47 protein-coding genes (1 of these 47 cut by a window edge) are annotated in these 56,662 nt (G+C 67.9%); 29 read left to right on the top strand and 18 right to left on the bottom strand.

Annotation, left to right across the window (positions count from 1 at the left end):
* Positions 1–689, bottom strand: the 5' portion of a protein-coding gene (locus ACSQ3Y_RS01015; protein WP_428003762.1) for an MFS transporter. It extends 493 nt beyond the left edge of the window; 689 of the gene's 1,182 nt are visible here — the first part of the coding sequence; its start codon is at positions 687–689; the stop codon falls past the left edge of the window.
* A 172-nt stretch (positions 690–861) separates the two neighbouring features.
* Positions 862–3,561, bottom strand: a complete 2,700-nt coding sequence (locus tag ACSQ3Y_RS01010; protein ID WP_436176147.1) for a PepSY domain-containing protein — start codon at positions 3,559–3,561, stop codon at positions 862–864.
* 293 nt (positions 3,562–3,854) lie between these two features.
* On the opposite strand from ACSQ3Y_RS01010, the gene uvrA reads away from it, so the two are divergent.
* Entirely contained in the window at positions 3,855–6,845 is a 2,991-nt protein-coding gene (gene uvrA / locus ACSQ3Y_RS01005) for an excinuclease ABC subunit UvrA (protein WP_436180070.1), read from the top strand.
* Here the strand turns inward: uvrA and ACSQ3Y_RS01000 are convergent.
* Entirely contained in the window at positions 6,842–7,810 is a 969-nt protein-coding gene (locus tag ACSQ3Y_RS01000; protein WP_057266986.1) for an alpha/beta hydrolase, read from the bottom strand. The two genes, uvrA and ACSQ3Y_RS01000, sit on opposite strands and share 4 nt — an antisense overlap.
* A gap of 57 nt (positions 7,811–7,867) precedes the next feature.
* Complete coding sequence (locus ACSQ3Y_RS00995; RefSeq protein WP_436176146.1) at positions 7,868–8,191, bottom strand: hypothetical protein; 324 nt, start codon at positions 8,189–8,191, stop codon at positions 7,868–7,870.
* Positions 8,192–8,356: 165 nt separating this feature from the next.
* Here ACSQ3Y_RS00995 and ompR point away from each other — a divergent pair, with 165 nt between their 5' ends.
* Positions 8,357–9,097 carry an osmolarity response regulator transcription factor OmpR gene (gene ompR / locus ACSQ3Y_RS00990; protein WP_428003079.1) on the top strand — a complete coding sequence of 247 codons (741 nt, stop codon included), beginning with the start codon at positions 8,357–8,359 and terminating at the stop codon, positions 9,095–9,097.
* The gene (locus tag ACSQ3Y_RS00985; RefSeq protein ID WP_436176145.1) at positions 9,094–10,443 is read left to right on the top strand and encodes an ATP-binding protein; all 1,350 of its coding nucleotides are present in this window, start codon (positions 9,094–9,096) and stop codon (positions 10,441–10,443) included. The genes ompR and ACSQ3Y_RS00985 overlap by 4 nt, the downstream gene beginning before the upstream one ends.
* 9 nt (positions 10,444–10,452) lie before the next feature.
* On the opposite strand, the gene ACSQ3Y_RS00980 is transcribed toward ACSQ3Y_RS00985, so the two are convergent.
* On the bottom strand, positions 10,453–12,411 hold the full coding sequence (locus tag ACSQ3Y_RS00980) for a methyl-accepting chemotaxis protein (RefSeq protein WP_436176144.1): 1,959 nt from the start codon (positions 12,409–12,411) through the stop codon (positions 10,453–10,455).
* A gap of 223 nt (positions 12,412–12,634) precedes the next feature.
* Here ACSQ3Y_RS00980 and ACSQ3Y_RS00975 point away from each other — a divergent pair, with 223 nt between their 5' ends.
* On the top strand, positions 12,635–13,087 hold the full coding sequence (locus ACSQ3Y_RS00975) for an acyl-CoA thioesterase (protein WP_436176143.1): 453 nt from the start codon (positions 12,635–12,637) through the stop codon (positions 13,085–13,087).
* Between the two features lie 124 nt (positions 13,088–13,211).
* On the opposite strand, the gene ACSQ3Y_RS00970 is transcribed toward ACSQ3Y_RS00975, so the two are convergent.
* Together ACSQ3Y_RS00970 and ACSQ3Y_RS00965 are read right to left on the bottom strand one after the other, a co-directional pair.
* Positions 13,212–15,338, bottom strand: a complete 2,127-nt coding sequence (locus ACSQ3Y_RS00970; RefSeq protein ID WP_436176142.1) for a TPR end-of-group domain-containing protein — start codon at positions 15,336–15,338, stop codon at positions 13,212–13,214.
* 83 nt (positions 15,339–15,421) lie between these two features.
* Positions 15,422–16,213 carry an IclR family transcriptional regulator gene (locus tag ACSQ3Y_RS00965; protein ID WP_436180069.1) on the bottom strand — a complete coding sequence of 264 codons (792 nt, stop codon included), beginning with the start codon at positions 16,211–16,213 and terminating at the stop codon, positions 15,422–15,424.
* 166 nt (positions 16,214–16,379) lie between these two features.
* On the opposite strand from ACSQ3Y_RS00965, the gene ACSQ3Y_RS00960 reads away from it, so the two are divergent.
* The 10 genes from ACSQ3Y_RS00960 to ACSQ3Y_RS00915 all read left to right on the top strand — a co-directional run bounded on the left by ACSQ3Y_RS00960 (position 16,380) and on the right by ACSQ3Y_RS00915 (position 27,675).
* On the top strand, positions 16,380–18,140 hold the full coding sequence (locus ACSQ3Y_RS00960) for an FAD-dependent oxidoreductase (RefSeq protein ID WP_436176141.1): 1,761 nt from the start codon (positions 16,380–16,382) through the stop codon (positions 18,138–18,140).
* A 37-nt stretch (positions 18,141–18,177) separates the two neighbouring features.
* Positions 18,178–18,954, top strand: coding sequence for an SDR family NAD(P)-dependent oxidoreductase (locus tag ACSQ3Y_RS00955; RefSeq protein WP_436176140.1), 777 nt, complete (start codon positions 18,178–18,180; stop codon positions 18,952–18,954).
* A gap of 71 nt (positions 18,955–19,025) precedes the next feature.
* Positions 19,026–20,225 (top strand): ABC transporter substrate-binding protein, encoded by a 1,200-nt coding sequence (locus ACSQ3Y_RS00950; RefSeq protein WP_436176139.1) that lies wholly within the window; start codon positions 19,026–19,028, stop codon positions 20,223–20,225.
* A gap of 82 nt (positions 20,226–20,307) precedes the next feature.
* Entirely contained in the window at positions 20,308–21,231 is a 924-nt protein-coding gene (locus ACSQ3Y_RS00945; RefSeq protein ID WP_436176138.1) for a branched-chain amino acid ABC transporter permease, read from the top strand.
* Complete coding sequence (locus ACSQ3Y_RS00940) at positions 21,228–23,000, top strand: branched-chain amino acid ABC transporter ATP-binding protein/permease (protein WP_436176137.1); 1,773 nt, start codon at positions 21,228–21,230, stop codon at positions 22,998–23,000. Before ACSQ3Y_RS00945 ends, ACSQ3Y_RS00940 begins: the two co-directional genes overlap by 4 nt.
* 15 nt (positions 23,001–23,015) lie before the next feature.
* A complete protein-coding gene (locus ACSQ3Y_RS00935) occupies positions 23,016–23,729 on the top strand; it encodes an ABC transporter ATP-binding protein (RefSeq protein ID WP_436176136.1) in 714 nt (237 codons plus the stop codon).
* Positions 23,730–23,758: 29 nt separating this feature from the next.
* Entirely contained in the window at positions 23,759–24,715 is a 957-nt protein-coding gene (locus tag ACSQ3Y_RS00930; protein WP_436176135.1) for an MBL fold metallo-hydrolase, read from the top strand.
* A 108-nt stretch (positions 24,716–24,823) separates the two neighbouring features.
* Positions 24,824–25,744: a DMT family transporter gene (locus ACSQ3Y_RS00925; protein ID WP_436176134.1), complete on the top strand. Its 921-nt coding sequence runs from the start codon at positions 24,824–24,826 to the stop codon at positions 25,742–25,744.
* A 15-nt stretch (positions 25,745–25,759) separates the two neighbouring features.
* On the top strand, positions 25,760–26,959 hold the full coding sequence (locus ACSQ3Y_RS00920) for an NADH:flavin oxidoreductase/NADH oxidase (protein WP_436176133.1): 1,200 nt from the start codon (positions 25,760–25,762) through the stop codon (positions 26,957–26,959).
* Positions 26,956–27,675, top strand: a complete 720-nt coding sequence (locus ACSQ3Y_RS00915; RefSeq protein WP_057200590.1) for an EthD domain-containing protein — start codon at positions 26,956–26,958, stop codon at positions 27,673–27,675. The genes ACSQ3Y_RS00920 and ACSQ3Y_RS00915 overlap by 4 nt, the downstream gene beginning before the upstream one ends.
* Positions 27,676–27,686: 11 nt before the next feature.
* Here ACSQ3Y_RS00915 and ACSQ3Y_RS00910 read toward each other — a convergent pair whose 3' ends face one another.
* Together ACSQ3Y_RS00910 and ACSQ3Y_RS00905 are read right to left on the bottom strand one after the other, a co-directional pair.
* Positions 27,687–28,034, bottom strand: coding sequence for a hypothetical protein (locus ACSQ3Y_RS00910; RefSeq protein WP_057200591.1), 348 nt, complete (start codon positions 28,032–28,034; stop codon positions 27,687–27,689).
* 9 nt (positions 28,035–28,043) lie between these two features.
* Complete coding sequence (locus tag ACSQ3Y_RS00905) at positions 28,044–30,962, bottom strand: DNA topoisomerase III (protein WP_436176132.1); 2,919 nt, start codon at positions 30,960–30,962, stop codon at positions 28,044–28,046.
* A 119-nt stretch (positions 30,963–31,081) separates the two neighbouring features.
* Here ACSQ3Y_RS00905 and ACSQ3Y_RS00900 point away from each other — a divergent pair, with 119 nt between their 5' ends.
* The 4 genes from ACSQ3Y_RS00900 to ACSQ3Y_RS00885 all read left to right on the top strand — a co-directional run bounded on the left by ACSQ3Y_RS00900 (position 31,082) and on the right by ACSQ3Y_RS00885 (position 34,037).
* A complete protein-coding gene (locus tag ACSQ3Y_RS00900) occupies positions 31,082–31,687 on the top strand; it encodes an SET domain-containing protein (RefSeq protein ID WP_057267002.1) in 606 nt (201 codons plus the stop codon).
* On the top strand, positions 31,684–32,532 hold the full coding sequence (locus ACSQ3Y_RS00895) for a biotin--[acetyl-CoA-carboxylase] ligase (protein ID WP_436176131.1): 849 nt from the start codon (positions 31,684–31,686) through the stop codon (positions 32,530–32,532). The genes ACSQ3Y_RS00900 and ACSQ3Y_RS00895 overlap by 4 nt, the downstream gene beginning before the upstream one ends.
* A gap of 13 nt (positions 32,533–32,545) precedes the next feature.
* On the top strand, positions 32,546–33,214 hold the full coding sequence (locus ACSQ3Y_RS00890; protein WP_057200595.1) for a hypothetical protein: 669 nt from the start codon (positions 32,546–32,548) through the stop codon (positions 33,212–33,214).
* A gap of 79 nt (positions 33,215–33,293) precedes the next feature.
* A complete protein-coding gene (locus tag ACSQ3Y_RS00885; protein WP_436176130.1) occupies positions 33,294–34,037 on the top strand; it encodes a DUF6882 domain-containing protein in 744 nt (247 codons plus the stop codon).
* Positions 34,038–34,070: 33 nt separating this feature from the next.
* Here the strand turns inward: ACSQ3Y_RS00885 and ACSQ3Y_RS00880 are convergent, their stop codons facing one another.
* The 6 genes from ACSQ3Y_RS00880 to ACSQ3Y_RS00855 form a co-directional block, all read right to left on the bottom strand.
* Positions 34,071–35,039 carry a tripartite tricarboxylate transporter substrate-binding protein gene (locus tag ACSQ3Y_RS00880; protein ID WP_057200597.1) on the bottom strand — a complete coding sequence of 323 codons (969 nt, stop codon included), beginning with the start codon at positions 35,037–35,039 and terminating at the stop codon, positions 34,071–34,073.
* Between the two features lie 120 nt (positions 35,040–35,159).
* Complete coding sequence (locus ACSQ3Y_RS00875) at positions 35,160–36,176, bottom strand: MBL fold metallo-hydrolase (RefSeq protein WP_436176129.1); 1,017 nt, start codon at positions 36,174–36,176, stop codon at positions 35,160–35,162.
* 79 nt (positions 36,177–36,255) lie between these two features.
* A complete protein-coding gene (locus ACSQ3Y_RS00870) occupies positions 36,256–37,704 on the bottom strand; it encodes a sensor histidine kinase N-terminal domain-containing protein (RefSeq protein ID WP_436176128.1) in 1,449 nt (482 codons plus the stop codon).
* 37 nt (positions 37,705–37,741) lie between these two features.
* Positions 37,742–38,416, bottom strand: coding sequence for a response regulator (locus tag ACSQ3Y_RS00865; RefSeq protein WP_007860685.1), 675 nt, complete (start codon positions 38,414–38,416; stop codon positions 37,742–37,744).
* Positions 38,417–38,514: 98 nt separating this feature from the next.
* On the bottom strand, positions 38,515–39,447 hold the full coding sequence (locus ACSQ3Y_RS00860; RefSeq protein WP_436176127.1) for an N-formylglutamate amidohydrolase: 933 nt from the start codon (positions 39,445–39,447) through the stop codon (positions 38,515–38,517).
* 120 nt (positions 39,448–39,567) lie between these two features.
* A complete protein-coding gene (locus ACSQ3Y_RS00855) occupies positions 39,568–40,533 on the bottom strand; it encodes a tripartite tricarboxylate transporter substrate binding protein BugE (protein ID WP_436176126.1) in 966 nt (321 codons plus the stop codon).
* 108 nt (positions 40,534–40,641) lie between these two features.
* Between ACSQ3Y_RS00855 and ACSQ3Y_RS00850 the strand changes: the two genes are divergently transcribed.
* A complete protein-coding gene (locus tag ACSQ3Y_RS00850) occupies positions 40,642–41,565 on the top strand; it encodes a LysR substrate-binding domain-containing protein (protein ID WP_436176125.1) in 924 nt (307 codons plus the stop codon).
* A gap of 14 nt (positions 41,566–41,579) precedes the next feature.
* Here the strand turns inward: ACSQ3Y_RS00850 and ACSQ3Y_RS00845 are convergent, their stop codons facing one another.
* Complete coding sequence (locus ACSQ3Y_RS00845) at positions 41,580–42,122, bottom strand: MarR family winged helix-turn-helix transcriptional regulator (protein WP_436176124.1); 543 nt, start codon at positions 42,120–42,122, stop codon at positions 41,580–41,582.
* A 142-nt stretch (positions 42,123–42,264) separates the two neighbouring features.
* Between ACSQ3Y_RS00845 and recA the strand changes: the two genes are divergently transcribed.
* The gene (recA, locus tag ACSQ3Y_RS00840; RefSeq protein WP_057200604.1) at positions 42,265–43,344 is read left to right on the top strand and encodes a recombinase RecA; all 1,080 of its coding nucleotides are present in this window, start codon (positions 42,265–42,267) and stop codon (positions 43,342–43,344) included.
* Between the two features lie 146 nt (positions 43,345–43,490).
* Complete coding sequence (gene recX / locus ACSQ3Y_RS00835) at positions 43,491–43,949, top strand: recombination regulator RecX (RefSeq protein WP_436176123.1); 459 nt, start codon at positions 43,491–43,493, stop codon at positions 43,947–43,949.
* 10 nt (positions 43,950–43,959) lie between these two features.
* Here recX and ACSQ3Y_RS00830 read toward each other — a convergent pair whose 3' ends face one another.
* Together ACSQ3Y_RS00830 and argC are read right to left on the bottom strand one after the other, a co-directional pair.
* A complete protein-coding gene (locus ACSQ3Y_RS00830; RefSeq protein WP_436176122.1) occupies positions 43,960–44,997 on the bottom strand; it encodes a DUF4892 domain-containing protein in 1,038 nt (345 codons plus the stop codon).
* 112 nt (positions 44,998–45,109) lie between these two features.
* Positions 45,110–46,042, bottom strand: a complete 933-nt coding sequence (gene argC, locus ACSQ3Y_RS00825; RefSeq protein ID WP_436176121.1) for an N-acetyl-gamma-glutamyl-phosphate reductase — start codon at positions 46,040–46,042, stop codon at positions 45,110–45,112.
* Between the two features lie 193 nt (positions 46,043–46,235).
* Between argC and sucC the strand changes: the two genes are divergently transcribed.
* The 8 genes from sucC to ACSQ3Y_RS00785 all read left to right on the top strand — a co-directional run bounded on the left by sucC (position 46,236) and on the right by ACSQ3Y_RS00785 (position 56,642).
* The gene (gene sucC, locus ACSQ3Y_RS00820; RefSeq protein WP_057200608.1) at positions 46,236–47,396 is read left to right on the top strand and encodes an ADP-forming succinate--CoA ligase subunit beta; all 1,161 of its coding nucleotides are present in this window, start codon (positions 46,236–46,238) and stop codon (positions 47,394–47,396) included.
* Positions 47,397–47,411: 15 nt separating this feature from the next.
* A complete protein-coding gene (gene sucD, locus ACSQ3Y_RS00815) occupies positions 47,412–48,308 on the top strand; it encodes a succinate--CoA ligase subunit alpha (RefSeq protein ID WP_010464520.1) in 897 nt (298 codons plus the stop codon).
* A gap of 134 nt (positions 48,309–48,442) precedes the next feature.
* Positions 48,443–49,132 carry a TerC family protein gene (locus tag ACSQ3Y_RS00810; protein ID WP_436176120.1) on the top strand — a complete coding sequence of 230 codons (690 nt, stop codon included), beginning with the start codon at positions 48,443–48,445 and terminating at the stop codon, positions 49,130–49,132.
* Between the two features lie 143 nt (positions 49,133–49,275).
* Positions 49,276–51,942, top strand: a complete 2,667-nt coding sequence (locus tag ACSQ3Y_RS00805; protein WP_436176119.1) for a CHASE2 domain-containing serine/threonine-protein kinase — start codon at positions 49,276–49,278, stop codon at positions 51,940–51,942.
* A 19-nt stretch (positions 51,943–51,961) separates the two neighbouring features.
* Entirely contained in the window at positions 51,962–52,750 is a 789-nt protein-coding gene (locus tag ACSQ3Y_RS00800) for a Stp1/IreP family PP2C-type Ser/Thr phosphatase (RefSeq protein ID WP_057200611.1), read from the top strand.
* A 40-nt stretch (positions 52,751–52,790) separates the two neighbouring features.
* Positions 52,791–53,447: an FHA domain-containing protein gene (locus ACSQ3Y_RS00795; protein WP_057200612.1), complete on the top strand. Its 657-nt coding sequence runs from the start codon at positions 52,791–52,793 to the stop codon at positions 53,445–53,447.
* 76 nt (positions 53,448–53,523) lie between these two features.
* Positions 53,524–55,785, top strand: coding sequence for a CHASE2 domain-containing protein (locus ACSQ3Y_RS00790; protein WP_436176118.1), 2,262 nt, complete (start codon positions 53,524–53,526; stop codon positions 55,783–55,785).
* A 65-nt stretch (positions 55,786–55,850) separates the two neighbouring features.
* Positions 55,851–56,642: a 3',5'-cyclic-nucleotide phosphodiesterase gene (locus ACSQ3Y_RS00785; protein WP_436176117.1), complete on the top strand. Its 792-nt coding sequence runs from the start codon at positions 55,851–55,853 to the stop codon at positions 56,640–56,642.
* The last annotated feature ends 20 nt before the right edge of the window (positions 56,643–56,662 follow it).

The following is a 56,662-nucleotide window of genomic DNA, read 5'->3' as shown; positions in this document are numbered from 1 at the left end:
ATGGCCGGCACGGCCACCCACATGGACAGCTGCACCGTGTGCAGCACGAAGACGCCCAGGTTCAGGCGCAGCAGGTCGGGGTGGGCCCAGACGTCGGCCAGACGGCCCCTGGGGGCATTTTTGTGCTCCGTGGGTTCGGGGGGAACCAGCCACAGCACCACGGCCACGCCGGCCACCGCCAGCGCGCAGGTCAGCCCGAACAGGCCCGACAGGCCGATGTGGGCCGTGAGCAGCGGCGCGGCCACCAGGGCCACGGCGAACATCAGGCCGATGCTGCCACCCACCAGGGCCATGGCCTTGGTGCGCACCGCATCGCGGGTCTGGTCGGCCAGCAGGGCTGTGACGGCAGCCGACACGGCGCCCGCGCCCTGCAGCGCCCGGCCCAGCAGCAGCCCGGTGAGCGAGTCGGCCAGCGCTGCCAGCAGGCTGCCGCCGGCAAACACCAAGAGGCCGAGCACGATCACGCGCTTGCGGCCGAAACGGTCCGATGCCATGCCCAGCGGCAGTTGCAGCAGCGCCTGGGTGAGCCCGTAGATGCCCATGGCCAGGCCCACCAGGGCCGGGTCATCGCCCCCGGGGTACTTGCGCGCCTCCAGCGCGAACACCGGCAGCACCAGGAACAGGCCGAGCATGCGCAGCGCGAAGATCAGCGCCAGGCTGACGCTGGCGCGGCGCTCCAGCGGCGTCATGGCGTGCGCGGCCGTCGGCGGCAGGGGGGCAGAGGGGGAAGGGGCGGCACTCGGGGCCGGGGAAGGCATGAACAAGGAAGGGGGCTCGGTGGACGGCTGGCGCAAACCCCGATTCTCGCCCATCCCCCTGTCCGTTGACTTTGATCAAGAACAAACGGCCATCCGCTTGCGCTCAATAGACGTCGCGCCGGTAGCGTCCGTCCGCGATCAGCGCGTCAATCGCATCGGCGCCCAGCACCTCGGCCAGCACCGCATCCACGCCCGAGCCCATGCCCTGGGCACTGCCGCAGACATAGAGGATGGCGCCCTGGGCCACCCATGCGCGCAACTCGTCGGCGGCGGCGCGCAGGCGGTCCTGCACGTACCGGTGCTCGCCGCCATCGCGCGAGAACACGCGGTCCAGCCGCGCCAGGAAGCCAGCGGCCTGCCAACCCTCGATCTCGGCTGCGCACAGAGTGTCGTGCGCGCTATGGCGCTCGCCGAAGAGCAGCCAGTTGCGCCGGTGCCCACCTGCCACCCGTGCGCGCAGGTGCGAGCGCAGGCCTGCCAGGCCCGAGCCGTTGCCGATGAACAGGCAGGGCACGTCGCCCGTGGCCGAGTCGAAGCGCGGGTTGGCCACCAGACGCAGGGGTACCAGCGTGCCCAGCGGGGCATGCGTGGTGAGCCAGCCCGAAGCCAGACCCAGCCCGCCCGCATGCCGATCCAGGCGCACCAGCAGCTGCAGCGCGCCGTCCTGCGGCAGCGAGGCCACTGAATAGGTGCGCGGCGCCAGCGCCACCAGGGTGTCGGCACAGGCCTGGGCATCGGCAAAGTGCAGTGGCGGCACCGGCAGCACGCTTTGCGCCAGGGCGTCGGCCAGGGTGCAGGGCTGGCCGGCCAGGTGCACAGTCTGCGCGCCCGCCAGGCCGGCCGCCTTTAGCCAGGCATCCACCGCTTCGGCGGAGTGTCGGGCTTGTACCTCGACCAGAGCGCCGGGGTGCCAGGTCGCAGGGGTATCACAGGTCAATGCCAGCTCGAACAGCGGCCCGCCCTCGCTGCCGGGGTTCAGGTGCTCACGGCTGGCCAAGCGCCAAGGGGTGTAGGGCAGCTCGGGGCCGGTGTCGGCCAGTGCGCCGTCCAGCGCCAGGTGTTCGGCCCCCTCCAGCGTGGCCAGGGTCTGCATCCAGCGGGCCAAGGCGGCTGGGTCGCCGCTGTCCACCTCGATCAGTGGAAACAGGGGCTCGGCACTGCCTTTGCGCAGGGCTTCGTCGAGTGCATGGCCGTAGCCACAGAAACGTGCGTAGTTGCGGTCGCCCAGTGCCAACAGACCGTAGCGCATGCCGGCCAGGGCGCCCGTGCCCTGCTGCTCCAGCAGGCGCGTGAAGCGCCGGGCGCTGTCGGGCGGCTCGCCTTCGCCAAAGCTGCTGGCCACCAGCAGAACGCAGCGGTGGGCGCGCAGCGCCTTGGGGGTGAGTTGCTCCAGCGACTGCACGGCCACGCGCAGCCCGGCGCGCTGCAGCGCGGTGGCGCTTTGCAGCGCGATGCGCTCGGCCTGCCCAGCCTGGCTGGCATAGGCCACCAGCAGGGTGTCGGTGGCCAGGGTGCCGGCCACGGCGGTGGGCACGCCCTGCCCGTGCGCCGTGCGCGCGGCCTCGGTGGCGCGGCGCTGGCGCCTGCGGTCCAGGTACAGCATCCAGCCGGTGATGGCGAACAGTGGCAGGCACAGGCTGGCCAGCAGCATGGCCACCCGCCCCGGCAGTCCGAAATAGGTGCCCATGTGCACTGGGTAGATGGTGCTCAGCGCGCGGGCGCCCATGCTGCGGTCGGCATAGCGGTCCTCGGCGCTGACCTTGCCGGTCAGCGGCTCGATGGACAGGCGGCTGCGCGCGCGCTCGTGCGGGGCATTGGCCGCGAGCCAGGTGACCTGCACCGGCTGCCCGGTCTTGGCGGGCATGCGCAGGCTGGCCTCGGCCCAGTCGCCGGCCTGTTGCTGGAACACGGCCCAGGTGCGGGCCAGGTCCGGCGGCGCGGGCTCGGGGGCCTTGGGCTGCGCGCTGGCGGATGCCGGCGGCTTGGCGGGGGCGGTCACGCGCGGCGGGCGCTTCTGGCCGGCCCAGCCGTCCACCGTGTCGCGCACCGCGTCGAAGCACCAGTAGATGCCCGTGGCCGTGAGCGCCACGTACATCACCAGCGCCCAGGTGCCGATGACCGAGTGCAGCCCCCACAGAAAGGAGCGGCCCTTGAGCGCGGTGTCGAAGGTCAGCCAGGTGCGCCAGCGCAGCGGGTTGCGCGGCCAGCGCAGGTACAGGCCCGAGAGCGACAGGCCCAGCAGGCAGATCGCCAGCACGCCGGCCACCACGCGGCCGGGCTCGCGCGGCAGCAGCAGCCAGCGGTGCAGCGACTCGATCCACTCGAAGAAGCCATGCCCCTGCAGCTCGCCCAGCACGGCACCGCTGTAGGGGTGCACGTAGACCACGTCGCCGCGCCGCTCGCCGGGGCGCGGTACGAAGGTCACGCGTGCCGAGCCGCCCGGCTCGGCCTGCACGGCCACGCTGCTGATGCGCTCGCTGCGGCCGGCACGCTGCACCGCGTCGACCGTCTGCTGCGGGGTGAGCATGGGCCCCGCCAAGGGGGCCACCTGCCGCACCCCGGGGTTGATCAGGTCCAGGATCTCTTCGTGGAAGGCCAGCAGCGCCCCGGTGAGCCCGATGACCACCAGCACCGTGCCGGCGGTGATGCCGATGAACCAGTGCACCTGGAACCAGGCCTGGCGCAGCGTGGGCAGGGCCGGCAGGTGCCAGCGGCGGCTGCGGGTCGGCGCATCGGGACTGGACACGGGCACGGCGCTGTCGGGCGTGGTGGATGCGGCGGAAAGTGTGCGTTCGCTGGCCATGTTGCTCGGCAGGGGAGAGCGATCCACCGCCGGGGCATGGGGCGTGCCCCGGCGACAAAGCGATTAAATGAGAATGATTGTTATTTTAATGCTATCTGCATGCCCGTAGCGCCAGGTCGGCCTTGGCCGTCATTTCCGGTTGCATCGGCAACGGCCTGTGCTTTGGCAGCAGCGTGGCGGCTGCGCGGGGCATGCCGGTGGCCTATCATGGTGGGTTGTCCTGCATTGAGCCCGCCCCCGTGAAAAACGACCCTGTTGCCGCCGACGACGACCGATCTTCCGACGGCGCCTACCTGGCCCGCGTGCTGCGGGAGCAGCGCATCAGCATCCGCGGGGCGCGCACGCACAACCTCAAGAACATCGACCTCGACATCCCGCGCAACCAGCTGGTGGTGATCACCGGGCTGTCGGGCTCGGGCAAATCGAGCCTGGCCTTCGACACGCTGTATGCCGAGGGCCAGCGCCGCTATGTGGAAAGCCTGTCGGCTTATGCGCGCCAGTTCCTGGGCCGGCTGGACAAGCCCGATGTCGACCTGATCGAGGGGCTGTCGCCCGCCATCAGCATCGAGCAGAAAGCCACCAGCCACAACCCGCGCTCCACCGTGGGCACGGTGACCGAGATCCACGACTACCTGCGCCTGCTCTACGCGCGCGCCGGCACGCCGTTCTGCCCCGACCACGGCCTGCCGCTGGCCGCCCAGACCGTGAGCCAGATGGTGGACGCCGTACTGGCCCTGCCCGAGGACACGCGCCTGATGCTGCTGGCCCCCGTGGCCCGCGAGAAGAAGGGCGAGTTCACCGAGGTCTTCGCGCAGATGCAGGCGCTGGGATACATCCGCTTCCGGGTGGACGGCACGATCTACGAATACGAGAACCTGCCAGCCCTCAAGAAGACCGAGAAGCACAGCATCGACGTGGTGATCGACCGCCTCAAGGTGCGCCCCGAGATGCAGCAGCGGCTGGCCGAGAGCATCGAGGCCGTGCTGCGCGTGGGCGGCAACGAGGGCAATGGCCGCGTGCTGGTGCTGGAGATGGATTCGGGCCAGGAGCACCTGTTCAGCTCCAAGTTCTCGTGCCCGGTGTGCAGCTACTCGCTGGCCGAACTGGAGCCGCGCCTGTTCTCTTTCAACTCGCCCATGGGCGCCTGCCCGGCCTGCGACGGCATCGGCCAGCGCGAGGTGTTCGACCCGCTGCGCGTGGTGGCATTTCCCACGCTGAGCCTGGCCAGCGGTGCCATCAAGGGCTGGGACCGGCGCAATGGCTACTACTTCGCCATGCTTGAGAGCCTGGGCCGGCACTACGGCTTCGATGTCGAGGCACCCTTCGAGTCGCTGCCCGCCAACGTGCAGAACGCGGTATTGCACGGCTCGGGCGAGGAGGAGATCGCCTTCAGCTACATCATGGACAGCGGCCCCTCCAAGGGCAAGGTGCTGAGCCGCAAGCACACCTTCGAAGGCATCCTGCCCAACATGGCGCGGCGTTACCGCGAAACCGATTCGGTGGTGGTGCGCGAGGACCTAGCGCGCTACCGCAGCACCCAGCCCTGCCCCGAATGCCATGGCACGCGCCTGCGCCGCGAAGCGCGCCACGTGAAGGTGGGCGAGGGCGAGCAGGCCCGCGCCATCTTCGAGGTGAGCCATGCCACGCTCAACGACGCGCACGGCTGGTTCCGCTCCCTGTCGCTCTCGGGGTCCAAGGCCGAGATCGCCGACAAGGTGGTGCGCGAGATCACCACGCGGCTGCAGTTCCTCAACGATGTGGGCCTGAACTACCTGAGTCTGGACCGCAGCGCCGAGACGCTGTCGGGCGGCGAGGCGCAGCGCATCCGCCTGGCCAGCCAGATCGGCTCGGGCCTCACGGGCGTGATGTACGTGCTCGACGAGCCCAGCATCGGCCTGCACCAGCGCGACAACGACCGCCTCATCGCCACCTTGCAGCACCTGCGCGACATCGGCAACAGCGTGATCGTGGTCGAACACGACGAGGACATGATGCGCGCCGCCGACCACGTGATCGACATGGGGCCGGGCGCGGGCGTGCATGGCGGCCGCGTGATGGCCCAGGGCAGCTACGACACGGTGCGCAACCACCCCGAATCGCTGACCGGCAAGTACCTGTCGGGCACCTTGTCCATCGCCGTGCCCCGGCGCCGCACGCCCTGGCTGCCGGTGGTGGAGGCGGTCGCGCCGGCCCCTGCGCCGGCCAAAGGCAAGTCGCGCTTTCCCGAAACCGAGGCCAGCAAGCGCCGCGCCGAGCGCATGGCCGCCCACCATGCACGCCAGGGCGCCGTGCAGGCCCTGCGCGTGGCCGGCGCCACGGGCAACAACCTCCAAAACGTGACGGTGGACTTCCCCGTGGGCCTGCTGACCTGCGTGACCGGCGTCTCGGGATCGGGCAAGAGCACGCTGGTCAACGACACGCTGTACGCCGCCGTGGCGCGCCAGATCTACCGCGCCCACGAAGAGCCGGCCGCGCACGACGAGATCGTGGGCATCGAGTACTTCGACAAGGTGATCAACGTCGACCAGTCGCCCATCGGCCGCACGCCGCGCAGCAACCCGGCCACCTACACGGGCCTGTTCACGCCCATCCGCGAACTGATGGCCGAGGTGAATACCGCCAAGGAACGTGGCTACGGGCCCGGGCGCTTTTCCTTCAACGTCGCCGGCGGCCGCTGCGAGGCCTGCCAGGGCGACGGCGTGGTGAAGGTGGAAATGCACTTTTTGCCCGACGTCTACGTGCCCTGCGACGTCTGCCACGGCCAGCGCTACAACCGCGAGACGCTGGAGGTGCTCTGGAAGGGCCGCAACATCGCACAGATCCTGGAGCTCACGGTGGAGGATGCCTTCGCCTTCTTCAAGGACGTGCCGGCCCTGGCGCGCAAGCTGCAGACCCTGCTCGACGTGGGCCTGTCCTATATCCGCCTGGGCCAGGCGGCGACCACGCTCTCGGGCGGGGAGGCGCAGCGCGTGAAGCTGGCGCAGGAGCTCTCCAAGCGCGACACGGGCCGCACGCTCTACATCCTGGATGAGCCCACCACCGGCCTGCACTTCGCCGACATCGACCTCTTGCTCAAGGTGCTGCACCAGCTGCGCGACGCGGGCAACACCATCGTCATCATCGAGCACAACCTGGACGTCATCAAGACCGCCGACTGGCTCATCGACATGGGGCCCGAGGGCGGTGCCGGTGGCGGCATGGTGGTGGGCGTAGGAACGCCCGAGGACTTGGCGGCCAATCCCGCCAGCCACACTGGCAAGTACCTCGCGCGCTACCTGGCCTAACGCAGGCGTTGTGCAACCGCGGGATCGAGTGATCCCATGAAAGTCTCCACGGCCCGCGTGTAGCCGCTCTCCAGGCCCAGGTTGGCATTGATTTCGCCGTGCGTGAGGTTCTGCGGCAGCACTTCGGCGCGGCCGCCCAGAGCCTGCACATGGGCCGCCATGCCCTGCGCCTGCAGGCAGGGGCGGTCTGGGCGGCTGGTGGAGCACACGAACTGGTAAGGCGGTTGAGCCCCGGCCACGGCCTGGTAGGGCGAGATCGCCAGCCAGAAGGCCGGATCGCTGCCCAGCACCTCGTCGTACAGCGGATAGTGCGGCAGCGACATCACGACCGGTGCGTTGAGCAGCGCGCTGTCCAGCGACACCGTGCCCAGCCAGGGCGTGACGCCCAACTGCTGCAAGAGCGGCGCATGCGCGTTGACGAACGACACCAGGTGCGCCCCGGCCGAGTGGCCCATGAGGATGAACTTCGTGGGGTCGGCGCCCCACTGCGCCGCCTGCTTCTGTGCCGTGTCGAGCGCCACGGCCACGTCGATGGCCTCCTGCAGCACGTTGACCGCCGGGTGCAGCCGGTAGTTGACCGAGATGAAGACGAAGCCGCGCGGCACCCAGCGCGCCGCCTTCTCCTGCACCACGCGGGACATGGCCTTGTCGCCCGTGCGCCAGCCGCCGCCGTGCACCATGAAGATGACCGGTGCGGGGCCGTCCACGCTGCTGCGCGGGGTGCTGGGCAGGTACACGTCCATGCGCTGCAGCGGGTCGGGGCCATAGGGTACGTCGGCGATGCGCTGCACGCCGGCCGGCAGCGCGGTCACGGTGCCGCCGCCCGCATCGTCGAAGAAGCTACCGGGATCCATCGGTTGCGCATGGGCCGGAGCCACGGCGGCGAGCGAGGCCAATGCCAGCCCCAGGGGCAGTGCGGCCCGGCAGGCCCAGGCGCAAAGGCGGGGAGCGAGGGTGGTGGTCATGGTGGTGTTCTCCTGCAATGGTAGTGAAGAAAAGGCGACGAGGGGGCGTGGCTGGGGCTACTGCGGCGTGCCCTTGCGGCTGGCCAGGCGCGCGGCGATGGCGGCGGTGATTTCGGCCTCGGTCACGAAGCCCTTGCGCTGGGTGTCGATCTGGTCGAACGCGCTGTAGACGCGCGGCATGCCGGCCTGGGCCTCGGCACGGGTGAGCTGGCCGTTGCCGTCCTTGTCGGCGGCCACGAAGCGCTGGTGCAATTGTTCGCGCGCCTCTCGCATCTGCTGGGTGCGTTGGCCGGGCGGCGCGGCCTGGGCGCTGGCACCAGCCACCAGGCCCGCGGCGAGCAGGCAGGCCAAGGCCATCGTGCAGGTGGAGGAAGAGGTCATGGGTCGGCTGCTGGGGCGATGGGTTGTGGATGCCCCGACTGTGGCGCCCAGGTGTGAGCCATTTGTGGCGTGGATGGGCCGATGTATGACAAAGCATGACGAAGTGGCCTGCGGCAGGGCCTTGCGCCCTACCATTGCCCCATCCTGAGTTGCACGCCCTCCCCTATGACCGAAGCCCTGGCCCGTATCCTGGTGGCCGATGACGAGCCCGACCTGCGCGCCCTGCTGCAGCGCTATCTCAGCGACCAGGGCTATGCCGTGCGCACGGTCGATGGCGCCGGCCCGCTCGACGCGCTGCTGGCGCGCGAGCGTTTCGACGTGCTGGTGCTCGATGTGATGATGCCGGGCGAGGACGGCCTGTCCATCTGCCGGCGCCTGCGCGCGCAGGGCGAGACCATTCCCATCCTCATGCTCACGGCGCGCGGCGACCCGGTGGACCGCATCATCGGCCTGGAGATGGGTGCCGACGACTACCTGCCCAAGCCCTTCAACCCGCGCGAGTTGCTGGCCCGCGTGCAGGCCATGGTGCGCCGCCAGCGCATGCTGGGCGCGCACACCGGCCCGCTGCAGGCTGGCGGCAGCATCCGGTTTGGCGATTTCACGCTGTGGGTGGATGAGCGCCGGTTGACCCGCGACGGCCAGGACGTGCCCCTGACCAGCGGTGAGTTCGCCCTGCTGCAGACCCTGGCCCAGCAGCCGCGCCGCCCGCTCGGGCGCGACCGGCTGATGGCCCTGGCCTACGGGCCCGACCACGAGGCCACCGACCGCAGCATCGACGTGCAGGTGATGCGCCTGCGCAAGCTCATCGAGACCGATGCGGCGCAGCCGCGCCACATCCGCACCGTCTGGGGCGTGGGCTATGTCTTCATGCCGGACGGTGCGGCGCCGACCGGGGGCAATGCATGACCGCCACGGCGCCTGCGCAGGGCTGGTGGCCGCGCAGCCTGCTGGGGCGCAACCTGCTGCTCATCACGGCGCTGGTGGTGGCTAGCCAGCTGTGCGCTGTGGTGCTGGTGCGCCAGATGATTTTGCAGCCGCGCGTGGCCCAGGTGGCCGACGGAGTGGCGCGCAATGTGGCCGCTCTACGCGCCGGGCTGGACGTGCTGCCGCCCGCACAGCGCGCCGCCTTTGTCGAGGCCTTCAACCGCCAGGCGGCCCAGGCTGTTCTGGAGTCCGACGAGCCGCCGTCCCCGCGCCGGCGCGCCCTGCTGTCGCCGCTGGAGCAGCGCTTCGTGCAGGCGGTGGCGCGGCGCTTGGACCTGGCCGAGGCCAGCGTGGCCGGTGGGCCGCGCTGGCGCCGCGATGGTGCGGGCACGCTGGCGCTGCGCGTGGCGCATGGCGGCACCGACTACTGGCTCAGTCTGCCCAGCGTGTTCCCCACGCGCGAGTTCACCGGTGCCTGGCTCCTGGCCACGGTTGCCGGCGTGCTGCTGGCCCTGCTCGGGGCCTGGTGGCTGCAGCGCCATCTGAATCGGCCGCTGGCCCGGGTGGTCACTGCGGCGCAGCACCTGGCACAGGGCCAGGCGCCCGCCGCTCTGCCGGAAGATGGGCCCCAGGAGATCGCCACCGTGGCGCGCAGCTTCAACCAGATGGCGCGCAGCCTGGCCGACGCCGATCGCGAGCGCGCGCTGATGTTGGCCGGCGTGTCGCACGATCTGCGCACCCCTTTGACCAAACTGCGCCTGGGGGTGGAGATCGCCCAGGCGCATGTGGACGCGCCGCTGGCCGCCAGCATGGCGCGCAGCATCGAAGAGATGGATGCCATCGTCGGCCAGTTCCTCGACTTCGCGCGCCTGGGCGACGGCGAGGCCCCCGTGGCCGCCTCGCTCGATGAACTGGCCCGGGCCGTGGCCGAGGCGCAGGCCGACCATGGCCGCGCGGTGCGGCTGGAGCCGGGATCAACGCCAGCGGTGCCCGTGCATATACAAGCGCTGCGGCGTGCCGTGGACAACCTGGTCGAGAACGCCTGGCGCCATGGCGCTGCGCCCGTGGTGCTGAGAACGGGCGCCGGTGCGGCTGGCGTGTGGATCGAGGTGGCGGACCATGGCCCCGGCATCCCTCCCGCCGAGCTGGAGCGCATGCGCCAGCCTTTCGTGCGCGGCGGTGGCGGCGCACGTGCAGGCATTCCGGGGGCCGGGCTGGGCCTGGCCATTGCCGAGCGCGTGGCACGCGCGCATGGTGGCGCGCTGGAGCTGCACAGCGCTCCGGGTGCCGGCCTGCGCGCGCGGCTGGTGCTGGCGCGCCCGACGTAGATTGGGGAATCAGCGCAGCCGCGGTGCGGACGCCGGGGCTGTCTCCCCGACGCGGAACACCGACACCACCTGCACCAGCTCTTCGGCCTGGCCTTGCAGGCTGCTTGCCGCCGCTGCCATCTCCTCGACCAGGGCCGCGTTCTGCTGCGTGGCCTGGTCCATCTGCGTCACGGCCTCGCCCACCTGGGCCACGCCCAGCGACTGTTCGTGGCTGGCGGCGCTGATCTCGCCCATGATGTCGTTCACCCGGCCGATGGCGGCCACCACCTCGTGCATGGTGCCGCCGGCGCGCTCCACCAGCAGGTTGCCCTGCTCCACACGCTCGACGCTGGCGTGGATCAGCGTGCGGATCTCGCGCGCCGCCTCGGCGCTGCGCCCGGCCAGGCTGCGCACCTCGCTGGCCACCACCGCAAAGCCCCGGCCCTGCTCACCCGCGCGTGCTGCTTCCACTGCAGCATTGAGCGCCAGGATGTTGGTCTGGAAGGCAATGCCATCGATCACGCCGATGATGTCGGCGATCTTCTTCGACGAGGCGCTGATGTCCTGCATGGTCTGCACCACCTGGGTGACCACATCGCCGCTTTGCACTGCAATGGTGCGCGCATTGCCGGCCAGTGCACTGGCCTGGCGTGCGCTGTCCGCATTCTGGCGCACCGTCGAGCTCAGCTCTTCCATCGAGGCTGCGGTTTCTTCGAGCGCGCTGGCCTGGCTCTCGGTGCGCGCCGAGAGGTCATTGTTGCCCTGCGCAATCTGGGCACTGGCCGTGGCCACGCCTTCGGATCCGCCGCGCACCTGGCTCACCACGTCGGTCAACTGGCGGCGCATCTGCACCAGGGCCGCCATGAGCTGGCCGACCTCGTCCGTGCCGTGGGCCGTGGCCGTGCCGCGCAAGTCGCCCTGGGCCACTGCATTGGACAGCTGTACCGCCTGCGCCAGCGGCACGGTGATCGAGCGCACGAAGGTGCGTCCCAGTGCCACCGCCACCGCCAGGGCCACGGCCAGCAGGCCGAGCTGCCACAGCAACTGGCGCTGCAGGCCCGAGACCCGCTCCTGCAGCGCGCCGTTGAGCAGGTCCATGGCCTGGGCATTGAGCGCATACAGCGCGTCGATGGTGCGGGTGAATTCGTCGAAGTAGTCCGAGGCCGGCGCAGAGAGCTCGGCCGCGCCGATGACCTCCCTGTCGGCGCGCTGCAGTGCCTGCTGAACCTGGGTGTTCACCGCCTGCGCCGGGCCGCCCAGCGCCTGGCGGAAGACCGGGTTGTGCACCATGGCGCGCTCCAGGCTGCGCAGCGTGTCGCCCTGCAGTTCCACCACGCGCTGCTGAAATGCCATCAGGCCGCCCTTGCCTTCGGGCGCCAGGGCCTTGCCGCTCAGTGCGGCAGAACCCTGGGCGCGCATCACGCCGAGCTTTTCGCCGAGCATGGGCACATGCACCAGCGAGGCCTGTACGAGGGCGCTTGTGTCCTGCCCGGGGTCGAGCGCCAGGCCGTAGTGGTGCAGCAAGGTCTCGTTCAGGCGCATCACCGCGGCGATGAGCTGGGTGTGCTGCGCCGTGCTCTGGGCCGGCTGCAGGCTGCGCGCGGCGACTGCCTGCTCCAGGGCCTGCCAGGTCTGGCGCAGCTGCTTCCAGGTGGCTTCGTCGGCCGCTGGCACGCCCGCCTCGGCGAAGCGGGTGGCCACGTCGGCCAGGGCTTTTTCCACCGCCTCGCGCGCCGCAGGCCGGCGGGCGGCCAGGGCCTCGTTGCCGCCGAGCATGCTGGCCGAAAGACCCCGGTGCACCTGCATGCCCTGCACGACCTTGTTGAGCGCCAGCAAGGGCGGCGCACCCCGCGCCTCCTGGCGCGCCGTGGCCATGTCCTGCAGCGCATCGCGCATGTACATGAAGGTGGGCAGCGCCGTCATCGCCAGCGCGATCAGCCCGAGGATCAGAAACTTCTGGAGCAAGTTCAGACGGTTCAGGGAGGTCATGGCGAAAGCGGCAGCCGGTGCATGCGCGAGGTTGCGGGCCCGGCGCGGGGCCGGGTCAGGGAACAGGGGAGGAACGCCTGCCTTTCAGCAAGCGACATGCCAGATTCGCTGCGCTGCACCGCAGGTCGCCCCAACACGGCCGTTCGGTGGGTGGCGGTGCGTTCCTACAGGGCATCTGGCGGTAAATGGGATATACCGGGGCACCTTCCGAGGAGAGTTCCGCATGCATTCCATCACCCTGCGTTTTCTGGCGTCGCACACCGCCCCTTCGGCATCCGGCCGCATCCACGGCGGCACCGTGCTGCGCTGGATGGACGAGGCGGGTTTCGCCTGCGCCTGCTCCTGGGCCGGTGGGACGTGCGTGACGGCATTCATGGGCAGTGCCAGCTTCGACCGGCCCATCCACCCGGGCGACCTGGTGGAGGTGCAGGCCAGCCTGGCCCACACGGGCGAGACCAGCATGAACATGCTGGTCGAGGTGCGCAGCGGCGGCATCCAGGAAAAAGAGCTGCGCCAGGTCACCCATTGCGTAGCCGTCTATGCGGCGCTCGATGAAGACAGCGCACCCCGTGCGGTGGACAAGTTCTCGCCCGAGACCCCGGGCGACATGGCCTTGGCCGAACGCGTGAATGCGCAGGTGGATGCGGCGCGGCTGCACCTCGCGCCGGCCCACTGATACGGATTTGCCTTCAACCGTATAACGTCGTTGGTTCGCCTTGCCGTGCTACAGCACTGTCTGCGGCTCCCGCCTAGTTTTACGATCGAATGCAAATCCGTATGAGATGCGATAGAACAGCTTCTCAGGTCGGCGCGTTGACGGTCTGCAGGAACTCCGCATCCTGCCGATATCGGTCGAAATCCGTGTCCCGCAGGAACTGCGCGGGCGGCTTGCCCAGGCGGCGGGCGTTGGCGATGGCCTCCAGCATGCGCGCCTTGTCGCCGGTGAGCGCGTAGTAGCACGACAGGTTGTACATCAGCGTCCCGTTGGTCTGCACGGCCGGGTCGAAGCCCGGCCCGACCAGGGTCGCCATGACGGCTTCGGCCAGGTCGCGTTCGTTGGTGCGCATGGCGAAGGCCAGGGTCTGGCTGGCGATCACGCCGACGTTGTAGACCTGCTTGTCGTCGCGCTGGTACTTGCCCATGGACGGGTAGACCTGGGCCAGGTAGTGGCGCACCAGCTGCGAGGACGCGCCGAAATCCTCCCGGCCATTGAAGTGGTTGATCAGCTGCGCATACGCATGGGTGATGTCCGAGGCATCGCCCTGCACGCGCTGCAGATCCTGCGCCAGGTCCTGCGCGATCTGCAGGAACGCGGGCAGTGCGCCGGGCGAGCGCTGGGCGGCGGCGTTCGCATCCCTGAGCGCCTGCACCGATGCCTTGCGCGCGGATGCGGGCCGTGCCGGATTGCCCACGTAGGCCATGCGGGCCCCAGGCAGCGCCTGCTGCAGGTTGCCGCTGCGCAGCAGCACCGACATCCCCAGCGTGGGGCCTTCCAGGTCGGGCACCTGCACCGCCAGCTCCAGCGGGCCCTTGCCGCCCTGCAGCCGCTCGAAGGCCGCGCGGGTCTCGCCCGCAGGCAGGTCGATGCGCAGCTGCGTGTCTTCCTCCTCGGAGGATGTGCGCCAATGCAGCGTCAGTGCCGAAGGCACGGCCTGCAGGGCGGGCCACAGCGCCTGCACGGGGATCTGCGGCCCCATGCCCTCGTGGCGCTTGCGCTCGCCGGGGCTGCGCAGCCAGGTGTGCGCGGCGGGGGCGGCCGCTTCGCCGGGCCGCGCGGCAGCAAACTCCACATTGGCGCTCACGGCGTACGAGTGGGTCGATGGCCCGGTGAACACCGGGCGCCACGCGCCTGGCCCCCGGCCCGTGGCCTGGCCTGGCGCCGCGCCGCGCGGGCGCACCACGTACAGGCCGATATCCTTCTCGTAGTGCCGCAGCAGCGCCTCTTCGCCGGGGTTATGCAGGTAGCTGCGCGGGTGCACGGTGAACCAGGGGTTCGCGCCCGGCAGCATGGGCGACGGATCCCACCACGCCATGTTGGGAAAGCGGAACTGCCCATCTTCCTTGGGAATGAAGGCCTTGAACTTGAGCACCTCCCTGCCCACGCGCAGCTGGGTATGGGCATCGCCGAACCAGTAGCGGCTGGGCAGGTTGCCAGGCACGCCCAGGGCCTTGAGGGCCACGCCCACGGTGGCTCCGAGCAACTGCCCGCTCAGGCCCTCCTCCAGGTGCAGGCGGCGGCGGTCGAAGTCCACCACTTTCACGCGCGGGATGTCTTGCCCGGTGCTGTCGAAGTCCCCGGGTTCGATCTCCGTCCAGCCCTTGCGGGCAGGGTGGTAGCCGCCAAGGCAGGTGGCATCCCAGCCCAGCTTCTCGGCCGAATGGGTGCGCTGCCGGCAATAGGTGTCCACCTTGTCGCGCTGGCGCGTGATGTCCAGGATCCACGCCTTGCCGCCCGACAGCAGGTAGGCCCAGGCGCTGGTGTCATTGCGGCCGAACTCCACGTGCTCGGCGCGGTCGAGCTCGGCGAACAGTTCGGCCTGCGAGAGGCGGTTGCCATCCACGGTGGGGGCATACGGTTTGCGCCGCCGGTCGCCGCTGTACACCCAGTCGCTGTAGTAGTGGGGCGTGAAGACGATGCCGGAGGTGTGGATCCCGCCGGGCACGCGCAGCGTGTCCTGCAGCTCACCTTGCGCATTGAACTTCCACAGATAGCCGCCGGCCACCGCGACCAGTTGCTGCGTGCGCGGCAGCGCGAACAGGCCTTCCACCTCGCCATGCAGTACCTTGCGGGCTTCCAGGTTCGGTGAGGCCGCGAGGTTCTCGGACAGGCGCGGGTACTCCTGGGGCGAGGGTTTGGCGCCAGCGGCGCAGGACAGCAATGCGTACGCGGCGCAGACTCCGAAGCGGCGGAGCGAGGAAAGGTGCATGGAATGGGTCGGTCTGAAACAGCGGCTATTCTGGCCCACGCCGTGCGCCGGCCCCAGCAGGGGGCAAGTAGCCTGTCCGCAGCTCAGCCCGGCACGGGTGGCGCGGTGCGGCCGATGCGCTGCGAGACCTGAAGCGCGCACTGGCGCAGCGGCGTGGCCACCGAGCCATCCCAGCTGCTGTCGAAACTGGCCGATGGGCCCATGGCCAGGATGCCCAGCACCAGGTGGCCTGCCGAGTCGAACACCGGCGCGCACAGGGCGTCGATGCCGGGAATCGGCTGCCCCAGCGAGCGCGACAGGCCGTTCTTGCGTGTCTCGGCCAGGGCGGCGTCGAGTTCCGCGTGGGCGGGTTCGCCCTTGGCATCCTTGCGCGTGCCCAGGCGCTGCAGTTCATCGTTCAGGATGCGCTCAACCACCTTGGGCGGCATGTAGGCCGCGAACAGCCGGCCCGTGGCCGTATTGGTCAGCGACATCACGGTGCCCGTGCGCAGGTTCACGTGCAGGGGCTCGATGGGTTCCTCCAGCCGCACGATGGTGGGCCCCAGGTTGCCCCAGACGGCCACCGCAATGCTTTGGCCCGAGTCATTGGCCAGCGCCTCGATGAGTTGCGAGGCCTCCTTGACCGGGTCCATGCGCTGCAGGCGCGTCAGGCCCAGCTGCAGGGCCAGCGGGCCCAGCTCGTAGTGTCCGGCCTCGGTCTGGGTGACGAAGCCCACCTTCAGAAAACTCACCATGTACGGATGCGCCTTGCCCGCCGTCATGCCGCTGGCCTTGGCCAGGTCCTTGAGCGCCAGCGGGCGCACGTGCAGGGCGAGTTGCAACAGCAGGGCACTTCCGATCTCGATCGATTGGATGCCACGGCGACTTTTTTCCATGATGGGGAGTTCCAGACGGGGGGTGGCCAGTGTATCCATAAGGGTTTTCCATGACATAGACAGATTCATCCGACTGAATCGCATCATTTGATATTAACGGATCAATTGACAATAGTCATACGCTCGATAGAATCCGCCAAAACACTTCGAACGTTGGAGACAAGGCATGACGCAGGACAGCATCTCGGTGGATGTATTGGTGGTGGGCACGGGTGCCTCGGGCATGGCGACGGCCATCACGGCGGCATCGCAGGGCCTGAAGGTGCTGGTGGTGGAAAAGGAAGCGCGCTTCGGCGGCACCACCGCGCGCTCGGGCGGCTGGCTGTGGATCCCGGGCACGCGCCTGGCCAAGGAGCAGGGCATCCAGGAACCGGCCGGCGCTGCCCGCGCCTACCTGCAGCACGAGGCCACCACCCATTTCGACGCCGCGCGCGTCGACGCCTTCCTGGAGTACGGCCCCAAGGCCATCGACTTCTTCACCCAGAACACCTGCGTGCAGTTCGACATGCCCGCCGTGTTCCCCGACTACCACGCCGAGGCCACGGGCGGCCAGCCCGGCGGTCGGTCGATGGTCACGCGCCCCTTCGATGGCCGCGAACTCGGCCCGCGCATCAAGCACCTGGCGCCACCCCTGCCCGAACTCACGGTGTTCGGGATGATGTTGGGCTCGGGCCCCGAGATCAAGCACTTCATGCGGGCTTTCAAGTCGCCCACCTCGTTCGCCTACGTGGTGCGGCGCCTGAGCAAGCACGCCATGGATGTGATGGGCAACGGCCGCGGCATGACGCTGACCAACGGCAACGCCCTGGCCGGCCGCCTGGCCAAGGCGGCGATGGACCTGGACATCCCCGTGTGGCTGTCCTCCCCGGTCACTAAACTGGTGGTGGAATACGACGGCGTCAGCGGCGCGCTGGTGCAGCATGAAGGCAAGACCGTGAAGGTCACCGCCACGCGCGGCGTGGTGCTGGCTTGCGGCGGGTTCCCGCACGACGTGGAGCGGCGCAAGCAGCTCTTTCCCCACGCGCCCACCGGCAAGGAGCACTACTCGCCCTCGCCCGCATCCAACACCGGCGACGGCCTCAAGCTCGCCGAGGCCGTGGGCGGCTATGTGGACGGCACCATCCCCCATGCGGCGGCCTGGGTGCCGGCATCGGTCACCACGCGGGCCGACGGCAGCAAGGGCGTGATGCCGCACTTCATCGACCGCGCCAAGCCCGGCGTGATCGCCGTGACGCCCAAGGGCGTGCGCTTTGCCAACGAGGGCAATTCGTACCACGACTTCGTGCAGGCCATGGTCGCCGCGTGCCCGGGCGAGAAGGAAGTCTCCGCCTGGCTGCTGTGCGACCACAAGGCGCTGCGTGCCTACGGCCTGGGTTGCGTAGCCCCCGCGCCGCTGCCCATCGGGCGCCACCTGCGCAGCGGCTACCTGCAGACCGGCAATACTGTGGCCGAGCTGGCCGCACGCATCGGTGTGGAGCCGTCGGTGCTGGAGGCCACGGTCAGTGCATTCAACGACACCGCGCGCCGTGGCGAAGACCCGGCGTTCGGCAAGGGCAGCAAGGCCTACAACCGCTACCAGGGGGATGCGCTGGTCACCCCCAACCCCTGCCTGGCCCCGCTGGAGAACGGGCCGTACTACGCGATCAAGCTGGTCATCGGCGACATCGGCACCTTTGCCGGCCTGCAGACCGACGACAGGACCCGCGTGCTCAACGCCGCGGGCCAGCCGATCAAGGGCCTGTACGCCGTCGGCAATGACGCAGCCAGCATCATGGGCGGCAACTACCCCGGTGCCGGCATCACCCTGGGCCCGGCGCTCACCTTCGGCTACGTGGCCGGGATGGAACTGGCGCAGGCCCTGGTGCCCGTGCGCGAATCGGTGACGCTGCAGGACCGCGCTGCCGTGCCCATGGCCCGCACGGCCTGAGCCCCCCCAAAAAGACCAGAGAAGAAGGAGCAGACCTATGGTGTATCCAGAAGCAGTGGCCCCGCGCCTGCTGAACGGCCGGCTGGCGCTGGTCACGGGCGCTGGCCAGGGCAATGGCCGCGCGATCGCGCTCGGCCTGGCCCAGGCCGGTGCGCGCGTGGTGGTGACCGACATGAACACGGCAGCCGTGGAGGAAACGGCACGCCTGGTCAAGGCCGAAGGCGGCGACGCCTTCGCCTACACGCTGGACGTGACCGTGCCCGAGGCGTGCAACGCGCTGGCCGCGCAGGTGGGCAGCGAGGTGGGTGCCGTCGACATCCTGGTGAACAACGCCGGCATCATCATCCGCGAAGGCACGGGCAGCGAACGCGCCGCCGCCAACTGGAAGAAGACCATCGATGTCAACGTGCACGGCACCTTCAATGTGAGCCTGGCCTGGCTGCCGGCCATCCAGTCCACCCGGGGCTCCATCATCAACATCGCCTCCATCGCCGCCTATGCCGGCCAGGGCGGCAGCCTGGGCTACTCGCCCTCCAAGGGTGCGATCAAGATGTTCACGCAGTCGCTCGCGGCCGAACAAGCCCCCAAGGGCGTGCGCGTGAATGCGCTGGCGCCCGGCGTCATCGCCACGCCCATGACGGCGGCCACGCGTGACAACCCCGAGCGGCTGGAGTCGTTCATGACCCGCATCCCCATGGGCCGCGTGGGAGAGACCGAGGACCTCGTCGGCCCGGTGATCTTCCTCGCGTCCGACATGTCGCGCTATGTCACAGGCATCACGCTGCCCGTGGACGGCGGCTTCCTCGCCGTCTGACCGAGTTCCCCCTGGCCCGGCCCGTCACAGGGTGCGAGGCAGCTTTCAACCATAAAGAAGGAGACAACACCATGCAACCCAAACGCCTTTGCGCAGGCCTTCTGGCCGCAGCCGCCATCACCGCGATCTCGACCGGCGTGTCCGCCCAGGACATCAAGCTCGGCTACAACGGCGACCTTTCCGCCTCGCCCTCGGCCCAGAGCGGCCAGGCCGCCGTGATCGGCATGGAAGCGGCCATCGCCGACATCAACGCCGCCGGCGGCGTGCTGGGCCGCAAGCTCACGCTCACCACGCGCGATGACGTCTCGGCACCGCCCAAGTCCATCCAGAACATGAGCGAGCTGATCGACAACGAGAAGGTGGTTGCCGTGTTCGGCCCCACCAACTCGGGCAACGCCATGGCCTGGAAGCACATCGCCAACCAGAAGAAGATCCCCGTGCTGGGCAACGTGGGCTCGGGCACCGACATCACCAAGCCCATGAGCCCCGGCGCTGACAACTACATGTTCCGGGTCTCCATGGTGGACCGCGAGCAGGTCGCCGCCCTCATGGCCTACGTCAAGAAGAACGCCGCCACCTCCAAGGTGGTGGGGCTGATGGCCGAGACCACCGGCTACGGCCAGGGTGGCTTGAAGGACATGCAGGAGATCGCCGAGGTGCAGGGCATCAAGGCCGCTGCCACCGAGCGTTTCGGCGTGGGCGACACGGACATGACCTCGCAGCTGAGCAAGATGAAGGCCGCGGGCGTGGACACCGTGGTCGTCTGGGCCCAGGGCACGCCGATTGCCCAGCTGGTGCGCAGCATGGAGAAGATCAACTACTTCCCGCTCACGCTGACTTCCTGGGCCGCCGACAACATCACCTTCTACGACGCGGCCGGCAAGGCCCTGGCCGAAAAGCCGCTGTTCATGCGCACCGTGAGCGAGACGCGCACCCCCGCGCAGCAAAAGCTGTTCGACCGCATCGGTGCCAAGCTCAAGGCGCCCGGCTCGTTCTCGTTCGCGCTGCATGGCTATGACTCGGTGCTGCTGTACGCCGAGGCCGTCAAGCAGGCCAAGACCACCGAAGGCTCGGCCGTGCGCCTGGCGCTCGAAGACCTCAAGACCCCTGTGCAGGGCGTGCTCAAGGCCTACGACAAGCCCTTCACCAAGACCAACCACGACGCGCTGACCGCCAAGGACCTGGTCTGGATCCGCTGGAAGGACGGCAAGCTGCTGCCCTACACCGATGCGCTGATCGGCTCGCTGACGCCGGCCGACTTCAAGCAGTAAGCACCCCTTCGCCCGACGCACGACCACAACGGCCGGGCGTGGCGGACATCCGTGTCCATCGCGCCCGGCCGAGGAACAGAACATGACAGAAGCGCTCTTGCAGGCGATCATCAGCGGGCTGGCGGTAGGCGGTGCCTACGCGCTGGTGGCGCTGGGGTTCAGCATCACATTCACGACCACCAAGACCCTCAATTTCTCGCATGGGGAGTTCGTCTCGGCGGGCGCCTTCATCGGCATGAGCGCACTCTTCCTGGTGCTGGGCAAGCCGGTGAGCTCCACCACCTTCGGCGATGCCATTCCTGGTGCCGGCGCACAGTTGCTGGCCCTGGTGGCGGCCCTGGGTGCCATGGGCCTGCTGGGTTGGCTGCTGTATGCCATCGGCGTGCGGCCGTTCGCCGGACGGCCCGGCATGGCCTGGGTGATGAGCACCCTGGGCTTTGGCGTCATCCTGCAGAGCATCGGCCTGGCCATCTGGGGGCCCAAGCCCGTGGTGGTGCCGGCGCCGGTGGGCGATGCGGTGATCCGCTTTCTGGGCGTGGGCGTGCGCCCGCAGGAACTGCTCACGCTAGGCGTCACGGTGGTCATCATGCTGGTGTTCGACCGCGTGATGAACCACACCATGGTCGGCAAGGCCATGCGCGCCGTGGCCGCCAATGGCAGCGTGGCCAGCCTGATGGGCATCAACACCAATGCGGTGATGATCGGCGCCTTCGTCGTCAGCTCGGCGCTGGCCGGGTTGTCGGGCTTTCTGCTCGCGCCCATCGCCCAGGCCTCGCTGTTCATGGGGCTCACCGTGGGGCTCAAGGGCTTCTCGGGCGCCATGATCGGCGGGCTGAGCAACCCGCGCGGCTGCGTGATCGGCGGCTTCGTGCTGGGCGTGTTCGAGTCCATGGTCAACCTCTGGCAGGCGCAGTGGCGCGAGGTGGCGGTGTTCGCGCTGGTGATCCTGGTGCTGGCCTTCCGTCCCACGGGCCTGTTCGGCAAGAAGATGGTGGAGAAGGTATGAAGCAGGGCCGTCACTTCGTCGCGGTGGCCCTGGTGGCTGCAGCGCTGATCGGCGCCACGGCGCTGTTCAACAACGACTACTACCTGCGCATCGTGTTCATGATGTGCGTGTACTACTTGTGCGCCGCCGGCATGAACGTGCTGGTGGGCTACGCCGGCCAGAAGTCGCTGGGCCAGGCCGGTCTGTTCGCGGCCGGCGCCTATGCGGCAGCCCTGCTCACCACGCGCACGGAGATGAGCCCCTGGCTGGCGCTGGTGCTGGCCGCCGGTATCTCGGGCGTATGCGGCGTGCTGATCGCGCTGCCCTCGCTGCGCGTGAAGGGCCCTTACCTCGCCATGGTCACGCTGGCCTTCGGCATCGTGGTGGAAAAGCTGGTGGGCGAATGGACCGACGTGTTCGGCGGCGCCCAGGGCATCTACGGCATCAAGCCGCTGACCTGGAACGGCCAGCCCTTCACCTCGGTTCAGTGGGTGTGGTTCGGCATCGTGCTGTGCGCCGCAGCCCACCTGCTGCTGCGCAATCTGATCTGCAGCCGCTTCGGCCGCGCCCTGCTGTCGCTGCAGGCGGACGAAATCGCATCCTCCTCGGTGGGCGTGCGCGTCTACCGCGCCAAGGTGATCGCCTTCGTGGTCGCGGCCGTCACCTGCGGCATCGCCGGTGCCCTGGTCGCGCAGCAAAACCAGTACATCAACTCCGATTTCATCACCTTCCACCTGTCGATCTTCATCCTGCTCTTGGTGCTGTTCGGCGGCGCGGGCTCCATGTACGGCCCGCTGGTGGGCACGGTGATCCTCACGCTGGTGGATGCGCTGCTCGCGCGCTGGCCCTCGGCCCAGCATTTCCTCTACGGCTTTTTGCTGCTGTTCGCGCTGTACGTGATGCCGGGCGGCATCATGGGCCTGGTGTCCCAGTGGTTCCAGAAGGCGAAGAAAGCCGGCCTGGTGGCTGGCGGCAGCGCAGCGCCCACGCGCATCGGGCCCGATGGCAGCGGCGAGTTGCTGGTGGTGCAGGGCGTGAGCAAGTCCTACGGCGGCGTCAAGCCCGCACAGGACGTGTCGTTCCGCCTGCAGCGAGGCCACATCCATGCGCTGATCGGGCCCAACGGCGCGGGCAAGAGCACCATGATCAACATGCTGACCGGCGTGGTCGATCCCGACCAGGGTTCCATCCGCTTCCTGGGTCAGGAGATCGTCGGCCGCCAGGTGCACACCATCTGCTGCCTGGGCATGGGCCGCACCTTCCAGAACCTGCGCCTGTTCGCCGACCTGTCGGTGCTGGACAACGTGATGCTGGGGCGGCACAGCCGCATGAGCAACGGCTTCTTCTCCTCACTGCTGTCGCTGCCCCAGGCGCGCCGCCAGGAGGTGGCCACGCGCGAGCGCGCCATCCAGTTGCTCGACCTGGTGGGCCTGTCGCACCTGGCGCACCAGCCGGCCGGCAGCCTGCCGTACGGCCTGCAGCGCCGCGTGGAGCTGGCGCGCGCGCTGGCCACCGAGCCACAGCTGCTGCTGCTCGACGAGCCCGCCGCCGGCCTGAACCCGCAAGAGACGGCCGAGCTGGGCCAGTTGCTGGTGCGCATCGGCCAATGCGGTGTGAGCATCCTGATGGTGGAGCACCACATGGACCTGGTGATGTCGATCTCGGACCACGTGATCGTGCTCGACTACGGCATCAAGATCGCCGAGGGCAAGCCCGCCGAGGTGCAGGCCAACCCGCGTGTCATCGCCGCATACCTGGGCGTTGACGACGACGCCGTGGCCGCCACCTGAACCGAGAGCATGAGCATGTTGAAAATCGAATCCGTCAAGGTGTCCTACGGCGCCATCGAGGCGGTCAAGGGCGTGAGCCTGGAAGTGCGCCAGGGCGAGGTGGTGACCATCATCGGCGCCAACGGTGCTGGCAAGAGCACGCTGCTCAAGAGCATCTGCGGGCTGGAGCCGGTGGGTGAGGGCCGCATTTTCGTGGACGGCAAGGACTGCACCCTGGTGCCCGCGCACCAGCGCGTGGGCCTGGGCGTGGCCATGTCGCCAGAGGGGCGCGGCGTGTTCGCCGACCAGACCGTGCGCGAGAACCTGATGCTGGGCGCCTACTCGCGCAGGGCCGAGGGCGCTGCGGCGCTGGAGGCTTCCATCCAGCGCGAGTTCGTGCGCTTTCCGCGCCTCAGGGAGCGCGAGCACCAGCTGGCCGGAACGCTGTCGGGCGGCGAGCAGCAGATGCTGGCGATTGCCCGCGCCCTCATGAGCGGGCCGCGCCTGCTGCTGCTCGACGAACCCTCGCTGGGCCTGGCGCCGCTGATCATCAAGGACATCTTCGACGCCATCCGCCAGCTGCGCGATGCCGGGCTGACCATCCTGCTCGTCGAGCAGATGGCCAAGCAGGCCCTGGGCGTGGCCGACCGCGCCTACGTGCTCGAAACCGGCCTCATCACGCTCGAAGGCTCGGGCGTGGAACTGCTCAACAACCCCAAGGTCAAGGCGGCCTACCTGGGCACGCATTGACACCATCTGGAACACCAAGGACCCACCCCATGACCACCAAGACCTTCGCCTCCGCCGCCGACCTGGAAGTCAAGCAGGTCAGCTTCGACAAGCTGTCCGAGCATGCCTACGCCTACACCGCCGAGGGCGACCCCAACACCGGCATCATCATTGGCGGCGACGCGGTGATGGTGATCGACACCCAGGCCACCCCCGTCATGGCCCAGGACGTGATCCGCCGCATCCGAGAAGTCACGGACAAGCCCATCAAGTACGTGCTGCTCTCCCACTACCACGCGGTGCGCGTGCTCGGTGCCAGCGCCTACGGGGCCGAGCACATCATCGCCAGTGAGGACACGCGCGATTTGATCGTCGAGCGTGGCCAGTTCGACAAGGACAGCGAGATCGGCCGCTTCCCGCGCCTGTTCCAGAACGTGGAAAGCGTGCCGGAAGGCCTGACCTGGCCGACCATGACCTTCAACAGGAAGATGACCCTGTGGCTCGGAAAGCTCGAAGTGCAGATCCTGCAGCTGGGCCGCGGCCACACCAAGGGCGACACGGTGGCCTGGCTGCCGCACGAAAAGATCCTCTTCTCGGGCGACCTGGTGGAATTCGGTGCCACCCCGTATGCGGGAGACGCCTATTTCAAGGACTGGCCGCAGACCCTGGACAACCTGGCGGCCCTCAAGCCCGAGAAGCTGGTGCCTGGCCGGGGCGCCGCCCTGCAGACCCCGGCGCAGGTGCAGGAAGGCCTGGCCGGCACGCGCGCTTTCATCAGCGACCTGTACGAGAGCGTCAAGGAAAGTGCCGCCAAGGGCGAGGATCTGCGCAAGGTCTACGAAGCCACCTTCGCCAAGCTGCAACCCAAATACGGCAACTGGGTGATCTTCAACCACTGCATGCCGTTCGACGTGACTCGGGCGTACGACGAAGCCACGCAGTACCCGGACCCGCGCATCTGGACGGCCGAGCGCGACGTGCAGATGTGGAAATCGCTGGAAGGCTGAGCCGCCCGTTCCAGGCCGCGCCGTGTGCGCGCGGTCGGCATCCATGGCAACGCCCGTGCATGGCACGGGTGACGCCCCTTTGTTGGCGCCTGCAGGAGTCCTGAACCCATGCCCGTGAACGACCGCCAGTCCCTGGCCGTGCAGGCCGTCCTGATCGGCGCGATGGCTGTGTGGGGCCTGAACCTCACGTCCGTGAAGTGGCTGACCGCCTGGTTCGAGCCCACCATGCTGGCCTGCGTGCGCATGCTGGTGGCATGCGTCGCGCTCACCGCCATCGTCGTGGTCAAGCGCTGCACGCGCGTGCGGTTCACCGGGCGCCAGTGGGCGGCGATGGGGCTGTGCGCGGTGTTTATGGTGTATGCCAACCAGGTGTTGTTCGCCCAGGGCCTGCAGCGCTCCACGGCGACCAATGCGGCGCTGGTGATGGCGCTGAGCCCGTTGGCTTCAGCCCTGCTGGCGGCGCTGCTGTTTCGCGAGCCACTCACGCTGCAGCGCGGCTGCGGCGTGCTGCTCGGCTTTGCCGGCGTGGCAGCAGTGGTGCTCAGCCACCCGGGCTCGGGCCTGTCCAGCGCGGGCGTGGGCGACCTGCTCATCATCTGCTCGGTGGTGAGCTTTGCCGCCGGCGGTGCCATGGTGCAGCGCCTCGCGCGCCAGATCCATCCGCTCACCATCTGCTGGCTCAGCTACTGCATCGGCACGGTGCTGCTGGTGGCGCACCTGGCGCTGGACCCCTCGGACGTCACGGTGGCCACGCTGTTCCCGGGCTGGTGGCCGTGGGCGCTGGTGCTGTTCTCAGGCATTTTCGCCACGGCGCTGTGCAACGTGGTGTGGAACCAGGCGATTGCCGCCATTGGCGTGGCGCGCACGGCTGTGTTCCTGTACTGGGTGCCGGTGTTCGGCGTGCTTTTCGCCGCCCTGCTGCTGGGCGAGCAGCTCACGCTGTGGCACCTCGTGGGATTTGCCGCCGTGATGGGCGGCACCTGGCTGGGCACGCGCCGGCACGTGGCCGTGGCGCCCGCTGTGCCCTGAATCTTCTCTTTGACCATGACCCATTCGCAACCTCCCCTGCTGTTCCAGCCCCTGGCCCTGCGCGGGCTCACCCTGCGCAACCGCACCGTCATCTCGCCCATGTGCCAGCACGCCGCAGAAGGCGGGCACGCGACGCCCTGGCACCTGGTGCACCTGGGCAAGTTCGCCCTGGGCGGCGCAGGCCTCATCCTCACGGAAAGCACGGCCGTGGACCCGCGTGGGCGCATCGGCACGGCTGACCTGGGCCTGTGGAAGGACAGCCAGATCGCCCCGCTCAAGGCGGTGGTCGATTTCGTGCACGCCAACGGCAGCGCCATCGGTGTGCAGCTGGCGCATGCCGGCCGTAAATCCGGTAGCCAGCCGCTGTGGGAGGGAGGCGCGGCCCTGGGCGACGCGCAGATGGCCGCCGATGCGGAGCCCTGGCAGCGCCTGGGCCCGAGCGCCTTGCCTGCCGGGCCCGGCTGGTCTGCACCCATGGTGCTCGATGCGGCTGGCATCGAAGACATCGTGCAGCGTTTTGCCGATGCTGCGCTGCGTGCCGACCAGGCCGGGATGGACGTGGTCGAACTGCACTTCGGCCATGGCTACCTGGTGGCCAGCTTTCTCTCGCCCCATTCCAACCACCGCGGCGACGAATGGGGCGGCAGTTTGCAGGGGCGCATGCGCCTGGCCCTCACCATCGCGCGCCGGGTGCGTGCCGTGTGGCCTGCCCACAAGCCGCTGTTCGCCCGCCTCTCGGTCGTGGACGGCAGCCGCGAGGGCGGCTGGGACGTGGAGGATTCGATCGTGCTGGCGCGTGAACTCGCGCAGTGCGGCGTCGATGTGATCGACTGCTCCTCCGGCGGCCTGACCGAGGAGACGCGCGCCCTGCCCGTGCCACGCGGCCTGGGCTTCCAGGTGCCGTTTTCCGCCCGCATCCGGGCCGAGGCCCAGGTCAAGACCCAGGCCGTGGGCATGATCGTCGATGCCGCGCAGGCCGAGGACATCCTCGACCGCGGCCAGGCCGATCTCATTGCCCTGGGCCGCGAGGCGTTGCTCGACCCCTACTGGCCCCACCACGCCGCAGCCGCCCTGGGGGCCGACCCAGGCTACGAGCGCTGGCCCGTGCGCCACGGTGTCTGGCTGGCCAAGCGGGCTTCGGGCCTGGCGCGTGCGCGTGCCGATCAGGCGGACGGTACGTCCTTCACCAGTGACAACCACAAGGAGACACGATGAGCAGCCACCACATCCCGAGCCGTGTGAGGATGGGCCTGATCAGGAAGCAGCCCGACTGGAGCATCGAGCGCTTCGATGCCTACTGGCGTGACCACCACGGCGCACTGGCGGCGCGCGTCCCCGGCTTGCAGGCCTATTGGCAAAACCTGGTGACCGACCGGCTGCAGCGCGGCATCGACTACGCGCGCGGTCCGTGGGATTTCGACGGCTTCTCGCAGCTGTGGCTCGACGGGGAGCGGCGCGCAGAGGCTGCCTTCGGGCAAGGCAACCTGGCCGCCGAGCTGGTAGCGGACGAACAGCATTTCCTCTCGGGCCTGCACATTGTGACCACCGAGCAGACCGAGGTCATCGCCCTGCCCGCCGACCCGGCGGCCCGCGCGCGGCTGCTCAAGCGCATCTCCACCCTGCGCCGCCGCGCCGATATCTCCGAGGACGATTTCAGGCGCGAATGGCGCGTGCACGCCGGCCTGGTGCGCACCATGCCCGGCGTGAGTGGCTACCGCCAGAACGTGGTGACCGAACGCGAGCGCGTGAAGGGCCAGCCCTGCGGCTATGGCGATCTGCCCATTGACGGCATCGTGGAGCTGTGGTTCGAAAGCCCAGAGGTACTGACGGCTGCGTTTGCGTCACCTGAGGGACAGCGCACCATGGCCCATGCCAGGACCTTCCTGGCGGAGATCACGGCCTTTCTGGTGACCGAACGCCGCGTAGTCTGACGGGCCGGTCCTCACGGTGAGCGTGGGAAGGATGTGACTTCGCCATTCACCTTGTGCTCCTGGCCGCCGGGCGCGCAAGGCTGGTCGGTGTAGACCGTGCGCCCCTCCTGGACGCACTTGCGCAGCTGGGGTGCGGGCGCCGATGCAGCGCCTCGCGCGCCCGCGGCAGTGCCTTGCGCGTTCTTCTTTTCCGGCGGCAGGGAGTCTTCTCCGGGGCGCATCAGCCTGCCCCACGTCTTTTCGACCCACGGCCCGGCCTGGGGCAGCCATTGGTCGGCTTTCCACCAGGCCACGGCGGCGCCAGCCACCAGCAGCACCACGGCGATGGTCCAGGCGGTACGTTCGCGGGCGCTGCGCATGCTGCTGCGTCAGCCCAGGTGCTGGCCCAGAATGCCGGCCAGCTCGAACATGCCTGCACTGTCCTTGCCGAACACCGCCCGCAGCTTGTCGTCGGCGACGATGGTGCGCTTGTCCTTGGGGTCCTGCAGGTTGTTCGCCTTGATGTACTCCCACAGCTTTTTCACGGCCTCTGGCCGGGCAACCGGCTCGCTGCCGATCACGGCGGCCAGCGCGGCGCTGGGGGCGGCGCCGGCCGCGGCCTTGCGCGGCGCCTTGGCGGTGGCGGTCTTGGTGGCCGCCGCCTTCTTGGTGGGCGCCTTCTTCGCGGCCGCCGCCTTGGCCGGTGCCTTGGCTGCGGCGGTCTTGCCGGCAAACGCACCGGCGGCTGGCTTGCGCGGCGGGAACTTGCTCGGCGCGAACTCGAAGTTCACCTTGCCCGCCTCCTTGTCCCAGGCCAGGAAGGCCTTGAACGCGCGGCGCGTGCGCATGGAGACGAACTTGTCCAGCAGGTCGGTCTTGCCGGTTTCCAGCAGCTTGTGCATCTGCTCGCGCTCCACGGGCTGCTGCAGGATGATCTTGCCGCTCTTGAAGGTGCAGCTCGGCGTGGGCTGGGCGGCGGTGGGCACGGCCTTGCTGCACACGTAGTTGGCGCCGTGCTCGTGCACGCCTGCGCCACAGATCGGGCAGGGGCCCAGGGACGCATCGGCAAACTCCACCAGCTCGCCCGATTCCTCGGCGTTCTTGTCGTCGCCGAAATCGAACTCGAGCTTGTAGTTGTGCGCTTCGTCGTCGTACTTGATGACGATCTCGGAGGTGAAGGGCCAGCCCGCCTTGGAGCGGAATCCTTCGAGCGGCCCGATCTTCTTGTCGCGCAGCAGGGCCTCGGCCTCGGCGGTCTCGAAGGTGCGGCCCGCAGGCGACTTGCCGAAGCTGAAACCACAAGGCTCGGCACCGGGCTTGCCCACGCAGGCGAAGCGGCGGTAGTTTTCCTTCACCACGCCGCCGCAGTTGGGGCAGGGCGTGGTCAGCGTGGCGTAGTCGCCCGGAATGGTGTCGCGGTCGTATTCCTTGGCCTTCTTGACCATGCGCTCGGTCATGGCGGCGATGTCGGCCATGAAGGATTCGCGGCTCAGTTGCCCCTTTTCCATCTGCGAGAGCTTGAACTCCCACTCGCCCGTGAGGTCGGCGCGGCACAGCTCCTCCACCTCCAGCCCGCGCAGCAGCGTCATGAGCTGGAACGCCTTGGCCGTGGGGATCATCTCGCGGCCTTCGCGCAGCATGTACTTTTCGGTCAGCAGGCCTTCGATGATGGCCGCGCGCGTGGCAGGCGTGCCCAGCCCCTTCTCCTGCATGGCCTCGCGCAGTTCCTCGTCATCGATCTGCTTGCCGGCGCTTTCCATGGCGCCCAGCAGCGTGGCTTCGGAGTAGCGCGCCGGCGGCTTGGTCTTGAGGCCCTTGGGGTCGACCTGCTGGGTCTGCACCGTTTCGCCGGGCTTCACGGGCACCAGGTTCTGGCCCTTGTCGCCGTCCTTGCCACCCTCCACTTCGTCGGCGGCTTCCTTGCCGTAGATGGCCAGCCAGCCGGGGCGCACCAGCACCTTGCCCTCGGTCTTGAAGCTGTGGCCCACGGCCGTGCTGATGCGGGTCGTCACCGTGTACTCGGCGCTCGGGAAGAACACCGCCATGAAGCGGCGCACCACCAGGTCGTACAGCTTCTGTTCGGCTTCCGACAGGCCGCTCGGCGCCTGCAGCGTGGGGATGATGGCAAAGTGATCGCTCACCTTGCTGTTGTCGAAGATGCGCTTGGAGGGGCGCACGTAGTTGTTGGTCAGCGCCGTGCGCGCATGCGGTGCCAGGTGGCGCATGCTGCTGTCGGCCAGCATCTCGAAGGTCTGGCGCGCCACGGGCACGTAGTCCTCGGGCAGCGCGCGCGAATCGGTACGCGGGTAGGTCAGGGCCTTGTGGCGCTCGTACAGGCTTTGCGCCAGTGCCAGCGTGGTCTTGGCCGAGTAGCCGAATTTGCCGTTGGCCTCGCGCTGCAGGCTGGTCAGGTCGAACAGCAGGGGCGATGCCTGGGTGGTGGGCTTGCTCTCCTCGGTGACGCTGGCCTTCTGGCCGCGCACGGCGTCGGCAATGGCCTGGGCTTCGCGCTGCGACCAGACGCGGTCGGCGCGCATCTCCACGTCCTCGTTTTTCTTCCACTTTGGGTCGAACCACTTGGCGGGGTACTCGCCGGCCTCGGCCTGGAAGGCGGCATGGATTTCCCAGTAGTCGCGGCTCACGAACTTGCGGATCTTTTCCTCGCGCTCCACCACCAGCGACAGCGTGGGCGTCTGCACCCGGCCCACGGTGGTCAGGAAGAAGCCGCCATCGCGCGAGTTGAAGGCCGTCATGGCCCGCGTGCCGTTGATGCCCACCAGCCAGTCGGCCTCGCTGCGGCTGCGCGCCGCATGCGCCAGGCCCGCCATCTGCTGCTCGCTGCGCAGGGCGTCGAAGCCATCGCGGATCGCCTGGGGCGTCATGGACTGCAGCCACAGCCGCTTGACCGGCTTGCCCAGGGGCTTGGCGCCGCCGGCGTACTGCTCGATCAGGCGAAAGATCAGCTCCCCCTCGCGACCCGCGTCACAGGCGTTGATGAGTTGCGTCACGTCCTTGCGCTTGGCCTGCTTGACCACCGCGTTCAGGCGGGTCTTGGTCTTGTCCACCGGCTTGAGGTCGAAATACGGGGGGATCACCGGCAGGTGGGCAAAGCTCCACTTGCCGCGTTTCACGTCGAATTCCTCGGGTGCCTGGATCTCCACCAGGTGGCCCACGGCGCTGGTGACTACATAGCGGTCGTTCTCGAAGTGGTCATCGTGCTTTTCGAACTTGCCCGCCACGGGCGTCAGTGCGCGCACGATGTCCTGCGCCACCGAGGGTTTTTCTGCAATTACCAGGGTCTTGGTCATTTTTTGGTTTCTCGCCAGTCTGGCTGTCCGGCATCCGGCCGGTCGCTTCTACAATTCGTTGCCTCACGCGTACACGCGCACGCGCATGTGTGCATATTCAAGTTAACAGAGTTTTTGCCATGCCCCGCACCGCATTGCCCGCCGCCCCTTCCAACCCACCGGGCCGCCGCATCCAGACGCGGCGCTCGGGCGTGCACGGCAACGGCGTGTTTGCCGTGCAGGATATTGCAGAGGGCGAAGTCCTTGTCGAGTACACGGGCGAGGTCATCGGCTGGGAGGAAGCGCAGGACCGCCACCCCCATGATCCCCTGCAGCCCAACCATACCTTCTACTTCCATGTGGATGAAGACCGCGTGATCGACGCCAAGTTCGGCGGCAACTCCTCGCGCTGGATCAACCACAGCTGCAACCCCAATTGCTATGCCGACGAGCGGGACGGCCGGATCTTCATCACCGCCCTGCGCAACATCCACGCTGGTGAGGAACTCAACTACGACTACGGCCTGATCATCGACGAACCCTACACCAAGAAGCTCAAGGCCGAGTATCCCTGCTGGTGCGGCAGCGACAACTGCCGGGGCACCCTGCTTGCGCCCAAGCGGGGCTGGCGCCCTCCCATGCCGGCTGAGCCTGTAGCGCCACCGCGTAAAAAGAGTAACAAAAAAAGCGGCGACGATGCCACGGGCAACAAGGCCTCCCAGCCCGGGCGGCGCGCAAAGCCATGACCCCGCTTTCCATCCGCTGGCCTGCCGAAGCCCTCTGGGAAGCCGTGGTGCCCCAGTTGCCGGGCTTTTCCGTCGAGGTGCTGCCCAGCATCGACTCCACCAACACCGAACTCATGCGTCGCGCGCGCGCAAGCCTGTGCGACCCCACCCTGCTCGTGGCCGAGCAGCAGACGGCGGGGCGCGGGCGCCTGGGCCGGGTCTGGCAGAGCGATGTGGGCGCCTCGCTCATGATGTCGCTCGGCCTGCCCCTGGCACCGGCCGACTGGTCGGGCCTGTCGCTGGCCGTGGGGGTGAGCGTGGCCGAGAGCCTGCAGCCGGTGCTGCCGTCGGAGGGCGAGGGCCAGCCCCCCCGCGTCGGCCTCAAGTGGCCCAACGACCTGTGGACCACCGGCGACCGCAAGCTCGGCGGCATCCTGGTCGAAACGGCCAGCTTTGTGGCGGCGCAGGGCAGCAGTGCCATGCCGGCGGGCAGCGCGGCCCGCTACGTGGTGGTGGGCATCGGCATCAACGTGCTGCCGCGGGGCGGCGATGGCATGAGCATGCCCCCGGCCAGCCTGCAGGAGGTGGAACGCGGCCTCACTGCCCCCGAGGCGCTGCGGCGCATCGTGCCGCCCCTGGTGGCCATGCTGCAGTCGTTCGAGGGCTATGGCTTTTCCCCCATGCAGGCGCGCTTTGCGCAGCGCGACATCCTGCAGGGCCGCGCCGTCACCATGAGCGACGGGCAGGCCGGCACCGCCCACGGCGTGGGCGAGGATGGTGCGCTGCTGGTGCAGACGGCCAACGGGATGCAGGCCATCACGAGTTCGGAAATCAGCGTGCGGCCCAGCCCCGCGCTGCCGTCATGAAAGAAGGATCTGCATGCTGCGCCTTCTCATCCTGATCCTGCTGTTGGCCAATGGCGGCTACTACGCCTGGTCGCAGGGGCATCTGCGCGAATGGGGCTTTGCGCCAGTGCAGGAGGGCGAGCCCCAGCGCATGGGCCAGCAGCTGCGCCCTGACACCTTGCAGATCCTGCGGGCCAGGCCGACCAACCCCGCCCCGCCAGTTCCCGTGTCCGAGGCCACGCCACCCGCGGGCACCGCGGCCGAATGCCTGCAGGCCGGCGTGCTCGACGAACGGCAGGCCGAAGCCGTGCGCACGGCGGCAGCCGCTCTGCCCCAGGGCAGCTGGGTGCTCGAATCGACACCCACGCCGGCCCGCTGGATGGTCTACATGGGCCGTTTCGAAGACCAGGAGACCCTGGACAAGAAGCGCGCGGAGTTGCGTGCCCGCAAGGTCGACTTCGACCGCCCCGGCGGCACGCTGGAGATCGGCCTGTCACTGGGCCGTTTCACCACGGAGGACGCGGCCAAGCGCGAGCTGGCGTCACTGGGCGAAAAAGGCGTGCGCACCGCCCGGGTGATCCAGGAGCGCACCGAAACCCCCGGCTTCACGCTGCGCCTGCCCGCCGTGACCGATGCGCTGCGCTCGCAACTCGACACGCTGCGCAGCGCACTGGCCGGCAAGGCGCTGCGCAGTTGCAGCTGAGCTGAGCTGCCGGCGCCTGCAGGCTCTGCACGCGGTGGCGCTCGATGCCGTTCCCTTTTTCCTTTGCGAACCTGATCCCATGACCGAAGAAGCCTCTTCCATCCAATGTGGCGAGCACGGAGAAGCCACGCCCACCTATGTCTGCGGGCACCTGCACCGCCACCCCGCGCAGCGCTGGTTCTGCGACGCCCCCGAGGCCGACTACCCCTTCCCCGACGCCTGGTGCGCCACTTGCAATGCCGAGTTGGTGAAGGAAGGCGGCGAGTGGAACGACCGCAACGAGGGCTGTCTGGACCTCAAGATCCTGTGCCACCACTGCTACCAGGGCTCCATGGCCCAGAGCATTGGCGCCATGCCCGAGCCGCAACTGCACGCCTGGGAAGACGCGGTGGTCGATGCCCACCATGCGCTGGTGCACAAGCAGCAGGCGCTCGAATCCGACCACGGCGTCTCGCGCTTCGAGCGCTGGGACTACGACCAGGCGCAAGGCACGCTGACCTTCTCGCACGAGGGGGCTCCCCGGGTCGTGGCGGACATCGAGTTCATCGGCTCGGTCTCCAAGGCCAGCGGCACCTGGCTCTGGGCCTGGGCGAACTTCAGCCACCATGCCAAGGTGAGCACCCGCATCCCTGCGGTGCGCGAGTGGGGCGAGGTCCAGGGCTTTCTGCCGCTGACCGTGCCCCGCTGGGATGCGGACGTGACGGACGGCTGGGAGCTTTCGGGCGTGGCCGCGCAGGTGCTCGGTGCGCGCGGGGTGTACCGGGCGCCCACGGACAATGGCTACCTCTTCATGGCGTTGATGTCGGTGCGGGCGGTAGGGTAGCTTTGGGATGGCGCCTGTGCCATCCCAGGGCCTTCAGTCCAGCACGATGCGCGCGAAACGGCTCACGCGCCGCATCTTGTCGACTTCCTTGCGGATCTGCGCGCCGAACTCCTCGGGCAGGCTGCCGGAGCCGAAGAGACCCTGGTCCGCCAGCTGGGTCTTGACGCTGGGTTCCTGCAGCACGGCGGCCACGGCATCGCGCCACTGCCTGGCCATGGCGGCTGGCATGCCCGCTGGCGCCACCAGGCCGAACCACGACGGGTCGTTGCTGGAAAACAGGCTCAGCTCGGCATAGGTGGGCACCGTGGGCAGCACCGCCAGCCGCTCCTTCCACGACACGGCCAGTGCCCTCAGCCGGCCGGCCTGGATGTGCGGCAGGGAGGAGGCCACCTGGTCGAAATAAACGGGTACCTTGCCGCTCACCACGTCGGCCAGTGCCGGTGACGCGCCCCGGTAGGGCACATGGGTCATGAAGGTGTTGGTGGTGCTCTTGAGCAGCTCGCCCCACATGTGGCCGATGGTGCCATTGCCGGGCGAGGCATAGGCCACCTTGCCGGGTTGCGCCTTCACGTAGCGGATGAACTGCGCGAAATCCCGCGCCGGCAGGTCGGGGTGCACCACCAGCACGCCGGGGGCCTTCACGATTTCGGTGATGGGCGTGAAGGCGTCGATGTTGTAGGGCAGGTGGCGGTAGACCGCAGGGTTGACACCGTGCGTGGACAGCGTGGCGATGCCCAGTGTCAGCCCATCGGGCGCGGCGGCCGCGACCTCGGTCATGCAGGTGGCGCCCCCCGCGCCGGGGCGATTCTCCACGGTGATGGGCCGCTGCATCCGCTGCGACAGCGGGCCGGCGATGGCGCGTGCCGTGATGTCGGTGGCACCGCCCGCTGCAAACGGAACCAGCAGCCGCACCGGGCGCGTATCGGCCGTGGATTGGGCCCATGCGTGGCCTGCAGCCCATGGAATGGGGAATGCCCCGGCCAACAGAGTGCGTCGTTTCATCGGGGGCCTTGTCGGTAGTGAAAGGCCCATTCTGGAGAGTTGGTGCCGCCGTGGATAACGACGTTTGGCACTCAGCATAGTCCTGGCAGGAATGTCCCGGTCGTGCCACGCCTGCGATGGCTACTCCAGCGGGATCGCCCGCGTCTCCCCGTGCCGCATCAGCCACACGCGTTCGGTGGGCACGCCGCGCTCGGCCAGGGCGGCGGCCAGGTCGCGCGGCGGGTGGTCGAAGGCCTCCTGGGTGAGTGCAAAGGTGCCCCAGTGCACGCCCATGGCCTGGCGCGCCTGCACGTCCAGCATCAGCTGCACGGCGTCGGCCGGGTTCACGTGCATGGGCTTCATGAAGTCGCGCGGCAGGTAGGCGCCGATCGGCAGGGCCAGAAAATCGACGGCACCGATGCGCTGGCGGATGGCCTTGAAGTCGTCGCTGTAGCCCGTGTCGCCCGGAAACAGGAAGCGCCAGGGCCCTGCCGCATCGGGCCGGCTCCACTCGAGCAGGTAGCCGCCCCAGAGCGAGGCATTGGTGTCGTTCAGGCTGCGGCGGCTCCAGTGCTGGGCGGGGGTGAAGTGCACGCGCACGCCAGGCGCCAGCTCCACGGACTCCCACCAGTCGAGTTCGGTCGTGTTGTCCATTGCGCGCCGCACGAACCAATCCTTGAGCCCCATGGGCACGATGAAGCGCGGGTTCTGCCCCGCTGCCCTCAGGCGCTTCAAGGTGGCACTGCACAGGTGGTCGTAGTGGTTGTGCGAGACCAGCACGGCATCGATGCGCGGCAACTGTTCGGGCGCGAGCGGCGGCGGCACGCGCCGCGGGGCGCCAAAGCGCCCGAGCGGACCGGCATGGCTGGCCAGCGTGGGGTCGATCAGCACGTTCAGGCCCGCCACCTGCAGCAGCATGGAGACATGGCCCAGCCAGGTCACCACCGGCGCCTCGTGCCGCTGCGCCAGCAGCGCATGGTCCACGGGCTGGGTCCAGTCGCTCACGAAGCGCGCGTAGCCTCCGGCGGGCTCGGAGCGGGGCTTGAAGTCGCCGCGCAGCGAGCGCCATGCCATCTCGTACCAGGGGAAGTTGCCGATCACGACCCCCGCATCGGTGTTGCAAAAGCGGCGCGGTGGCGAAGAGGGAGAAGCAGGCATGGGGCATCCGGCAGAACGGGATTTCATGATGCCTCAAACCGGTGTTCCCGGCTGCTGCCTCGGGCCGATGGCCCTGGTTTCAGGCGGGCGCGTGCTCGCTGGCCGCAAAGCGCACGCTGAAGCGCGCCCCCGGCGGCTGCATACCCGGGTGGGCGTCTTCGAGCTGAACCTCGGCCCCGTGCTTGCGCGCGATCTCGAGCACGATGGGCAGGCCCAGGCCCGAGCCGTCCGCATCGCTGCCCAGCGCGCGGTAGAACGGCTGGAACACCAGGTCGCGCTCGGACTCGGGCACGCCCGGGCCCGAGTCCTCCACCTGCAGCAGCAGCACGCGGCCGAAGGTGTCGGCCAGCACGCGCGCGGTGACCACGCCAGGCCGGTCGGGTGCCGACGGGGTGTAGTTGAGCGCGTTGTCCACCAGGTTGCGCACCAACTCCTTGAGCAGGGTCGGGTTGCCGTCCACCCACACGCCGGGCGAGCCAGGCTCGGCGCCGTCGTAGCCCAGGTCGATGTGTTTTTCGAGCGCGCGCGGCACCGAGTCGCGCACTACTTCGATGGCCAGGCGCGCCAGGTCGCAGGGCTGGCGCGCAAAACCCACGCCGCTGCCTTCGGCGCGTGCCAGGGCCAGCAGCTGGTTGACGGTGTGCGTAGCGCGGATGCTGGAGCGGCCGATCTGCTGCAGCGAGCGCTTGAGTTCTTCGGTGCTGGTGCCCTCGCGTTGCGCCAGGTCGGCCTGCATGCGCAGGCCCGCCAGAGGCGTCTTGAGCTGGTGGGCGGCATCGGCCAAAAAGCGTTTTTGCGTGGCCAGCGAGTCGTGCAGGCGCGTGAGCAGGTCGTTCACCGAGGCGACCAGCGGCGCCACCTCCAGCGGCACGGTGCGGTCGTCCAGCGGCGAGAGGTCGTCGGGGTTGCGCGCACGGATGCGCTGCTCCAGCTGGTTCAGCGGCTGGATGCCGCGCGCCAGCGCCAGCCACACCAGCAGCACCGCCAGCGGCAAGATCACGAACTGCGGCAGCATCACGCCCTTGATGATCTCGGTGGCCAGCACGCTGCGCTTCTCACGGGTCTCGGCCACCTGCACCAGGGCCAGCGGGCTGTCCTTGAGGGCCAGGCGCACCCAGATGTAGGCCACGCGGATGTCGATGCCGCGCAGCTCGGCATCGCGCAGGCGCACCTCGCCGGGCATGGGCACTTCGTCGGAGGGGGGCGCTGGCAGTTCGCGCTCGCCCGAGAGGAACTCCCCGCCCACGCCCTTGACCTGGTAGTACACCACGTCGGAATCGTCGGCGCGCAGGATCTCGCTGGCGGGCTGGGGCAGGTTGAATTGCACCGTGCCCTTCTGCACCCCCACCAGCTGTGCCAGCGCGTGGGCGTTGTACTCCAGCGCGCGGTCGAAGGGCTTGTTGGCCAGGCCCTGGGCCACCAGCCAGGTCAGCGCCAGGCTTACGGGCCACAGCAGCAGCAGCGGGGTGAGCATCCAGTCCAGGATCTCGCCAAACAGGGAGCGCTGCTCGCGCTGGAAGATTTTCAAGGTGTAGGGTGAAGAGCTGCAAGTGCCGAGGGAAGGGTCAGCCTGGGATTTTTTCCAGACAGTAGCCCAGACCGCGCACCGTGGCAATGCGGATCGGGCCGCGTTCGATCTTCTTGCGCAGGCGGTGGATATACACCTCGATGGCGTTGTTGCTCACTTCCTCGCCCCACTCGCACAGGCGCTCGACCAACTGCTCCTTGCTGACCAGGCGCCCGGCGCGCTGCAGCAGCACCTCCAGCAGGCCGAGCTCGCGCGCCGACAGCTCCACCATCTTGCCGTCGATGGTGGCCACCCGGCCCGCCTGGTCGTACACCAGCGGGCCGTGCTTGATGGCGCTGCTGGTGCCACCCATGCCGCGGCGTGTGAGGGCGCGCACGCGCGCTTCCAGCTCCTGCAGGCTGAAGGGCTTGGCCATGTAGTCGTCGGCCCCGAAATCCAGGCCCTTGACGCGCTCCTCCACGCTGTCGGCGGCGGTGAGGATGAGCACCGGCAGCGCCGAGCCGCGGCTGCGCAGCTTCTTGAGCACTTCCAGCCCATGCATGCGCGGCAGGCCCAGGTCCAGGATCAGCAGGTCGAACTCGTTGTTGGTCAGCAGCGCGGCATCGGCCTCGCTGCCGCTGGCCACATGGTCCACCACGGCGCCGGAGCTGCGCAAGGTGCGCAGCAGGCCATCGGCCAGCACCTGGTCGTCTTCGGCGATGAGAATGCGCATGCGGGTGTCTCCTGGTGGGTGGCATCAGTCTGGTGCTGAGCCTCCCTGGATTCTAGGCGCGCACCGCGTCCAGGGCCTTGCGGCCAGATTGCGCCGGATCAGCCGCGCGGGTCGTATGCCAGCAGCCGGTCCACCAGGGCGCGCAGGTCGGCGCGCAGCCGCGCCATGCCCTCGGGGTGCTGGGCCAGGGTGGTCTCGTCCATGTAGAGCTTGCGGTTGATCTCCAGCTGGATGCTGTGGCGCTGGCCGGCAGGGTTGCTGTAGCGGCGCACCAGCTCCACGCCCTTGTAGGGGTGGTTGTATTCCACGCTGTAGCCGCGCTCGCGCAGGTGCTCGCACACCAGGGCCGAGAGCGCCGGGTCGGCGGTCGTGCCGTCGCGGTCGCCGACCACGAAATCGGCATGCACCAGGCCCGGGAAGTCGGTGGCGTGGCTGGCCGCCACGGCGGGCATGGAGTGGCAGTTGATGTGGATGCTGTAGCCGTGACGGGCGTGCGCGGCGGCGATGGCCTGCTGCACGGCGCCGTGGTAGGGCCGCCAGCAGCGGTCGATGCGCTCTTGCACCTCGTCCACGCCCAGCAGCCGGTTGTAGATGGGCTCGCCCTCGTCGGTGAACTTCCAGATCAGGCCCTTGCCCAGGCGCACCTTGGAGAGCACGCGCGGGTCGGTGGAGATGGGGTCGGTCCACTCACCGTCGAGCAGCGTGGTGTCGAGTTCGGTGGTGTCGCGGTTGGCATCCAGGTAGATGCGGGGAAAGTGGGCTTCCACCCAGGCCACGCCCAGCGCGGGGGCGAAGTCGTAGATCTTCTCGACATGGGTGTCTTCGGCGCGGCGCAGTGTGGGCAGGTCGCAGGCGGATCCGAAGTCGTCGGGGTAGCGGGTGCCGCTGTGCGGCGAGTCGAGCACCAGGGCGGTGGTGCCGGGCAGGTAGGTGAAGGTTGCCGCAGGCGCCAGCGGGGTGCCGGGGGAGCCGGTGGCACCGGGCTGGGCCTGCTGGAATCGTCGGTTGATCAGTTTCAAAGCGGCATGCATAGGCAGAGTGTGCGCAATAAGGGGCGGCTGGCCTAGCCGCCCGGACCGGTTGGAGACCATGGTTATCCCTGAGATGGTCTCCCCAGCTGTGGCCGCCGGGCCCGCAGGCCCGGTGTGGTGTCAATCGAGCGCGATCTTGGCGTAGGCCGCCACGCGCTTCATCTTGTCGATCTCGCGCACCAACTGGGCCGAGAACTCCTTGGGCGTGGTGCCCGAGGGGTACAGGCCCTGGCCGGCCAGGCGCTCACGCACGGCGGGCTCCTGCAGTGCCTGTGCCACGGCCTGCTGGATGCGGTCCACGGCAGCGGGGGGCGTGCCTGCGGGGGCCACCAGGCCGAACCACGAGGGATCGTTGTTGTTGGCAAAGCCGAGCTGGGCGTAGGTGGGGACGTCCGGCAGCACGTCAAGCCGCGTGGGCCACGAGACCGCCAGCGCCTTGAGCTTGCCCGACTTGATGTGCGGCAGCGACGAGGCCACCTGGTCGAAATACACGGCCACCTGGCCGGCCAGCACGTCGTTGATGGCCGGGCCTGCACCACGGTAGGGGATGTGCACCATGGAGGTGCCCGTGCTGCTCTTGAACAGCTCGCCCCACATGTGGCCGATGGTGCCGTTGCCGGGCGTCGCGAACGACACCTTGCCGGGGTTGGCCTTGAGGTACTTCACCAGGTCGGCGAAGTCCTTCACGGGCAGTGCGGCGGGGTTCACCACGACCACGCCGGGGGCCTTGACGATCTCGGTCACGCCCACGAAGTCCTTGAGCGGGTTGTAGGGCAGCTTGCTGTAGACGGCGGGATTCACACCGTGGGTGGACAGGGTGGCCACGCCCAGCGTGAGGCCGTCGGCCGGGGCGCGCGCCACTTCGGCCATGCCGATCGAGCCGCCTGCGCCGGCACGGTTGTCCAGCACCACAGGCTGCTTGAGGATGCGGGTGAGCGACTCCTGCAGGGCGCGCACGGTGATGTCGGTGGCGCCGCCGGGTGGAAAGGGCACGACGATGCGCAGGGGCTTGCCTTCTTGCGCAAAGGACATTCCAGGAATGAAAGATGCAGCAGCCAGGGTGGTGAGCAGGTGACGGCGTTTCATGTGCGGTTTTCCTATGAAGGGGGTTTGAGATTAAATGATCCGGTGCCCACTACCAAGCAATGGATGTGCCTGATAACATTCCAATATGGAATGATTTGAGAACTTACTATGTCTTCTCTTCGACGCCTCTCCCCACCCTTGCATCTTCTGCGTGCCTTTTCCACCGTGACCCGGTTCGGCGGCGTTTCGCGCGCGGCCGGGGCCCTGCACCTGACGCAAAGCGCGGTGAGCAAGCAGGTCAAGGAGCTGGAGGGCTGGGTGGGTGTGCCGCTGTTCGAGCGCAGCCGCAAGCGCCTGGCGCTCACGCCCGCCGGGGAGCGCTACGAAAAGGCCGTGCGGGCCGTGCTGGCCCAGCTCGAAGCCGCAACGCTGGAGCTGATCACCAGCGACGACGGCGGCGGCGCGCTGCACCTGTCGAGCCTGCCTACCTTCGCTGCCAAGTGGCTCATCCCGCGGCTGCCGCAGTTCCAGCAGCAGCACCCGCAGGTCACGCTGCACTTCGTGCCCTACGTGCACAGCTACAACTTCGAGCGGCCCGAACTCGACTGCGCCATCCTCTTCGGCGATGGTCACTGGCCCGGTGCACACGCCCACTACCTCACGGGCCAGGACGTGGCGTTGATCGCACCGCGCACCCGTGTGGCGGACTGGGCCATCGACAGCCCGCGCGACGTGGCGCGCCACACCTTGCTGCGCCACGTCACGGTGCCCGAGGCCTGGCTGCGCTGGAGCGAAACGCATGGGGTGCAGGGGCTCAATCCGCTGGCCGGCCCGCAGTTCGACCAGTTCCAATCGATGATCCGCGCGGTGATGGCCGGCATGGGCCTGGCGCTGGTGCCGCGCTGCCTGGTGCAGGACGAGATCACCAGCGGGCTGGTGCGCGAACCGCTGCCCGGATGCGGCTACCAGAGCGAGGTCGGTTATTGGTTCTGCTACCCCGAGGGGCGCAACCAGCTGCAGACCCTGCAGCAGTTCCGCCAATGGCTGCTGGCCTGTGCCGAACCTTCGGGCATGCCCACGCCACCTGCCTGAACAGGTTCCTGTCCTCAGCCCCTGGCGCTGTCCCTGCGGCTGGCGCCGTCACCCGTCGTGTCGCCACTGGCGTAGGCTTCCAGCCCGATGGCCACCACCGTGGCCACGTCCCTGCCCACCTCGGCCCGGAACTCGGCTTCGGCCTGGGCCACCGCATCGCGAAAGGCCTGCAGCCAGGCCAGGCCGGTGGGCGTGAAGCACACGCGCCGCGCGCGTGCATCCAGCGGGTCCGCCTCGCGCGTGACCAGGCCCCAGGCCTCGCACTGGTCCACCAGGGTGGCCATGGCCTGCTTGGTCATGCCGGCACGCTGGGCTAGGTCGGTCAGGCGGTCGCCCTGCAGCGCCAGGTGGCGCGTGATGTGCACGTGCGCCGCGCTCACCTGGTCGCGCGCCGCCAGGTTGGACAGGGCCAGCGGCACCTCCACATTGCGCGCCATGAGCTGCAGCACCCGGGCATCGAAGCGGCGCATGGCGTGGCCGAGCAGGCGGCCCAGGTGGGTCTGGCGCCAGCCGTCTTCCATCGGAGTGGATGCGGCAAGGGACGAAGAATCAGGCATGCAGTATTGTCAGGCAAACTGACTAAATAGTGCATTGATGGGATTCAATGGCTCGCATAAACTACTGTTCAAGCATCCAGCCTGTAGTTAATTGCAGACGAAGTGCAAACACCCAACCCGTTGTTTCTCAAGGAGTTTTCTCATGGACGTCGCAGTCAAAGGCACCAACCCCGCCCTCCCCGTCAACACCGAAAAGGCCAAGGCGCTGGCGGCTGCGCTCGCCCAGATCGAGAAGCAGTTCGGCAAGGGCACCATCATGCGCCTAGGCGAAGGCGAGGTGATCGAGGACATCCAGGTCGTCTCCACCGGCTCGCTGGGTCTGGACATCGCACTGGGCGTGGGCGGCCTGCCGCGCGGCCGTGTGGTCGAGATTTACGGCCCGGAATCCTCGGGCAAGACCACGCTCACGCTACAGGTGATTGCCGAAATGCAAAAGCAGGGTGGCACCTGCGCCTTCGTGGACGCCGAGCACGCCCTGGACGTGCAGTACGCCCAGAAGCTGGGTGTGCAGCTGTCCGACCTGCTGATCAGCCAGCCCGACACCGGCGAGCAGGCCCTGGAAATCGTGGACAGCCTGGTGCGCTCGGGCGCCGTGGACCTGATCGTCATCGACTCGGTCGCCGCACTCACGCCCAAGGCCGAAATCGAAGGCGAAATGGGCGATGCCCTGCCCGGCCTGCAGGCCCGCCTGATGAGCCAGGCACTGCGCAAACTGACGGCCACGATCAAGAAGACCAATTGCATGGTCATCTTCATCAACCAGATCCGCATGAAGATCGGTGTGATGTTCGGCAGCCCCGAAACCACCACCGGGGGCAATGCGCTCAAGTTCTACGCCTCGGTGCGCCTCGATATCCGCCGCACCGGCACCATCAAGAAGGGCGACGAAGCCATCGGCAACGAGACCAAGGTCAAGGTGGTCAAGAACAAGGTGAGCCCCCCCTTCAAGACGGCCGAGTTCGACATCCTCTTTGGCGAGGGCATCAGCCGTGAGGGCGAGATCATCGACATGGGCGTGACCGCCAAGATCGTCGAGAAGTCGGGTGCCTGGTATGCCTACAACGGCGAGAAGATCGGCCAGGGCCGTGACAACGCGCGCGAATTCCTGCGCGAGAACCCCGACCTCGCCCGCGAGATCGAGAACAAGGTGCGTGAAGGCCTGGGCATTGCGCTCCTGCCCGACGCACTGCAGGCGGCGGCCCCGGCTGCATCCGAAGAGTGATGCATTGAGCATCGCCAGGCAAAGGCTGTCATCGGCAGCCTTTGCCGCAGACGATGGCGGCCATCGCTCCTGCACGGAGCGGTGGCCGTTGTCGTTTGCGACTTCGCCGTCCCATCCACCTGTCGTTCACCTGCGGATCGAAACCCATGGGCTTTGCCACCCTTTCCCTCAAAGGCCGCGCACTGCGGCTGCTGGGCCAGCGCGAGCATTCACGCGCCGAACTGCTGCGCAAGCTGCGCCCGCATGTGCAGGAGGGCGAGGACCTGGATGCGGTGCTGGCCGAACTGGAGGAGAAGGACTTCATCAGCGAGGAGCGCGTGGTGGCCTCGGTCGTGAACCTGCGTGCCGGCCGCATGGGTGCTGCGCGCATCCGCCAGGAGCTGCAGGCCAAGGGCGTGGGCGGCGAGGTGGTGCAGCAGGCCCTGGCGCAGTTGCAGCACACGGAATTGGCGCGCGCCCGCGAGGTGTGGCGCCGCCGCTTCGGCGAGCCAGCGGCCGATCCGCAGGGGCGTGCCAAGCAGGTGCGATTCTTGATGGCGCGGGGCTTTTCAGGGGACGTGGTGCACCGGGTGATACGGGGTGCTGCTGAAGACGACGAGGCCTGAGCCGGCGGGCTCACTGCAATACAAGTTCGACGCGCCGATTCTTGGCGCGCCCGGCATCCGAGCCGTTGGAAGCCACCGGCGCCAGGCTGGCCACCCCGTTGGCGGTGAGCCGGTCGCGGGCAATGCCGTAGTCCCTGGCCAGCGCTGCGGCCACGGCATCGGCGCGGCGGCGGCTCAGGTCGATGTTGGCAGGCAGGTTGCCGGCGTTGTCGGTATGGCCCACCACATGGAGCTTCAGGCCGGCCTGTTGCTTGAGCAACGCGCCGATCTGGTCCAGCGAGGCCTTGCTGTCAGGCTTGATGTCCGCCTTGCCGGTGTCGAACAGGATGCCGTAGATGGCGACCTTGCCGTTGGCATCGAGCCCCTTGGCGATCTCGCTGGAGGACATCGTTTCCATCTGCTGTTCGCGCGCCTTGGGCTCCACGCGCACCACGGTGATGGTGGTGCGCTTCTGGAACTCTTTCTCGTCGCAGTAGGCCGACGTGATGTCGGGGTTCCAGGTCATCACCGCCATGCCCGCCCCGGTGGCCTTGTTGTCGAGCAGCGCGTAGCGCAGGTCGGCCAGGGTGCCCGAAGCGCAGGCGGCGGGGCTGTTGTCGCCCACCTTGCCGGCCCAGCCGCCGGGCAGCAGCGAGCGCGGCAGGCTGTAGGCAAAGATGTTGGAGCCGCCGCAGGCATCGCCTGCGCATTCGAAGGCGGTCTCGAAGCCGGCGGCCTTGAGCTCCTGCTGGTAGCCGCGCAACACTTCGAGCGAGGAGCGGCCGGCGGGCGCCACATACTGCAGCGCGGTGCGCTGGCCGGCGCGGTCCAGGCTGCGGGGCGCCACCAGCTTGTCGTCGCTCTGGCTGACCACCTTGGCGGCGGGGAAACGCAGTTCATCGTAGGCGGCGTCATCGCGGTACAGCAGCACCGCGCCGGCGTAGCGCTTGAGCCCTGCGGGATCGGTCAGGCCCTTGATGTCCTGTGCCGGCACCCGGGTCTGGGCCGAGGCGGGCCCTGCCAGTGTGGCCACCAGGGCCGCAGCCATCCACCATGGAGATGTCTTCATGCCAGCCCTTTCGCTCACCGGGGCAAGGGCCCGGTGTGGCGAGATTATGGGTAGCGGGGTGCCGTGCACGCCATGGCGCGGGCCGTGCCTGGCCCGCCCGGCGTGCAGAAAATCACAGACCCAGCATGAGCTTGAGGTTCTGCACTGCGGCGCCGCTGGCACCCTTGCCCAGGTTGTCGAGGCGCGCCACCAGCACCGCGTGGCGGTAGGTCTCGTTGGCGAACACGCGCAACTCCAGCTTGTTGCTGTTGTTGAGCGCCAGGGCATCGAGCTTGCCGTCGGCCGTGGCGGGCAGCACGCTGACCCACTGCTCGGGGGTGTTGCTCTTGGCGTAGTGTGCGGCCAGGGCGTCGTGCAGGTCGCTTGCCTTGGGCGCGCCGGGGAGGGTATCGAGGTGCAGGGGCAGTTGTACCAGCATGCCCTGCTCGAAGTTGCCCACCGAGGGCACGAAGATGGGCCGGCGGGTGATGCCGGCGTAGTGCATGATCTCCGGCAGGTGCTTGTGCGCCAGACCCAGGGCGTACAGCTCGAACAGCGGCGCTTCGCCCTTTTGGTAGGCCTCGATCATGGTGCGCCCGCCACCCGAATAGCCACTCACCGAGGGCAGCGCCAGGGGAAAGTCGGCGGGAACCAGCCCGGCATCGACCAGGGGGCGTAGCAGCGCGATGGCGCCGGTGGCATAGCAGCCGGGGTTGGCCACGCGGTTCGCGGCTGCCACGGCCTCGGGCTGGCCGGCGGCCAGCTCGGGGAAACCGAAAACCCAGCCGGGCGCGGTGCGGTGTGCGGTGCTCGCGTCGATGATCTTGATCTTGCGGCCGGTGGATTGCTCGATGCCGTCCACCATGGCCACGGTGTCGCGCGCGGCGTCGTCGTGCAGGCACAGAACGACCAAGTCCACGCCCGCGATCAGGTCGCGCTTGGCAGCCGGGTCCTTGCGCAATTCGGGTGCAATGCTGACCAGCTCGACCTCGGGCATGGCCTGCAGGCGTTCACGGATCTGCAGGCCCGTGGTGCCGGCTTCGCCATCGATAAAGACTCTGGACATGGGGTGCTCCTGCTGGTCTGGCAGCGTGGACTGCCGGGGGTAAGAATGGATGGACGCCAATGCTGTACGTGTTAGGCACAGGGGATGGTGCGTCGCAGCATGATACAGTCGCCGGTTGCCATGTCCCAAGCCCGCGGCCAGACAACTGTTCATGGTAAACGGGTAACTACCACCCTTCCCTGAGAGAGACCTCATGAAGATTCACGAATACCAAGGCAAGGAAATCTTGCGCAATTTTGGTGTGCCCGTTCCGCGTGGCATTCCCGCGTTCACGGTGCAAGAAGCCGTCGAAGCAGCCCAGAAACTCGGCGGCCCCGTGTGGGTCGTCAAGGCCCAGATCCACGCCGGTGGCCGTGGCAAGGGCGGCGGCGTCAAGGTCGCCAAGACCATTGACGACGTCAAGCGCATTTCTGGCGAAATTCTGGGCATGCAGCTCAAGACGCACCAGACCGGCCCCGAAGGCCAGAAGGTCCGCCGCCTGTACATCGAAGACGGCGCCGACATCAAGAACGAACTGTACGTCTCGCTGGTCACCGACCGCGGCACGCAGAAGGTAGCGCTGATCGCTTCGAGCGAAGGCGGCATGGACATCGAGGAAGTGGCCCACTCCACGCCCGAGAAGATCATCACCGAGATGATCGATCCCCTGACCGGCATCACCGTCGAGCAAAGCAAGAAGGTTGCCGCAGCCATTGGCCTGACCGGCGCTTCCATCGACCAGGCCGTAGACATCTTCGCGAAGATCTACAAGTGCTACATGGACACCGATGCGTCGCTGGTGGAAATCAACCCGCTGAACTGCGACTCCAAGGGCAACCTGATGGCACTGGACGCGAAGTTCAACTTCGACGCCAACGCGCTGTTCCGTCATCCTGAAATCGTGGCCTTCCGCGATCTGGACGAAGAAGATCCGGCCGAAGTGGAAGCCTCCAAGTTCGACCTGGCCTACATCAGCCTGGACGGCAACATCGGTTGCCTGGTCAACGGCGCCGGCCTGGCCATGGCCACCATGGACACCATCAAGCTGTTCGGCGGCGAGCCGGCCAACTTCCTGGACGTGGGCGGCGGTGCCACCCCCGAGAAGGTCACCGAAGCCTTCAAGATCATGCTCAAGAACCCCAAGGTCGAAGGCATCCTGGTCAACATCTTCGGCGGCATCATGAAGTGCGACACCATCGCCACCGGCGTGATCACGGCCTGCAAGGCCGTGAACCTGAACGTGCCGCTGGTCGTGCGCATGAAGGGCACCAACGAAGAGCTGGGCAAGAAGATGCTGGCCGAGTCCGGCCTGCCCATCATCGCCGCAGACACCATGGCCGAAGCTGCGACCAAGATCGTTGCTGCCGTCAAGTAAGCCCGGAGAACACACATGTCGATCTACATCAACAAAGACACCAAGGTCATCACCCAGGGCATCACGGGCAAGACCGGCCAGTTCCACACTGAAAAGTGCCAGGAATACGCGAACGGCAAGAATGCCTTCGTGGCGGGCGTGAACCCCAAGAAGGCCGGCGAGTCGATCTTCAACATCCCGATCTACGCCTCCGTCAAGGAAGCCGCATCGCAGACCGGCGCCACCGTGTCGGTGATCTACGTGCCGCCCGCAGGCGCTGCTGCCGCCATCTGGGAAGCCGTCGAGGCCGACCTGGACCTGGCCATCTGCATCACCGAAGGTATCCCGGTGCGCGACATGCTCGAAGTGCGCAACAAGATGAAGGCCAAGGAAGCCGCCGGCGGCAAGCGCACGCTGCTGCTGGGCCCCAACTGCCCCGGCCTGATCACGCCCGACGAAATCAAGATCGGCATCATGCCCGGCCACATCCACCGCAAGGGCCGCATCGGCGTCGTGAGCCGCTCCGGCACGCTGACGTACGAAGCCGTGGCCATGCTGACCGAAGTGGGCCTGGGCCAATCGAGCGCCGTGGGCATTGGTGGCGACCCCATCAATGGCCTGAAGCACATCGACGTGATGAAGGCTTTCAACGACGATCCGGACACCGATGCCGTGATCATGATCGGCGAAATCGGCGGACCCGATGAAGCCGAAGCCGCCCAGTGGTGCAAGGCCAACATGAAGAAGCCTATCGTGGGCTTCATCGCTGGCGTGACGGCGCCTCCCGGCAAGCGCATGGGCCACGCAGGCGCGCTGATCTCCGGTGGTGCCGACACGGCCGATGCCAAGCTGGCCATCATGGAAGAGTCCGGCTTCATCATCACGCGCAACCCCTCGGAACTGGGCAAGCTGCTCAAGGCCCAGCTGAAGTAAGCACACCCGTCCGTAAGCACAATTACGGACGCATCGGGCGCAAGTGCCCGATACACTGGCCGCTCCAAAAAAAGAAGCGCCCGGAACCCCGGTTCCGGGCGCTTCTTGCATTCATAACAGTGGAGTCATCGACAATGGAATTTCTGCAAGGTGCCGACTTCTGGATCGGCCTGATCAAGATCGTCTGGATCAACATCATCCTCTCGGGTGACAACGCGGTGGTGATCGCCCTGGCGGCACGCTCGCTACCCCCTGAGCAGCAACGCAAGGCAGTGTTCTGGGGCTCCGGCGCAGCGGTGGTGCTGCGCGTGCTGCTCACAGTGGTGGCAGCCAAGCTGCTGGCCCTGTCCTTCCTGCAGATCGTGGGCGGTTGCCTGCTGCTGTGGATCGGCTTCCAGCTGCTCAGCGAAAGCGACGAGGACGAAGGCGAATCCAAGACCTATGGCAGCCTGATGGCTGCCGTGCGTACCATTCTGATGGCCGACCTGGTCATGAGCCTGGACAATGTGATCGCCGTGGCTGCAGCGGCCCAGGGCAGCACCACGCTGCTGGTGCTGGGCCTGGCCATCAGCATTCCGCTGGTGGTGTTCGGCAGCACGATGATGATCAAGCTGATGGAGCGTTTCCCGGTGATCGTGGTGCTGGGCGCGGCCCTCATTGGCTGGGTGGCGGGCGAGACCATCGCTGGCGATACGGCACTGCAGGGCCTGGTGGCGGCGCATCCTTCGCTGCACTATGTGGCTGCGGCATTGGGCGCCATTCTGGTGGTGGGCGGTGGCAAGCTCTGGCAGCGCCGCGCCAGCCGCGCGGCCGCCTCGACCTGACAAAAATGGCACTTGCAGCGCCGAGCGTTGCGTGCCAGCGACAAGAACGGCAGGCAAGGGCCGCGACCATGGGGTCTGGGGCACGCCAAGGGCCGCCCGGGGCCGGGCTTAGAAATTGCTTCTAAAGGTATCTCATTACCTCCGTGGATCGATTGCAAGTGGGCAGAACAACATCGGGACAGCAGCTGGTTTGGTGGCGTACCGATGGCTTTGTCTGCGCACTGGTGGCCGCCGTCGTGGTGGCCGTGGCCAGCGCGATGGGCTGGGTGCACCGGCTGGATCTGGCCATGTACGACGCCGCCGTCGGCAGCACGTCGGCCGAGCCCGCTGCAGACCTGGCGGTTGTCGGCATCGATGACCGCAGCTTCAAGACCCTGGGGCCCTGGCCCTGGCAGCCCGAGGTCCACGCCCGTTTCGTAGACCAGCTCACGGCCGCCGGCGCCCGGGCCATCGTCTACACCATGCCGCTGCCGGAAACGCCGGCCCGCCCCTTGCCCCTTCCTGCTCCCGCCGTGTCTGGCGAGCCACAGGCGGCTGGCGTGCCTGGCGCGGACAGCGCCGCCCTGTCGGGCGATGCGCGGCTGGCTGCGAGCATGCAGCGCGCAGGCAACGTGGTGCTGGTGTCGCAGTATGCGGCGACCGGCCCTGCCACACCGCTGCCGCCGTATGTGCGCCGCAGCGCGCTGGCCAATCCGGGCGAGCATGCCGTGCCTGCGGCCTCGGGGCGGCATCCCCCCGCGGTCCTGGGTGCGGCGGCATCTGCCATTGGCCACCTGCAGCTGGACTCTGACCCCGACGGTGTGCTGCGCCAGATGCCTCTGCTGCTGGCGCATGACAGCGCCGCAGCGCCATCGGTCGCGCTGTTGACGGTGCTGCGCAGCCTGCAACTGGGCGCGTCCGATCTGCGCCTGCAGGCCGCTGCGCCCTGGTTGCGGCTGGGCAGCCTGGGCATTGCGACCGACAGTACGTCGGTGCTGCGGCCCCTGTTCCATGCGCCGGAAGGCGGCCAGCCGGTGTTTGCCCGGACCGCGTTCGCACAGGTGCTGTCTCCGGCAGGCGCCTCCGGCTTCCAGGGCAAGACCGTGCTGGTGGGTTTCACTTCGGCCGCACAGGCGCCGCCCCTGGCAACGCCAGGCGGCCAGTCGCTGTACCCGGTGGAGGTGCTGGCGCAGATGGTGTCGACCATCCGCCAGGGCCATGCCGTGACGGCGCCGGATTGGGCGCTGCCGGTGGCCTGGCTGGCGATCGTGGCGGCAGTGCTGTACTTGGCGTTGGCGTTGCCGCAGGTGAGTGCACTGGCCGGCTTGACCGTGAGCATGGCCTTGCTGCTGGCACTGGCCGGGGCCCAGTGGCTGGCACTGGAGCACGCGCTGATCTCCTTCTCGCTGCTGGGGGCTGCGCTGGTGGTGGCTGTGGGTCAGGCCGCCATGCTGGCGCTGAAGCTGCGCGGTGGCGGGGGCGCCTCCCGCACGAAGTCTGCCGAGGCAGCCGAGTCCAAGCGCATGCTGGGCTTGGCGCTGCATGGCCAGGGCAAGCTGGAGCAGGCGTTCGAGCACTTTCGCCGCCTGCCGATGACCGAGGCCCTCAAGGACAACCTGTACCACCTGGCACAGGATTTTGAGCGCAAGCGCAACTACGCCATGGCCAAACTGGTGTACGAGCGCATCCTGCGCCACGACAGGCAGTACAAGGACGCCAAGACCCGCTACCGGAAGATGCGCGCCCGGGCCAAGTCGGCTTCGGGCCAGCCCGACACGGCGCCGCCACCGAGTTCGGCACCGATGCCCATGCCCAGCGTACCGGCCACGCCGCGCCTGCCGGGCGACGCGACCATCGGTCTGCCCATGCTGGGCCGCTACGAAATCACCAAGGAGCTCGGCAAGGGTTCCATGGGCGTGGTGTACCTGGGGCGCGATCCGAAGATCGGCCGCATGGTGGCCATCAAGACGCTGGCCCTGGGACAGGAGTTCGAGGGCGACGGGCTGATCGACGCCCGTGCGCGCTTCTTTCGCGAGGCCGAGACGGCGGGGCGCCTGCAGCATCCCTACATCGTGACCATCTTCGATGCGGGCGAGGAGCACGACCTGGCCTATATCTCCATGGAGTTCCTCAAGGGGACGGACCTGTCGCCCTTCTGCAAGGAGGGCAACCTGCTGCCGGTGCCGCTGGCGCTGTCGGTGGCGGCCCGCGTGGCCGAGGCGCTCGACTATGCCCATGCCAACCAGGTGGTGCACCGCGACATCAAGCCGGCCAACGTCATGTTCGACGCGGCGACCGATGCGGTCAAGGTGACCGACTTCGGCATTGCGCGCATCACCGATTCCAGCAAGACCCGCACGGGGCTGGTACTGGGCACACCGAGCTTCATGTCGCCCGAACAGCTGGCGGGCAAGAAGGTGGACGGGCGCTCGGACCTGTATTCGCTGGGCGTGACGCTGTTCCAGATGCTCACCGGCTCGTTGCCGCTGCGCGGAGCCTCCATGCCCGAGCTGATGCACAAGATTGCCAGCGTGCCAGCGCCCGACGTGCGCACCCTGCGGCCCGAGCTGTCGGCCGAGGTGGCCGAGGTGGTGGCGCTGTCGATGATGAAGCGTCCCGAGGCGCGTTACCAGACAGGGCGCCAGTTTGCAGCCGAGATCCGCCGTGCGCTGGCGGCGCTGGCAGCCGCTGAAACCGGCCCAAACCAGCGGACAGTCGTCTATGATGCGGCTCGCAAGGCAACACGGAACGACATGGCGGACTTTCAGGAAACAGTGACGGAATATCCTGCACAGAGGGACTCTTCGCTGCCGCCATCCAGCGCCCGATGAGGCCTGTGCCGCTTTATCCATGAATTACGATTTTTTTGCGCGCACCGATCGGGGGCGGGTGCGCAGCAACAACGAAGACGCCGTCGCGATCGACCGGGATGCCCAACTGGCCATCCTGGCCGATGGCATGGGGGGCTACAACGCAGGCGAAGTCGCCAGCGGCATGGCCACCACCTTCATCCGTACGGAAATGGCCCGCTGGCTGTCCCAGGCCGGCAGTACCCCCCAGGCGACGGATGTGCGCCGGGCGCTCGAAATCTGCGTGGAAAACGCCAACCATGCCATTTTGGGGGCGTCGCTTTCGAACCCGCAGTACGCCGGCATGGGGACCACGCTGGTGGCGGGCATCTTCCAGGGATCCCGGCTGATTCTTGGGCACATCGGCGATTCACGCTGCTACCGCCTGCGCGGCGGAGTGCTGCAGCAGATCACGCGTGACCACTCGTGGCTGCAGGAGCAGGTGGATGCCGGCATCCTCACGCCGCACCAGGCGGCGATCTCCTCGAACCGCAACCTGGTCACCCGCGCTCTGGGCGTGGAGCCCAATGTGCTCATGGAAGTCAATGAATTCCAGGTGGCGCCGCACGACCTGTTCCTGATGTGCTCGGACGGGCTCACGGACATGGTGTCCGATGCCGATCTGGCGGAGATGGTGCGTGCATCCCTCCCGCTGGAGGAAAAAACCACATTGCTTATTGATACCGCCAATGCACACGGCGGTCGTGATAACGTTAGCGTACTGCTGGTACAGGCCGGTGCGGGGGGCAAGAAGCGCAGCCTGATGTCCCGCCTGCTGGGTGCTGCATGACGGTGCCGGCCCATAACAAATCTCAAATCAGGAGTGGATCATGCCCAGAATGATCGTTTCGATTGACGGCGTCGTCATCAAGGAAGTTCAGTTGACCAAGGACCGCACCACCCTTGGACGCAGGCCGTACAACGATATCGTGATCGACAACCTGGCGGTGAGCGGCGAGCACGCGATCTTCCACATGGTCGGGAATGACGTCGAGATCGAGGACTTGGGCAGCACCAACGGCACCTACGTGAATGCCAAGGCCGTCAAGCGCCAGGAGCTGCGCAATGGCGATACGGTGGAAGTGGGCAAGTACAAGATCCGCTTCCTGCACGAGGCCGAGGGCGAGAATTTCGAGAAGACCATGATCTTCAAGCCCGGCATGGTGCCGCCGCTGGGCGCCGTATCGCGCCCGGCAGGGCTGCCGGGTGCCCCGCCACCCGCACCGATCACGGCGGTGATCAAGGTCATGTCCGGCGCAGCCGCAGGGCGCGAGGTCTCGCTGCTCAAGGTGGTGACCACCATTGGCAAGCCGGGCGTTGCCGTGGCCTCCATCACCAAGCGCCACCACGGCTTCGTGCTGGCGCATGTGGAAGGCCCGGACATGCCGCTGCTCAACGGCTCGGCCATCGGGCTGTCGCCGGTGCCGCTCAAGCACGGCGACAAGCTGGAGCTGGCCGGCACCGAGATGCAGTTCGAGCAGACCTGACGGGCGCGCTGTGCCGCTTGCCTGGCTCGGCCCCTTGTCCGCAAAGCGCCGGGCGCCACCGAGCTGAGCCATTCTGATGCGCCCCCGGACTGGCTCCTGGTTGGCGCGCCGCTGGCGCCGCATCGCCGTCACGCTGTTGCCACTGCTGTTCGCCCTGCTTCACGTGGGTGGGGTCCTGCACCTGCAGGTGCTCGAGCGGTTGGAAAACATCATCTACGACACCCGCCTGCGCGCCACCATGCCGGGCACGATGGACGAGCGCATCACCATCGTCGACATCGACGAGCGGAGCCTGGAACGCATCGGGCAGTGGCCCTGGGGCCGGGACAAGATGGCCCGCTTCGCACGCGAGCTGCTGGAGCGCCAACAGGTTTCCGTGCTCGGCTTTGACGTGGTCTTTGCCGAGCCTGACGGCAGTTCAGGACTGGCCAGCCTGCAGCGGCTGGCGCAGGGGCCGTTGCAAGGGAATTCCGGGTTTGCCGAACAATTGGCGCAGCTGTCGCCGCAGCTGGACTACGACGCCTTGTTTGCACAGTCGCTGCAGGGCCGGCCCGTGGTGCTGGGCTACTATTTCACGAGCGATCGGGACGGACAGGCCCGTGGAGTCCTGCCCGAACCTGCCCTGCCCCTGGAGCGGCTGCGCGGCAAGCCCCTGAGAGCCACGTCCTGGCAGGGCCATGGCAGCAATATCGGAGCGCTGGCACGGGCGGCGCCTGCAGCGGGCTTTTTCAATTCCATCACCGACCCCGACGGGGTTGTGCGCTCCCTGCCTCTGCTGGCTGAGTTCCAGGGCCGTTATTACGAATCGCTGGCCTTGGCGATGCTGCGTGTGGCGACGGGCGTGAGGGACTTGGACCCAGTCTATGCGTCGTCGGAATTCGATCACGACGTGTTGCAGGGCATCCTGCTGCGCCAAGGCCAGAGCTTGATCCGGTTGCCGGTCGATCCCAATCTGGCGACGCTGGTGCCCTACCGCGGCCCTGGTGACGTTACCGGTGGCTCGTTTCGCTATATCTCCGCCAGTGATGTGCTGGAGGGGCGCTTGCCGCAAGGCAGCCTGAAGGGCCAGTTGGTGCTGGTAGGGTCAACGGCGCCAGGCTTGGTCGATCTGCGTGTGACGCCCGTGGGGCGAACTTATCCCGGTGTGGAGACGCATGCCAATCTGCTGTCCGCCTTCCTGGACGGCGCGAATGTGCTCCAGCCAGACTACGCCACCGATTTCGATGTTCTGCAGCTCGTGGCAACGGGCCTGTTGCTGGCATTCTCATTGCCCTTGCTGACGGCAGGCTGGGCCGTTCTGCTCAGCGCGGGGGTGTTTGCTGGGCTGGTGGGGCTGAATCTCTGGCTGTACCAGTCGCATGGCCTGGTGATGCCTCTGGCGACCGCCCTGGTACTGGCACTGTCCGCTTTCACGCTGAACATGGTCTACGGGTACTTTGTGGAGAGCCGCTCCAAGCGGGAGCTCGCTGCCCTGTTCGGCACCTACGTGCCTCCAGAACTGGTGGACGAGATGCTCAAGGAGCCCGAACGCTACACCATGGATGCCGCCAACCAGGAACTGACTGTGATGTTCTGCGACATGCGTGGCTTCACTGCGCTGTCTGAACGCATGGAGCCCCTTCAACTGCAGGCCCTGCTCAATGGCGTGTTCAGCCGCCTGACCCAGATCATCCGTGGCCGCCGCCAGGGAACCATCGACAAGTACATGGGAGATTGCGTGATGGCCTTCTGGGGCGCACCCGTGGCCACCCCCGGGCACGCCGAATCGGCCGTGGCAGCGGCGCTGGACATGACCCGGGCGATCACCCAGCTCAACGAAGAGCACCGCAGCAAGGGCTTGCCGGAGATCGGCGTGGGCATCGGCCTGAACACCGGCACCATGTGCGTGGGGGACATGGGCTCGGACATCCGACGCAGCTACACGGTGATCGGCGACGCCGTCAACCTGGGCTCCCGTCTGGAAGGGCTGTCCAAGACCTACGGCGTGACCATGGTGGTCAGCGACACCACCCGTGCCATGGCCCCGGGATTCATCTGGCAGGAGCTGGACCGCGTGCGCGTCAAGGGCAAAGCCCAGGCCGTCACCATCTACACGCCCGTGGGCACGGCGGCCGAGCCGCTGTCGCCCGAGCGGGAGCAGCAACTGGCCCTGTGGCACCAGTTCCTCGCCACTTACCGGGCCCAGGAATGGGATGCATGTGCCCTGCTTTTGCAGAATTTGAAGGCGTTACAACCTGCGAGCATCCTGTATTCGCTGTATGCCGGTCGTATGGAGGCCCTGCGGGTGTTACCCTTCCAGCGGGACTGGGATGGTGCTACCCAATTCGATACCAAGTAGCCGGCAGACGCAAACGAACAACAGACAGCCAGAAGAGACAGACGGAACAAACAGGACTGCATGACATGAAGGTTCGCGTACTGGGGTGCTCCGGGGCCATTGCCAAAGATTGCCGGACCACCTCCTTCCTGGTCAACGACAACATCCTCATTGATGCAGGAACGGGGGTGGGCGACCTGGCGCTGGACGAAATGCGGCGCATCGATCATGTGTTCCTCACGCATTCGCACCTGGACCATATCGCTGCGCTGCCGTTGATGCTGGATGCGGTGTCGTCGCTGCGCAGCAGCCCGGTGCAGGTGCACGCGCTGCCCGGCACCATCGCCGCCCTGCAGGCCCATGTGTTCAACAACGTCATCTGGCCGGACTTCAGCAGCATTCCCACCTCCGACCAGCCGTTTCTGCAGTACCAGACGATCTCGGTAGGGGAGCGCCTGCAGGTGGAGGGCGTTCTCCTGGAGGTTATGCCGGCCGTGCATACGGTGCCCGCTGTGGGCTATGCGGTGGCCGGAACCACCGGCTGGTGGGTATTCAGCGGCGATACCGGCCGCAACCCCGACTTCTGGCAACGCGTCAATGCCATGCCCGTCACCATGCTGGTCATCGAAACCGCCTTCAGCAACCGCGAAACCGCCCTGGCCCAGCGCAGCCTGCACCTGTCACCCCACACCCTGGCCCAGGAACTGGCGCAACTGACGCCCGGCAAGCGCTGCCCCATCTACATCACCCATACCAAGCCGTCGGAGACCGACCTGATCATGGAGGAAATCCGCCGCTTCGACCAGAGTGCGGGGCTGCGGGGGGCCGCTCCGCATGACATTTATTGGCTCAAGGCAGGGGACGAGTTCGAGTTCTGACGAGTGTGTTGCAGGTTGTG

The sequence above is a fragment of the Acidovorax sp. LjRoot66 genome (assembly GCF_964253305.1).
Taxonomy (GTDB): domain Bacteria; phylum Pseudomonadota; class Gammaproteobacteria; order Burkholderiales; family Burkholderiaceae_C; genus Acidovorax.
Note: the sequence above shows the minus strand (reverse complement) of the source record. Positions and strands in the feature narration are given on the sequence as shown.

Bases quoted from the DNA above. Each gene is read 5' to 3' on its own strand.
- ACSQ3Y_RS01010 (WP_436176147.1), bottom strand. From the start codon at position 3,561: ATGGCCAGCGAACGCACACTTTCCGCCGCATCCACCACGCCCGACAGC.
- ACSQ3Y_RS01000 (WP_057266986.1), bottom strand. From the start codon at position 7,810: ATGACCACCACCCTCGCTCCCCGCCTTTGCGCCTGGGCCTGCCGGGCC.
- ACSQ3Y_RS00995 (WP_436176146.1), bottom strand. From the start codon at position 8,191: ATGACCTCTTCCTCCACCTGCACGATGGCCTTGGCCTGCCTGCTCGCC.
- ompR (WP_428003079.1), top strand. From the start codon at position 8,357: ATGACCGAAGCCCTGGCCCGTATCCTGGTGGCCGATGACGAGCCCGAC.
- ACSQ3Y_RS00985 (WP_436176145.1), top strand. From the start codon at position 9,094: ATGACCGCCACGGCGCCTGCGCAGGGCTGGTGGCCGCGCAGCCTGCTG.
- ACSQ3Y_RS00980 (WP_436176144.1), bottom strand. From the start codon at position 12,411: ATGACCTCCCTGAACCGTCTGAACTTGCTCCAGAAGTTTCTGATCCTC.
- ACSQ3Y_RS00975 (WP_436176143.1), top strand. From the start codon at position 12,635: ATGCATTCCATCACCCTGCGTTTTCTGGCGTCGCACACCGCCCCTTCG.
- ACSQ3Y_RS00970 (WP_436176142.1), bottom strand. From the start codon at position 15,338: ATGCACCTTTCCTCGCTCCGCCGCTTCGGAGTCTGCGCCGCGTACGCA.
- ACSQ3Y_RS00965 (WP_436180069.1), bottom strand. From the start codon at position 16,213: ATGGAAAAAAGTCGCCGTGGCATCCAATCGATCGAGATCGGAAGTGCC.
- ACSQ3Y_RS00960 (WP_436176141.1), top strand. From the start codon at position 16,380: ATGACGCAGGACAGCATCTCGGTGGATGTATTGGTGGTGGGCACGGGT.
- ACSQ3Y_RS00955 (WP_436176140.1), top strand. From the start codon at position 18,178: ATGGTGTATCCAGAAGCAGTGGCCCCGCGCCTGCTGAACGGCCGGCTG.
- ACSQ3Y_RS00950 (WP_436176139.1), top strand. From the start codon at position 19,026: ATGCAACCCAAACGCCTTTGCGCAGGCCTTCTGGCCGCAGCCGCCATC.
- ACSQ3Y_RS00945 (WP_436176138.1), top strand. From the start codon at position 20,308: ATGACAGAAGCGCTCTTGCAGGCGATCATCAGCGGGCTGGCGGTAGGC.
- ACSQ3Y_RS00940 (WP_436176137.1), top strand. From the start codon at position 21,228: ATGAAGCAGGGCCGTCACTTCGTCGCGGTGGCCCTGGTGGCTGCAGCG.
- ACSQ3Y_RS00935 (WP_436176136.1), top strand. From the start codon at position 23,016: ATGTTGAAAATCGAATCCGTCAAGGTGTCCTACGGCGCCATCGAGGCG.
- ACSQ3Y_RS00930 (WP_436176135.1), top strand. From the start codon at position 23,759: ATGACCACCAAGACCTTCGCCTCCGCCGCCGACCTGGAAGTCAAGCAG.
- ACSQ3Y_RS00925 (WP_436176134.1), top strand. From the start codon at position 24,824: ATGCCCGTGAACGACCGCCAGTCCCTGGCCGTGCAGGCCGTCCTGATC.
- ACSQ3Y_RS00920 (WP_436176133.1), top strand. From the start codon at position 25,760: ATGACCCATTCGCAACCTCCCCTGCTGTTCCAGCCCCTGGCCCTGCGC.
- ACSQ3Y_RS00915 (WP_057200590.1), top strand. From the start codon at position 26,956: ATGAGCAGCCACCACATCCCGAGCCGTGTGAGGATGGGCCTGATCAGG.
- ACSQ3Y_RS00910 (WP_057200591.1), bottom strand. From the start codon at position 28,034: ATGCGCAGCGCCCGCGAACGTACCGCCTGGACCATCGCCGTGGTGCTG.
- ACSQ3Y_RS00905 (WP_436176132.1), bottom strand. From the start codon at position 30,962: ATGACCAAGACCCTGGTAATTGCAGAAAAACCCTCGGTGGCGCAGGAC.
- ACSQ3Y_RS00900 (WP_057267002.1), top strand. From the start codon at position 31,082: ATGCCCCGCACCGCATTGCCCGCCGCCCCTTCCAACCCACCGGGCCGC.
- ACSQ3Y_RS00895 (WP_436176131.1), top strand. From the start codon at position 31,684: ATGACCCCGCTTTCCATCCGCTGGCCTGCCGAAGCCCTCTGGGAAGCC.
- ACSQ3Y_RS00890 (WP_057200595.1), top strand. From the start codon at position 32,546: ATGCTGCGCCTTCTCATCCTGATCCTGCTGTTGGCCAATGGCGGCTAC.
- ACSQ3Y_RS00885 (WP_436176130.1), top strand. From the start codon at position 33,294: ATGACCGAAGAAGCCTCTTCCATCCAATGTGGCGAGCACGGAGAAGCC.
- ACSQ3Y_RS00880 (WP_057200597.1), bottom strand. From the start codon at position 35,039: ATGAAACGACGCACTCTGTTGGCCGGGGCATTCCCCATTCCATGGGCT.
- ACSQ3Y_RS00875 (WP_436176129.1), bottom strand. From the start codon at position 36,176: ATGCCTGCTTCTCCCTCTTCGCCACCGCGCCGCTTTTGCAACACCGAT.
- ACSQ3Y_RS00865 (WP_007860685.1), bottom strand. From the start codon at position 38,416: ATGCGCATTCTCATCGCCGAAGACGACCAGGTGCTGGCCGATGGCCTG.
- ACSQ3Y_RS00860 (WP_436176127.1), bottom strand. From the start codon at position 39,447: ATGCATGCCGCTTTGAAACTGATCAACCGACGATTCCAGCAGGCCCAG.
- ACSQ3Y_RS00855 (WP_436176126.1), bottom strand. From the start codon at position 40,533: ATGAAACGCCGTCACCTGCTCACCACCCTGGCTGCTGCATCTTTCATT.
- ACSQ3Y_RS00850 (WP_436176125.1), top strand. From the start codon at position 40,642: ATGTCTTCTCTTCGACGCCTCTCCCCACCCTTGCATCTTCTGCGTGCC.
- ACSQ3Y_RS00845 (WP_436176124.1), bottom strand. From the start codon at position 42,122: ATGCCTGATTCTTCGTCCCTTGCCGCATCCACTCCGATGGAAGACGGC.
- recA (WP_057200604.1), top strand. From the start codon at position 42,265: ATGGACGTCGCAGTCAAAGGCACCAACCCCGCCCTCCCCGTCAACACC.
- recX (WP_436176123.1), top strand. From the start codon at position 43,491: ATGGGCTTTGCCACCCTTTCCCTCAAAGGCCGCGCACTGCGGCTGCTG.
- ACSQ3Y_RS00830 (WP_436176122.1), bottom strand. From the start codon at position 44,997: ATGAAGACATCTCCATGGTGGATGGCTGCGGCCCTGGTGGCCACACTG.
- argC (WP_436176121.1), bottom strand. From the start codon at position 46,042: ATGTCCAGAGTCTTTATCGATGGCGAAGCCGGCACCACGGGCCTGCAG.
- sucC (WP_057200608.1), top strand. From the start codon at position 46,236: ATGAAGATTCACGAATACCAAGGCAAGGAAATCTTGCGCAATTTTGGT.
- sucD (WP_010464520.1), top strand. From the start codon at position 47,412: ATGTCGATCTACATCAACAAAGACACCAAGGTCATCACCCAGGGCATC.
- ACSQ3Y_RS00810 (WP_436176120.1), top strand. From the start codon at position 48,443: ATGGAATTTCTGCAAGGTGCCGACTTCTGGATCGGCCTGATCAAGATC.
- ACSQ3Y_RS00800 (WP_057200611.1), top strand. From the start codon at position 51,962: ATGAATTACGATTTTTTTGCGCGCACCGATCGGGGGCGGGTGCGCAGC.
- ACSQ3Y_RS00795 (WP_057200612.1), top strand. From the start codon at position 52,791: ATGCCCAGAATGATCGTTTCGATTGACGGCGTCGTCATCAAGGAAGTT.
- ACSQ3Y_RS00790 (WP_436176118.1), top strand. From the start codon at position 53,524: ATGCGCCCCCGGACTGGCTCCTGGTTGGCGCGCCGCTGGCGCCGCATC.
- ACSQ3Y_RS00785 (WP_436176117.1), top strand. From the start codon at position 55,851: ATGAAGGTTCGCGTACTGGGGTGCTCCGGGGCCATTGCCAAAGATTGC.